Origin of the sequence: Micromonospora sp. LOL_014 (genome assembly GCF_048060245.1) — a bacterium.
Taxonomy (GTDB): Bacteria; Actinomycetota; Actinomycetes; order Mycobacteriales; family Micromonosporaceae; genus Micromonospora_E.
In genome coordinates this window covers 114,683-172,353 of sequence record NZ_JBHMIP010000003.1, presented here as the reverse complement: position 1 = coordinate 172,353, position 57,671 = coordinate 114,683, and the positions used below count along the sequence as shown (strand labels likewise).

Annotated in this window: 44 protein-coding genes (1 of these 44 cut by a window edge); 16 read left to right on the top strand and 28 right to left on the bottom strand. The window is 70.0% G+C overall.

Features of this window, described 5'->3' with window-relative positions; genetic code table 11:
• The 3 genes from ACFHW1_RS04175 to ACFHW1_RS04165 all read right to left on the bottom strand — a co-directional run.
• A protein-coding gene (locus ACFHW1_RS04175) for an acetyl-CoA carboxylase biotin carboxylase subunit (protein WP_416550946.1) crosses the window boundary here: on the bottom strand, window positions 1–846 show its 5' portion. 510 nt of this gene lie to the left of the window's left edge; 846 of the gene's 1,356 nt are visible here — the first part of the coding sequence; it begins with the start codon at window positions 844–846; its stop codon lies beyond the left edge, outside the window.
• A gap of 60 nt (window positions 847–906) precedes the next feature.
• A complete protein-coding gene (locus ACFHW1_RS04170) occupies window positions 907–1,518 on the bottom strand; it encodes a TetR/AcrR family transcriptional regulator (protein WP_416550945.1) in 612 nt (203 codons plus the stop codon).
• 178 nt (window positions 1,519–1,696) lie between these two features.
• Window positions 1,697–2,251: a YbaK/EbsC family protein gene (locus ACFHW1_RS04165; protein WP_416551099.1), complete on the bottom strand. Its 555-nt coding sequence runs from the start codon at window positions 2,249–2,251 to the stop codon at window positions 1,697–1,699.
• A 151-nt stretch (window positions 2,252–2,402) separates the two neighbouring features.
• Between ACFHW1_RS04165 and ACFHW1_RS04160 the strand changes: the two genes are divergently transcribed.
• On the top strand, window positions 2,403–3,983 hold the full coding sequence (locus ACFHW1_RS04160; protein WP_416550944.1) for a glycosyltransferase family 2 protein: 1,581 nt from the start codon (window positions 2,403–2,405) through the stop codon (window positions 3,981–3,983).
• Window positions 3,984–4,021: 38 nt separating this feature from the next.
• Here the strand turns inward: ACFHW1_RS04160 and ACFHW1_RS04155 are convergent, their stop codons facing one another.
• Window positions 4,022–4,654, bottom strand: coding sequence for a SigE family RNA polymerase sigma factor (locus ACFHW1_RS04155; RefSeq protein WP_416550943.1), 633 nt, complete (start codon window positions 4,652–4,654; stop codon window positions 4,022–4,024).
• A 249-nt stretch (window positions 4,655–4,903) separates the two neighbouring features.
• Here ACFHW1_RS04155 and ACFHW1_RS04150 point away from each other — a divergent pair, with 249 nt between their 5' ends.
• Together ACFHW1_RS04150 and ACFHW1_RS04145 are read left to right on the top strand one after the other, a co-directional pair.
• The gene (locus ACFHW1_RS04150) at window positions 4,904–6,064 is read left to right on the top strand and encodes a glycosyltransferase family 2 protein (protein ID WP_416614842.1); all 1,161 of its coding nucleotides are present in this window, start codon (window positions 4,904–4,906) and stop codon (window positions 6,062–6,064) included.
• The gene (locus ACFHW1_RS04145) at window positions 6,061–8,025 is read left to right on the top strand and encodes a glycosyltransferase (protein ID WP_416614840.1); all 1,965 of its coding nucleotides are present in this window, start codon (window positions 6,061–6,063) and stop codon (window positions 8,023–8,025) included. Before ACFHW1_RS04150 ends, ACFHW1_RS04145 begins: the two co-directional genes overlap by 4 nt.
• Here the strand turns inward: ACFHW1_RS04145 and ACFHW1_RS04140 are convergent.
• The 6 genes from ACFHW1_RS04140 to ACFHW1_RS04115 all read right to left on the bottom strand — a co-directional run bounded on the left by ACFHW1_RS04140 (window position 7,949) and on the right by ACFHW1_RS04115 (window position 17,844).
• Window positions 7,949–8,644 (bottom strand): DUF5825 family protein, encoded by a 696-nt coding sequence (locus ACFHW1_RS04140; RefSeq protein WP_416550940.1) that lies wholly within the window; start codon window positions 8,642–8,644, stop codon window positions 7,949–7,951. The two genes, ACFHW1_RS04145 and ACFHW1_RS04140, sit on opposite strands and share 77 nt — an antisense overlap.
• Before the next feature lie 13 nt (window positions 8,645–8,657).
• Window positions 8,658–10,610, bottom strand: a complete 1,953-nt coding sequence (locus ACFHW1_RS04135) for a RiPP maturation radical SAM C-methyltransferase (protein ID WP_416550939.1) — start codon at window positions 10,608–10,610, stop codon at window positions 8,658–8,660.
• A 324-nt stretch (window positions 10,611–10,934) separates the two neighbouring features.
• On the bottom strand, window positions 10,935–12,761 hold the full coding sequence (locus ACFHW1_RS04130) for a prolyl oligopeptidase family serine peptidase (protein ID WP_416589789.1): 1,827 nt from the start codon (window positions 12,759–12,761) through the stop codon (window positions 10,935–10,937).
• Window positions 12,758–14,056: an MFS transporter gene (locus tag ACFHW1_RS04125; protein WP_416569147.1), complete on the bottom strand. Its 1,299-nt coding sequence runs from the start codon at window positions 14,054–14,056 to the stop codon at window positions 12,758–12,760. Before ACFHW1_RS04125 ends, ACFHW1_RS04130 begins: the two co-directional genes overlap by 4 nt.
• 438 nt (window positions 14,057–14,494) lie before the next feature.
• Window positions 14,495–15,691, bottom strand: a complete 1,197-nt coding sequence (locus tag ACFHW1_RS04120) for an McrC family protein (RefSeq protein WP_416614839.1) — start codon at window positions 15,689–15,691, stop codon at window positions 14,495–14,497.
• 5 nt (window positions 15,692–15,696) lie between these two features.
• Complete coding sequence (locus ACFHW1_RS04115) at window positions 15,697–17,844, bottom strand: AAA family ATPase (RefSeq protein WP_416550935.1); 2,148 nt, start codon at window positions 17,842–17,844, stop codon at window positions 15,697–15,699.
• 119 nt (window positions 17,845–17,963) lie between these two features.
• On the opposite strand from ACFHW1_RS04115, the gene ACFHW1_RS04110 reads away from it, so the two are divergent.
• The gene (locus tag ACFHW1_RS04110; protein WP_416614838.1) at window positions 17,964–18,806 is read left to right on the top strand and encodes an endonuclease/exonuclease/phosphatase family protein; all 843 of its coding nucleotides are present in this window, start codon (window positions 17,964–17,966) and stop codon (window positions 18,804–18,806) included.
• 91 nt (window positions 18,807–18,897) lie between these two features.
• On the top strand, window positions 18,898–19,557 hold the full coding sequence (locus ACFHW1_RS04105) for a GNAT family N-acetyltransferase (protein WP_416550933.1): 660 nt from the start codon (window positions 18,898–18,900) through the stop codon (window positions 19,555–19,557).
• Here ACFHW1_RS04105 and ACFHW1_RS04100 read toward each other — a convergent pair.
• From ACFHW1_RS04100 to ACFHW1_RS04080, 5 genes are all read right to left on the bottom strand, one after another.
• Window positions 19,533–23,585, bottom strand: coding sequence for an Eco57I restriction-modification methylase domain-containing protein (locus tag ACFHW1_RS04100; RefSeq protein WP_416614836.1), 4,053 nt, complete (start codon window positions 23,583–23,585; stop codon window positions 19,533–19,535). The two genes, ACFHW1_RS04105 and ACFHW1_RS04100, sit on opposite strands and share 25 nt — an antisense overlap.
• A gap of 100 nt (window positions 23,586–23,685) precedes the next feature.
• Window positions 23,686–24,270: a DUF234 domain-containing protein gene (locus ACFHW1_RS04095; protein ID WP_416614835.1), complete on the bottom strand. Its 585-nt coding sequence runs from the start codon at window positions 24,268–24,270 to the stop codon at window positions 23,686–23,688.
• Window positions 24,206–24,997 carry an AAA family ATPase gene (locus ACFHW1_RS04090; RefSeq protein WP_416550930.1) on the bottom strand — a complete coding sequence of 264 codons (792 nt, stop codon included), beginning with the start codon at window positions 24,995–24,997 and terminating at the stop codon, window positions 24,206–24,208. Before ACFHW1_RS04090 ends, ACFHW1_RS04095 begins: the two co-directional genes overlap by 65 nt.
• Window positions 24,998–25,240: 243 nt before the next feature.
• Window positions 25,241–25,681, bottom strand: coding sequence for a PIN domain-containing protein (locus ACFHW1_RS04085; protein ID WP_416550929.1), 441 nt, complete (start codon window positions 25,679–25,681; stop codon window positions 25,241–25,243).
• Window positions 25,678–26,592: a hypothetical protein gene (locus ACFHW1_RS04080; protein ID WP_416550928.1), complete on the bottom strand. Its 915-nt coding sequence runs from the start codon at window positions 26,590–26,592 to the stop codon at window positions 25,678–25,680. Before ACFHW1_RS04080 ends, ACFHW1_RS04085 begins: the two co-directional genes overlap by 4 nt.
• 153 nt (window positions 26,593–26,745) lie before the next feature.
• On the opposite strand from ACFHW1_RS04080, the gene ACFHW1_RS04075 reads away from it, so the two are divergent.
• A complete protein-coding gene (locus ACFHW1_RS04075; RefSeq protein WP_416550927.1) occupies window positions 26,746–26,895 on the top strand; it encodes a hypothetical protein in 150 nt (49 codons plus the stop codon).
• On the opposite strand, the gene ACFHW1_RS04070 is transcribed toward ACFHW1_RS04075, so the two are convergent.
• Genes ACFHW1_RS04070 through ACFHW1_RS04060 form a run of 3 tightly spaced genes read right to left on the bottom strand, consistent with a single transcriptional unit; the run spans window position 26,888 to window position 27,821 of the window.
• Entirely contained in the window at window positions 26,888–27,220 is a 333-nt protein-coding gene (locus tag ACFHW1_RS04070) for a hypothetical protein (RefSeq protein WP_416550926.1), read from the bottom strand. The genes ACFHW1_RS04075 and ACFHW1_RS04070 overlap by 8 nt on opposite strands.
• A 5-nt stretch (window positions 27,221–27,225) precedes the next feature.
• Window positions 27,226–27,462 carry a hypothetical protein gene (locus ACFHW1_RS04065; RefSeq protein WP_416550925.1) on the bottom strand — a complete coding sequence of 79 codons (237 nt, stop codon included), beginning with the start codon at window positions 27,460–27,462 and terminating at the stop codon, window positions 27,226–27,228.
• Complete coding sequence (locus ACFHW1_RS04060) at window positions 27,459–27,821, bottom strand: hypothetical protein (RefSeq protein ID WP_416550924.1); 363 nt, start codon at window positions 27,819–27,821, stop codon at window positions 27,459–27,461. The genes ACFHW1_RS04065 and ACFHW1_RS04060 overlap by 4 nt, the downstream gene beginning before the upstream one ends.
• 358 nt (window positions 27,822–28,179) lie before the next feature.
• Here ACFHW1_RS04060 and ACFHW1_RS04055 point away from each other — a divergent pair, with 358 nt between their 5' ends.
• From ACFHW1_RS04055 to ACFHW1_RS04035, 5 genes are read left to right on the top strand one after another with little or no spacing between them, the layout of a single operon-like run.
• Window positions 28,180–29,454 (top strand): helix-turn-helix transcriptional regulator, encoded by a 1,275-nt coding sequence (locus ACFHW1_RS04055; protein WP_416614833.1) that lies wholly within the window; start codon window positions 28,180–28,182, stop codon window positions 29,452–29,454.
• Entirely contained in the window at window positions 29,454–29,999 is a 546-nt protein-coding gene (locus tag ACFHW1_RS04050; protein ID WP_416614832.1) for a GNAT family N-acetyltransferase, read from the top strand. Before ACFHW1_RS04055 ends, ACFHW1_RS04050 begins: the two co-directional genes overlap by 1 nt.
• A 39-nt stretch (window positions 30,000–30,038) precedes the next feature.
• Window positions 30,039–30,461: a hypothetical protein gene (locus ACFHW1_RS04045; RefSeq protein WP_416614831.1), complete on the top strand. Its 423-nt coding sequence runs from the start codon at window positions 30,039–30,041 to the stop codon at window positions 30,459–30,461.
• A gap of 6 nt (window positions 30,462–30,467) precedes the next feature.
• The gene (locus ACFHW1_RS04040) at window positions 30,468–30,710 is read left to right on the top strand and encodes a DddA-like double-stranded DNA deaminase toxin (RefSeq protein ID WP_416614830.1); all 243 of its coding nucleotides are present in this window, start codon (window positions 30,468–30,470) and stop codon (window positions 30,708–30,710) included.
• Window positions 30,707–31,156, top strand: a complete 450-nt coding sequence (locus tag ACFHW1_RS04035; protein WP_416614829.1) for an Imm1 family immunity protein — start codon at window positions 30,707–30,709, stop codon at window positions 31,154–31,156. Before ACFHW1_RS04040 ends, ACFHW1_RS04035 begins: the two co-directional genes overlap by 4 nt.
• Window positions 31,157–31,370: 214 nt before the next feature.
• On the opposite strand, the gene ACFHW1_RS04030 is transcribed toward ACFHW1_RS04035, so the two are convergent.
• Genes ACFHW1_RS04030 through ACFHW1_RS04020 form a run of 3 tightly spaced genes read right to left on the bottom strand, consistent with a single transcriptional unit; the run spans window position 31,371 to window position 43,584 of the window.
• Entirely contained in the window at window positions 31,371–35,384 is a 4,014-nt protein-coding gene (locus ACFHW1_RS04030; protein WP_416614827.1) for an Eco57I restriction-modification methylase domain-containing protein, read from the bottom strand.
• Entirely contained in the window at window positions 35,384–38,278 is a 2,895-nt protein-coding gene (locus tag ACFHW1_RS04025; RefSeq protein WP_416550918.1) for a helicase-related protein, read from the bottom strand. Before ACFHW1_RS04025 ends, ACFHW1_RS04030 begins: the two co-directional genes overlap by 1 nt.
• A complete protein-coding gene (locus ACFHW1_RS04020; protein ID WP_416614825.1) occupies window positions 38,275–43,584 on the bottom strand; it encodes a DEAD/DEAH box helicase in 5,310 nt (1,769 codons plus the stop codon). Before ACFHW1_RS04020 ends, ACFHW1_RS04025 begins: the two co-directional genes overlap by 4 nt.
• Window positions 43,585–43,773: 189 nt before the next feature.
• On the opposite strand from ACFHW1_RS04020, the gene ACFHW1_RS04015 reads away from it, so the two are divergent.
• Entirely contained in the window at window positions 43,774–43,977 is a 204-nt protein-coding gene (locus tag ACFHW1_RS04015; RefSeq protein ID WP_416550916.1) for a CopG family ribbon-helix-helix protein, read from the top strand.
• Complete coding sequence (locus ACFHW1_RS04010; protein ID WP_416550915.1) at window positions 43,974–44,372, top strand: type II toxin-antitoxin system death-on-curing family toxin; 399 nt, start codon at window positions 43,974–43,976, stop codon at window positions 44,370–44,372. The genes ACFHW1_RS04015 and ACFHW1_RS04010 overlap by 4 nt, the downstream gene beginning before the upstream one ends.
• Here ACFHW1_RS04010 and ACFHW1_RS04005 read toward each other — a convergent pair.
• Together ACFHW1_RS04005 and ACFHW1_RS04000 are read right to left on the bottom strand one after the other, a co-directional pair.
• Window positions 44,362–48,429 carry a trypsin-like peptidase domain-containing protein gene (locus tag ACFHW1_RS04005; protein ID WP_416550914.1) on the bottom strand — a complete coding sequence of 1,356 codons (4,068 nt, stop codon included), beginning with the start codon at window positions 48,427–48,429 and terminating at the stop codon, window positions 44,362–44,364. The two genes, ACFHW1_RS04010 and ACFHW1_RS04005, sit on opposite strands and share 11 nt — an antisense overlap.
• A 17-nt stretch (window positions 48,430–48,446) precedes the next feature.
• Window positions 48,447–48,776, bottom strand: coding sequence for a CU044_2847 family protein (locus tag ACFHW1_RS04000; protein ID WP_416550913.1), 330 nt, complete (start codon window positions 48,774–48,776; stop codon window positions 48,447–48,449).
• Between the two features lie 374 nt (window positions 48,777–49,150).
• Here ACFHW1_RS04000 and ACFHW1_RS03995 point away from each other — a divergent pair, with 374 nt between their 5' ends.
• Both ACFHW1_RS03995 and ACFHW1_RS03990 read left to right on the top strand, forming a co-directional pair.
• On the top strand, window positions 49,151–49,840 hold the full coding sequence (locus ACFHW1_RS03995; protein WP_416550912.1) for a hypothetical protein: 690 nt from the start codon (window positions 49,151–49,153) through the stop codon (window positions 49,838–49,840).
• A complete protein-coding gene (locus tag ACFHW1_RS03990) occupies window positions 49,837–53,163 on the top strand; it encodes an ATP-binding protein (protein ID WP_416568052.1) in 3,327 nt (1,108 codons plus the stop codon). Before ACFHW1_RS03995 ends, ACFHW1_RS03990 begins: the two co-directional genes overlap by 4 nt.
• A gap of 166 nt (window positions 53,164–53,329) precedes the next feature.
• Here the strand turns inward: ACFHW1_RS03990 and ACFHW1_RS03985 are convergent, their stop codons facing one another.
• The 5 genes from ACFHW1_RS03985 to ACFHW1_RS03965 form a co-directional block, all read right to left on the bottom strand.
• Window positions 53,330–54,364: a trypsin-like serine peptidase gene (locus ACFHW1_RS03985; RefSeq protein WP_416550910.1), complete on the bottom strand. Its 1,035-nt coding sequence runs from the start codon at window positions 54,362–54,364 to the stop codon at window positions 53,330–53,332.
• Window positions 54,365–54,691: 327 nt separating this feature from the next.
• Window positions 54,692–55,141, bottom strand: a complete 450-nt coding sequence (locus ACFHW1_RS03980; RefSeq protein ID WP_416550909.1) for a VOC family protein — start codon at window positions 55,139–55,141, stop codon at window positions 54,692–54,694.
• 192 nt (window positions 55,142–55,333) lie between these two features.
• A complete protein-coding gene (locus tag ACFHW1_RS03975; protein ID WP_416550908.1) occupies window positions 55,334–55,471 on the bottom strand; it encodes a hypothetical protein in 138 nt (45 codons plus the stop codon).
• Complete coding sequence (locus tag ACFHW1_RS03970) at window positions 55,468–55,704, bottom strand: hypothetical protein (RefSeq protein WP_416550907.1); 237 nt, start codon at window positions 55,702–55,704, stop codon at window positions 55,468–55,470. The genes ACFHW1_RS03975 and ACFHW1_RS03970 overlap by 4 nt, the downstream gene beginning before the upstream one ends.
• A gap of 54 nt (window positions 55,705–55,758) precedes the next feature.
• Complete coding sequence (locus ACFHW1_RS03965; protein ID WP_416568051.1) at window positions 55,759–56,175, bottom strand: hypothetical protein; 417 nt, start codon at window positions 56,173–56,175, stop codon at window positions 55,759–55,761.
• Window positions 56,176–56,231: 56 nt separating this feature from the next.
• Between ACFHW1_RS03965 and ACFHW1_RS03960 the strand changes: the two genes are divergently transcribed.
• Complete coding sequence (locus ACFHW1_RS03960) at window positions 56,232–57,659, top strand: acyl-CoA synthetase (RefSeq protein ID WP_416614823.1); 1,428 nt, start codon at window positions 56,232–56,234, stop codon at window positions 57,657–57,659.
• The last annotated feature ends 12 nt before the right edge of the window (window positions 57,660–57,671 follow it).

Here is a 57,671-nt window from a genome sequence, read left to right as displayed (position 1 = left end):
GAGCAGGCATTCCACCGTGCCGGCGTTGCGGTAGCCGACCGCTTCCCCGGCCCGTACGGCGGCGGCAAGCAGCCCGGCCCGGAGTTCGGCACTCACCGCCGGCGACGGCGACTCCTCGGCGAGTTTCTGGTTGCGCCGCTGCACCGAGCACTCCCGCTCGCCGAGGGCGACGACCCGGTCGGTGCCGTCCGGCGCCCGCCAGCCGAGGATCTGCACCTCCACGTGGCGTACCCGGGTGAAGTAGCGCTCGATCAGCACGGACCCGTCGCCGAACATGCGCGCGGCGAACGCCCGGACCTTGTCGAACTCGGTCCGCAGCGCAGCGTCGTCGGCTGCGACGCCCATGCCCATCCCGCCGCCGCCGGCAGCGGCCTTGACCATCACCGGGTAGCCGATGGTCGCGGCGGCGTCGAGTGCGGCCTCGACGGTCTCGGCGGGCTCGGTGCTGCCGGCGGCCACCGGAACCCCGGCGGCGGACATCAGGTTCCGCGCGTTGATCTTGTCGCCCATCGCCTCGATCGCGTCACCACCCGGTCCGACCCAGATCAGACCGGCGGACTCGGCCGCGCGAGCGAAGCTGGCGTTCTCCGACAGGAACCCGTAGCCGGGGTGGATCGCCTGCGCGCCGCTGCTCTTGGCGGCGGCCAGGATCGCCTCGGTGTCACGGTAGCTCTGCGCCGGCTGCGCTGGCCCGACGCAGATCGCCTGGTCGGCCTCGGCGACGAAGGGCATGCCGGCGTCGGCCTCGGAGTGCACGGCGACGGTCCGGACCCCCAACCGTCGGGCGGTACGGATGATCCGCCGGGCGATCTCGCCACGGTTGGCAACCAGCAACGACTCGATCATGCCTCTCCTCGCGGGGTGCGGCGCCCGGTGCCGGGCGCGGGGATGGGCCCGGTGTGCTGCTCAGCCGTGCAGGGCGGCGAGGGTGGCGGCTCGCAGCAGGGTGGCCCGTCGTTCCCGGTTGACCTCGCCGCCGAGAAAGGGGGTGGAGTTCATCAGGCCGAACGCGGCGTGCGCCAGCACGCGGGCCTCGGCCGCGTCGAGGTCGTGGCGCAGCGCGGTGAGCACCGCCACCCACTCCTCGACGTAGAGCCGCTGCAGCCGCCGGATCCGCCGACGCGGCTCCTCCGGCAACCGGTCGAGCTCGTGCAGGTGCAGGGCGATGACCGCCGGGTTGGCCAGGGCGAACTCGACGTGGAACTCGATCAGCGAGGCGAGCGCGGCGGTTGCGTCGCCAGGCCACGCCGCGACTCGGGCGCGGCCGCCGTCGAGCAGCTCCTCGCTGACCGGAATGAGCGCTGCGGCGAGCATCGCCTCCTTGCCGGCGAAGTGGTGGTAGAGAGCGGGACCGGTGACCCCCGCAGCGGCCCCGATGTCGTCCATCGACACGCCGTGGTAGCCGCGGGCCGCGAAGAGCCCGACCGCGATCTGGAGAATCTCGTCGCGACGTGAGCGTCGCCGTGGCGCGCCCGGCTCCACCCTGTCCGTCGTTGCCGCCTGCTGATCTACCGTCACCTGGCCAGCCTAACCGTGTGTCTAGCCGAATTGAACGACCGTTTAGTCACCGGAATACCGCCGACTGATTCACCGGTGTCCACGCTGACCCGACGCCCGCCGATCACCGTACCGTCACCGACGCCGAGTCTCACCCCGGCGGAGCCCGGTCAGGTGCCGGCTGGGACCGCGAGCCCGGTCAGGTGCCGGCTGGGACCGCGAGCCCGTCAACGACCCGTGCGTTGGGCAGTACCCCCAGCGCCGGACCGGGAAGCACGATCTTGCTGCCCCGCACCCCGGAACCGATCACCACGTGCGGCGCCGCCACCACCCGCGCGTCGACCAGGATGGGCCACTCCGGCGGCAGCCCGATCGGGGTGATCCCGCCGTACTCCATCCCGGTCGTCTGTACCGCGTCGGCCATCGGGGCGAAGCTCGCCTTACGGGCGTCGAGCAGCCGGCGGACCGTCCCGTTGACGTCCGCCCGGGTGGTGGCCAGCACCATGCAGGCGGCGTACCGGACGGCACCGCCCCGCTTGCCGGCGATCACCACGCAGTTGGCCGACTCGTCGAGCGCGACCCCGTATGCGGCGCAGAAGGCGGCCGTGTCGGCGAGTTCGGGGTCGATCGGCGCCACCACCACGTCATCCACGTCGACCAGCACCTCGGCCGACCACTGCTCGACGGCGGCGGCCACCGGCGCGGCCACCAGGTCGAGTCGGCTCCGGACCGGTTCGGTCTGCAGTTTCCCCAGCACGTCCGCCATCATGCACCCGGCGGCCGGCGAGCCGTGCTGAGGGGCACCGGCCACCCGGGCGCGGTAGATTGACCGCCGCCGCCACCGCATACCCGGCCCGCCGCCGGAAGCGGCGCGGCACCGTCGGACAACCCGCCGAGAGGTGATCGTGGCTGCCCCGAGGGCGAGCGTCGTCGTACCCGTCTACAACACCGAGGCCTGGCTCGGCGCGGCCCTGGCGTCGATCGACCGCCAGCCGCGGCGGACCGAGATCGAGGTCGTCGTCGTTGACGACGGCTCCACCGACTCGTCGAGCGAGATCGCCCGCGACTACGCCCGGCGGGCGCCGGGGGTCCGCTACGTCCGGCAGGACAACGCCGGTCTCGGTGCCGCTCGCAACCATGGGGTACGCCTGGCCACCGGCAACTACCTGGGCTTTCTGGACTCCGACGACCTCTACCCCGACGGCGGGTTGGACCACCTGGTCGACATCGCCGATCGGGCCGGGGCGCCGGTTGCGGTCGGCGACATGCACGGCTTCCCACCCCGGCCCAGCCCGCCCTGGCGGGCGGAGATCGTCGGCCCGGCCCGCACCATCGGGTCCGTCGCCGAGGCCCCGCTGCTGATCGGCAACCCGTCGGCCTGCAACAAGGTGTTCGCCCGCGACCTGGTCGACCAGGTCGGGGCCGAGTTCACCGAGGGCAGCGCGTTCGAGGATGTCCTGTTCACCGTCCCGCTGCTGGTCCGCTCCCCGCTGACCGCGCTCAGCCCGCGACTGGTCTACCTCTACCGGCAACGCGGCAACGGCTCATCGATCATGGAAGGCCGGTTTCGGCCGGCGAAGATCATGCAGCATCTGAACATCATCGAGCGGCTGGTCGCCGGTAGCTCCGACGTCGCGCCCGAGGTGGCCGGGGCGATCGGACGGTGGGTCGCGTACATGCAGCTGCACTACGCCGGGCGGGCCGCCGACGCCCTCGACGACGGGCAGCTGGCCGATTTCACCCGCCGGATGGCGGCGCTGCTGGCCGACGTACCGGTGCCGGTCGCCGCCGAGTTCAGCCGGAACCCGCACGCCGGGCTACGCGCGGTGGCCCTTTACGAGCAGGACCCGGACGGAGTACGCCAGCCCCGGCACGCCGGCCCGGTACGGCTGTGCGGTGGGCAGCTCTACCTGGACCATCCGCGCTGGGACCGCTACCGGGACCTGCTGCGGGTGCCCGCGCCGACCGTCGGTGTGCGCAGCGTCCGTCGCGGTGGCCCGGCCGGCGACGAGATGGTCCGGTTGACCGGGTGGTGCGGCCTGCCCGGCCCCGGTGGCGCACCCGGCGACCAGCGGGACGACCTGGTACTGGAGATCGGCGACACCCGGTTACGGCTGCCGCTGACCGTGGCCGACAGCAGCGGCGGCCGGCTCCGTTGGCAGGCCGACGTACCGCTGGCCACGCTGCCCCGCGGCCGGTACGCGCTGCGGATCGTCGCCCGCGACGACGGTGCCGAGCTGGTGCTCCCGCCGACCCCGGGCGCGCCCGGCACCCGGGCGACGCTGACCGCCCGGGGCCGTGCCGTGTGGGTCGCACCCGGCCGCCGTGGGCTGCGTCTGGTGGTCTCGGACCCGCTGGTCACCGCCGCCGCGACGCCGGCAAGGTGGAGCCGGATGGCCCGCTACCAGGCTGGACGCGCGGCGCGGCGCGGGGTCCGAGTGGCCCGCCGGGGCCGCCAACGGCTGCGCCGCCTGGCCACCCGCTGATACCGACCGATCGCTGACGTCGACTGGCCGGCGGCCGATCAGGGGTCCTCGGCCAACAGGTCGGCGCGGCTGTCGCCGAGCAGTTCCCGCAGCCGAGCCAGGGAACGCCGGCTCTGGGTCTTGACCACCGACACCGAGACGCCGAGCGTCTCGGCGACGGTCTCGACGCTCTGGTCCTCCCAGTAGCGCAGCACCACGATCGCCCGGTCGCGGGGCGGCAGACAGCCGAGCGCGTCGATCATGGTGACCCGCAGATCTGGCCGGGCGGACCGGGCCGGATCCCCGTCCTCACCAGGGCTGGCGACCGGCAGCTCCCGCGCGCTCAGCCGGCGGCGGTGGTCGAGCACCACCCGCAACAGCACCTTGCGGCTGTACGCCTCCAGGTTGTCGAACCGGGACACCCGCTGCCACGCGGCGTACATCTTGGCCAGTGCCGTCTGGGTGAAATCCTGGGCCAGATGCCAGTCGCGGCACATCAGGTAGGCGGTGCGGCGCAACCGTGGCGCTGCGGCCGAGGCGAACGCGGCGAACTCCTCCACCACCCCGGACGGAGCCCGGTCCGCCGTCCTCGACCCGTCCAGGGCCGTTGACGCGGATACCACCCGGTCGACGGCGGGTCGCGGCCTGCCCGCCACATGCCCGGGCAAGATGATCTCAGCCGCGCCGTACACGCTGCACTCCCATGCCTGGGCACCCTCCCCGGTGTGGACCTGCCGGTGTCCGATCCCTGCTGAGATAGACGTCGGGTGGGCGACGATCGGTGACATGGGCGGGAAAGTCCCGGACGTTCGCCAACTGGTCACCAGCTGTTAGCCTTTTGCCAGGGCCCCCTTCCCCTACCCGACGGACGATGTCGGACCGACGGTTGACCCCCGCCGCCGGACCGACGCACCGACGTACGTGGAAGGCGCGCTGCACCGATGGCACTGCTGAGCTTGATCATCCCGGTGTTCCGGGTCGAGAAGTACCTCGCAGCGTGCCTCGACTCGGTCCTGGCGCAGCGTCGGGCGGACGTGGAGATCGTGGCAGTCGACGACGCCTCCGATGACGGGTCCAGCGCCATTCTGGCCAGCTACGCACAGCGACACCCCGAGATCACCGTGGTCACCCTGGACCGCAACAGCGGGCTGGGCGCCGCCCGCAACGCAGGTATCGCCCACGCCAGCGGCCGCTACGTATGGTGCGTGGACAGCGACGACTGGTTGCCGGACGGCTCACTGGACGCGGTCGCCGACCGGGTCGAGCACACCGACCCGGACATCTTGATCACCGGGTACTCCCGGATCTACCCCGACGGCCGGGCTGAGGAACATCCGGTCACCGGCATCGCCCCCGGCCGCCAACTTCCGGAGGTCTTCCGCTTCGCCGACGAGCCGAGGCTGCTCGACGTGCTGTGGATCGCCTGCAACAAGATCATCAAGCGGGACCGGCTGGTCGACACCGGGATCACCTTCCAGTCCGGCTGGTACGAAGACGTCTCGTTCGTGATCCCGCTGCTGGTCGCCATCGACCGGATCGCCGTGCTGGATCGCGACTGCTACGCGTACCGGCAGCATGACGACGGCGCGATCACCCGGACGGTCAGCGACCGGCACTTCGAGGTCTTCGACCAGTGGCAGCGGGTCTTCACCTACCTCGACGCCCACCCGGGCCGGGCCGCCGGCGTACGCCCGTTGATCTTTGGCCGGATGATCTGGCACTGCCTGCAGGTGCTCGGACACCGGCACCGGGTCCCCAGGTCCCACCGGCGGCGCTACTTCCGGCGCACCTGCGAGCTCTACCACCAGCATCGGCCAGTCGGCGGATACCCGGTCCTGGGCGACGGCAACGGCAACGGCAACGAGACCATCAAGCACCGACTCGTCGCGGCGAACGCCTACTCTCTCTATCGAACGCTGATGGCCGTCTGGTCACTGCGCAAACGGTTGCTCGGCCGGGCCGACCGGACCAGCGGAGCCACTGGAGCCGGTGGGCGGCCGACCACAGCCGGTCGGACACCGCCGGCGGCGGCGCGGCCCGGCACCGTACCCGCCCGAGGTGGTGCGGTCGACGACGAAGCCGAGGAGGGGGCGATCAGGTGAGGCGAGACGCCGGCTCCGACGCCTCCGCGCCGGCCGGCAGCCGGATCACCTGGCGCCTCACCGGACTACCGGCACCCCACCCCGCCGAACGGCTCGGCCGCGCGGTGGGGTTGCGGGTGCTGCGGATACCCGGTATCCGGCGCGCGTTGGTGATCGCCGGCACCGTGGACCGGCTACGCGACCTGCCCCACCACCCGTCGGCCGGTCAGCCGGTACGCGCTGCCACCGTGGTCGTCGTCTGGTGGCGGTATCCGGGGCTCGGCTGGTCCGGCAGCATCGGCACGTTGCCGCAGCTGCGTCGGCACCGGGTCGGGCTGCCCAGGCTGCGCCGGGGCGCGGCCACCGTCCGGCTGGCGCTCGCCGCCCCGGTGCCGCTGCGGTCGGCGGTACGGGCGGCGCTGCGCGCGTTGGACGGATCTCGGCCGATGCCGTCCCCCGGCACCGCCGATCTCACCGCCCTTGGTGCCCCGCCGGCGTACCTGCCGGCGGGGGCGACCGTGCTGACCGCCGGCCCGCTGCCCGAGCGCGACGAGATCCGCGCCCACGACCTGGTGCTGGACGGCCGGGACGTCACCGGCCCGCAGGATCCCGGCCGGGATGCCACCGGCCCGCAGGGCGAGCGCGGCGCGGCGTACGGTGTCCGGTTGGCCGGCGCCGGGCACGCGGTCACCACGCCCGCTGGCGAGCGGCTCGTGCTGATCGACGCGGAACGGATCAACCCGCGTGGCCGGCTGGCTGCCGCGTACCGGCCGGAGGCGGCAGAGATTTCCCTGGAGTTCGCCCGCGCCGACCGGTCCGGGGCCAGGTTCCGCGGACCGACCAGCGGATCGACCCGATACGGGTCGCTGACCGGCCCCGGGCTGGACGCGGCGGCGCTGGCCGCGCTGCGGCAGGTCCGCGCGGTGCGCTGTCGGCTGGTGCCCGGTGAACACCCCGAGCAGACCGCCGGGCTGCTGGTCCAGCTCGCCGCGACCGGGGTACTCGTACACGCCCCGATCCTGCCGCCGGCCGTGGCCGACCTGCTCGACCCGCAGCTACGCATGCTCGTCACCGGACAGCCGCCCGGATCAGCCGGGCCGGACGGGTCGTTGGCTGTCGAGGCGCGCAGCGTACGGCAGCGCCGGGCCGCGATGCGCGGCCACGCCGCAGGGCTGCGGCTGCCCGGCCTCGCCGACGACGGGCTGCCGGCACTCGGTCGGCCGCCATCGGTCAGCGCGGTCCTGATCACCCGGCGGCCGGAGCTGGTCACCACCGCGCTGGCCGCGATCATCGCGCAGACCTATCCGGAGATGGAAATCATCCTGGGCCTGCACGGCATCGAGTTGCCGGAGCCGGCCCGCCGGGCGTTGTCCGACGCGGGCCGCCCGTTCGAGGTGCTGCACCTGCCGGAGTCGGTCGACTTCGGCGCCGGGCTCGCAGCGGCCACCCGGCGCGCCCGTGGCACCCTGATCACCAAGTTCGACGACGACGACAGCTACGGCGTCGAACACGTCTGGGACCTGGTGCTGGCCCGGCACTACTCCGGGGCCACCCTGGTTGGCAAGGGTGCCGAGTTCGTCCACCTGGACGATCAGGGCGTTACCCTCCGCCGGCGGTCCGGCATCCCGGAGGCGTACGGCGGGGTGGTCGCCGGTGGCACGATGCTGCTCGCCAAGAGCGATCTGGAAGCTGTCGGCGGCTGGCGCCCGGTGCCCCGCTCGGTCGACCTCGGGCTGATCGAGCGGCTCCGGGCGGAGGGCGCCACCATTTACCGCACCCATCCGCTCGGCTACCTCTACCATCGGCGGCCCACCGGGCACACCTGGGATCCGGGCGAGGCGTACTTCGTGGACAGCGCGTACTCCCGCTGGACCGGCGTCCCGCCGGAGGCGATGGGCGACGAGGTCACACCACCATCGACGGCAGCGGCCAGCGGCGCAGCCGGTGCGGCAACCAGACCAGTCGGTCGCCCACCTTCGTGACCAGCCCTTCCTCGCCGAACTCGCGGGCGATGTCCAGGTCGACAGTGGTCATCTCGGCACCGTCGAGCAACTGCTCCAGCACCGCCAGGTAGGCCGGGTCGTCGATGGTCAGCAGGTTGAGCCGACCAGCCCGCCGATCCCGGACCTGGACGAACCCAGGGCCACGCCGGTAGGTGCACTTGTCGAAGTAGAACGCGTCCCGCCAGGCGGCAGCGGCCACCGTCCCCGGATCGGTTTCAGGGTCGGCGCCGACGATCTCGACCGTCGCTGGCGGACGCAGATGCCCGTACACCCGCCACAGGTCGCCGTCGCCGCCCGGCAGCCGTATCGACCAGTCCACCTCGATGGCGTAGCTGGTCAGCTCCCGGACCAGGACGAGCCGGCGGACCGCGTCGGCCGCCGCCACCGAGCCGGCGGCGGTGAGGTCGACGACGCCGGGCAGCGCCACCTTGCGTACCCCCCGGTCGAGCCAGTCCGCGACGGTATCGGCGGCGAGCCCGGTGAACTCGGCCGTGCCCAGGTCGATGCCGGGAATGTCGGCGACCGCCGGATCGTGGTCCCGGTGCAGTCGGACCACGACCGGCCCGGTCGGCGGTGCCTCGATGTCGGTGCTGATCAACGCGGTGCTCCTGTCAGACAGCGGTGAGCGCGGGCTCGGGCGTGGGGTGCCCGGCGGACGTGGCCGGGTCCGTCGACGCAGCTTCCGCCTGCGCGGCGGCCCGCTCCTGGTGCAGGTGGTCGATGCGGAGCAGGTCCTGGTTCATCGCCTGCGGTGCGATCTGGATGAACTGGTCGGCCTCGCTGAACAGCAGGCCGAGGTCGCTCCAGCGGGCGAGCAGCGTGGCCACCGCCTCCTCCGACGCGGATATCCGCCGGGCCAGTGAGGCGACGCTGTGCGGCTGGTCCAGCTGCCGGAAGGCGGCGATCTCGGTCGGATCCGTCAACCGCAGCACGTGCCAGTCGAACTGCCGCCGCTCGCTGACCAGCACGATCTCGGTGCCAAGGTCGTGGTGGGTCAGCCGGCTGCGGGCGTACTCGTGCTGCCAGCTGGTGACGGCCCGGTCGAGGGTCTCGGCGAGGTCCTCGTCGATGCCCTGGGTCGGGGTGTCGAAGATGTACGCCAGGTCCATCAGCTCCGACTCGGGCAGGTCGTAGATGAGCCGGTACTGGGCGGCCGGCCGCAGGTCGGTGAAGCCGAGCTCCGGCTTGACGAAGTACGGGCTGAACCGTTCGATGGCGATCCGGGTGCTGCCGTCGGGTGGGCAGAGGTGGTGCAGGGCCGGCATCTGGTCAATGATCGACTGGTAGTCGGCGTCGGTCTCGCCGGGGAAGCCGTACAGGTAGTTCCAGGCGATGGTGATGCCGCTGGTCTCCGCGTCGCGCAGCATCCGCACATTGAGGCAGCCGGTCACCCCCTTGTCCATTATCTTCAGCACCCGGCTGTTCAGGTTCTCGATGCCTGGCTGGACGCTGACCAGGCCGGCGTCGGCCAGGGCCTGCACCTGCGGGCCACGCATGTTCGACTTGATCTCGTACTGCAGCCGCAGGTCGTAGTCGGATTCGGCCAGCCGGGGCAGCAGCGAGTTGACGTAGCTCATGTCGAGGATGTTGTCGACGACGAACATGTCCAGCACCTGGTGGCGCTCGACCAGTCCGATGATCTCGTCGTAGAACCGGCCGGGATGCTTGCTGCGGAACTGCATGAACGATCCGTTGAGCCCGCAGAAGGTGCAGTGGTGCTTCTCGCCCCACCAGCAGCCGCGGGCGCCTTCCACCACCAGCCGGGGCTCGACCCAGTTGTTCGCCTTGGAGCGGGCCAGCCGCTCGAAGTAGCCGGTGTAGTCCGGGCTGACGATCTCAGCCGGCGGCAGCGGTGCGGTGCTCATCGGGTTGGCCACGTGTCGGCCGTCCGGGGTGGCCCAGCACAGGCCCTCGATGCTGGAAAAGTCGCCCTGGTTGTCCGCTGGCGCGGCCGCCAGAGCGGCGAGCAGCTGGGGAAAAGCCGCCTCCCCTTCGCCACGTACCACGAAGTCGATGAAGGAGAAGTTGCGGTGCAGCGCCGCACCCTGCTCGCCGTCGCAGTTCGCCCCACCGAGGGCGGTACGGATCCGGGGGTCGAGTTTCTTCACCGCCCGGGCAGTCGCCAGTGCTGCGGTGTTCTGCTGGAACGTCGAGGTGAATCCGACGAGGTCGGGTGCCCGGTCGACGATCCGGGCGGCGATCTCATCGATGAACTCCGGCGCGGCCCGGTGCAGGTCCATGTTGCGGCTCAGGTCGCGTTCGGACATCTGACCCTGGACGACGCGGGTGAACTCGCTGACCCGCCATTCAGGGTCGTCGTAGAGGGCGGAGGAGAAGACCCAGTCACCGCAGCCGGAGAAGTAGGTGAACAGCGAATAGTAGTAGTAGTCGCCGAGGCCGAACTCACGTCGGTCGACCACCCAGTCGACGAAGTCGAGGTTGGCGTGCATCACCTCGACCTCGGCGTCCGGCATCTTCTGGCGGACGCTGTTGGTGAGGATGCCCAGTGCCAGCGACGGGACATCGATCGATGACCACGGCATGTTGACCAGCAGGATCCGCATGTGCCCTTCCCTTCTATGCGAGCCGCGACCGACGAACCCGGTCAGCGCGGGTGTCGGAGGTGGACAGGATTCCCGGTGGGATGGTGAGGTCGGCGCCGATGGGATGGAGGCGGTCAGGCGATACCGGCCAGGGCGCGACCCGCCCGCCTCCACCCCGTACGACCCGGATCAGAACTTGATCTTGACCGAGACCGTGACCGTGACGTTCGCGCTGCGAAGCTGGTCGCGGTTGCCGTTGATCGGGTCGTTCTCGACAACGTTCTTCCGCATACCGTTCACCTCCTCTCCCGATCGGACCGAACCTGCCAACGTGCGGGGAACAGGTCAGCCGACTGGCCGCGCCATGGCGAGCGCGACCGCCGTACCCTCCTCCTGCACGCCGTCGAAGTGCCGCTGCATGAACAGCAGCACGGTCTGCATCAGCGACAGATGGCTGCGGGCGTCGAAGTCGTCGTGCCCGGCCCGGCGGCGGACCAGCTGATGCGGAACGCGGCGGGCGGCCAACAGGCCGGCGTACCGCTCCACCGGAGCCGGCGGGCAGCGCACGTCGTCGCTGGAGACGGCGAGCAGCACCGGCGCGGTGACCTGGTCGACGTAGCTGGCCGGCGACGACCGGGCGTACGCCTCGGGAACCTGCTCCGGGGTGCCGCCGAACAGCATCACGTCGAGCGCCTGGACCGCCGGGGACGCCGCGTGAAACGCGGCGGCGTAGTCGGCGATCGGGCTGATCGCCACCCCGAGCCGCCACAGCCGGGGCTGCACACCGAGGGCGAGCAGGGTCAGATAGCCACCCCACGAGGTGCCCCACAGGGCGACCCGTCCCGCCTCGATCAGCCCCTCGGTCACCAGATGCTCGCGGACCGCCGCCAGATCGGCGACCTGGGTCAGCCCGACGCCGGAGCTGAAGTCGTTACGCCAGGCGGAGCCGTAGCCGCTGGACCCCCGGTAGTTGGCACGCACCACCGCGCAGCCGGTGCTGGCCAGGATCTCCACCAACGGGTCGTACGCGTCCCGCGCGTGCTGCGACGGTCCGCCGTGGACCAGGAACACGGCGGGACGGGTACGCCGGTCGTCGTTCGGTGTGGTCAGCAGCACGTGGATCGGCCCGCCCGGCCCCGGCACCCACAGCTCCTGCCGCTGGTAGTCGTCGACCGTGGCGGACGCCGCCGGGTCCGGACCGGCTCCACTGTCCGGCAGCCGGACGTCACGGCCCGACCGTAGCTGCGGCGGGGTCAGCGAGTCGGTCCAGATGTAGACGACGTCGCCGTCCGGCCAGACCGCCGCGTCCAGCACACTGCCCGGCGGGGTCGGCAGCACCGCGCTGGCCCGCACCGTCAGGTCGGCCTCGTGCAGGATCGTATGGGCGTGCCGGTCCTGACGAATCAGGATCCGCCGGCCGTCCGGGTACCAGCTCGCGGTGATCTCGGTGTCGAACCAGCACCAGCTGTGCGGCTGCAGTCCGTCGGCCCGGGTCCAGGTCGCCGGGAAATACCGGTCGTCCTGCTCCAGCACGAGCAGCAGCCTGGGTTCGCCGCCGCCGGGGGCGAAGCCGAGCGCCCAGACCCGCCGATCCGGCCGGCCGGACACCACCCCGACCGTGGCCCCGTCGCGGCCGACCACGGTCACGGCGTCCGCGGCGGCCGAGTCGGTGCCGACCGCCGCCAGCTCACCGGTCGGGTCCAGGTCGACCAGGTACGCGTACCCGGCGGTCCGGGTGACCTCGGTGATTCGCCCGTGCGGGTCGCGCCGGTGCAGGGTCAGGCCGTCCTCGTCGGCGAGCCCGACCAGGGCGGTTCCGTCGTCGGCCATCGCGATCCCGGCGTGCCGCGCCGGCGTCACCCCGGGCAGCGCCGGAGCCGAGACCGGCGAGGTGACCTGGTCGGTGGCGATGTTCGGGAAGTCGCGGGTACGCCAGACACCCACCCCGGCGAGGTCGTCGTCAAACCACCACACCGTCTCGCCGGCCGGGTCCAACGCGGCCCGGATCGTTCCGGTCGCCCGGTCGGTGAGCTGGGTGACCGTGTCGGCCCGACGGTCCCAAGCCAGGATCTGGCATCGACCGTCGGCGTCGCCGACGTAGACCACCCGGTGCGGCGCGTGCTCGGCGACCGCCGGAAGCGCCGGGTAGAACAGTCGGTATTCACGGCTCATCGGCGTGCCTCCTCTGCCACGGGTTCGGTCGACGTCACGTCGGGTTCGGTCGGCGTCGCGTCGTCTGATGGGTCCTCCGCCCCGGCGCGCAGTTGGCGCAGGTTGACCGTCGTGTAGACGGCCAGCCCGGCCAGTGCGGCGGCGAAGATCAGCGCAACGGCGGTCGGGCTGTACCAGGCGACGAGCAGGCCGGCGAGCAGCGGCGCCGGGGTCTGCAGCACCTCGCCGGCGGTGCCCATCACGGTGCCGACCCGGCCCTGTAGCTCGTCCGGCGTCAACGCGATGACCCGCGACTGGAAGATGACCCCGAGCAACGGGCTGAGCAGGAAGACCAGGCCGAAGAGCAGGCCGTACGTCCAGGTCTGCCGGGCCTGCGACATGGCCGCGACCAGGGCGACCATCGCCCAGGAGGCGACGACGATGACGGTCATCGGCCGGATCCGGCTGAACACGGCGGGCGCCAGCAACGCGCCGGTCAACCCGCCTACGCTGGCCACGGTCAGCACCAGTCCGATCGACGACGCGGCCGCGCCCTGCTGCCCGGCGGTCAGAATCGCGTAGTAGATGAGTGCGCCGAAGGTAAAATTGATCCCGGCAGCCCAGATCGTCACGAATCGCAGAAACGGCTGCCGCCACACGAAGCGCAGGCCGTCCCGCAAATCGGTGAGGAACGACGTGCGTTCGGCACGGTCCGGGGTGAGATCGGTGCGGATCGCACCGACCAGAAATGCGGACACCACATATGACACGGCGTCCACCAGGAATGGCACCCACCGGCCTATCTGGTAGAGTGCGCCACCGAAAACCGGACCGACGATCTGTACGGCGTGATTGCGCGCCTCCAGCCGGGACAGCGCCTTCTTGTCGTCGGCCGGCAGCACCCGGCGAATCGAGCCCGCGCCGGCCGCCTCGTAGCCGCTCTGGGCGAGCCCTTCGACGAAGGCGGCGGCAGTGAGCACCACCAGGGTCGCCGTACCGCTGGCGACCGCGACGAAGAGCACCGCCATCGTGGCGGCGGCCAGCAGTAGTGACGCCACCATCATCCGCTTGCGGGGCAACCGGTCGGCCAGTACGCCGGCCGCAGGCGCGGCGACAAGTCGACCGGCCAGGGCCAGCGCGCCCACCAGACCGGCGGCGGCGGGCGAACCGGTTATCGCGAGGGTGACCAGCGGAAAGACGATGCCGGAGGTCTGCGACCCGAGTTGGTCGACGGCCCCGGCTATCCAGTACAGCCGGAAATCCCTCTTACGATCTCCATCAGTCGGCGTTGAATCAGCGGTTGAGGCAGCGGTCATCACTTCGGCCACATCGTCGACATGAACGTCCCAAGGGGTGGTTGATTGAGACTGTCTTGGCGGGCGTAACTCAGGTGAAATAAATCGACCTACCGGCCCCTGACCGGGCCACGGACAGAAGGCTAACAGCGCCCCAACCGGAGCGCAAGCATGTCAATACTTCAAGTTGACCCAGAAGCAGCCAGCGGATCGTTCAATCCGAACTTGAGGATAATCGTCCCGCAAATGAAGCTATGCCCACAGGACGAATTATTACCGCCCTACCCGGGCGTAACAACGACTCGTTGTCATCTTTGCCGTTAAGTAGGCGATGTCAGCCGCAAACCCGGCATCGGCGCTGTTGTCGCGACAAAATCGACAAGGGCGGCTGGCAGCCGCCCGAGTGGGCGGTGTCAGCTCACCGGCTCAGCTCACCGAGGACCACCAGGTACGCCGCGTTCACGCCGCTGACTCTATCGACCCGCGTCCCGGGCGTCGGCCCAGCGTCATCCCGGCACCGACCCGCCGTACCTGCGCCAGCAGGTCGCCAGTGGACCCGTCCAGGTCGATCCGGTGGCAGACGAGCCGGATCCCGGTCCGGCGGACCACGTGCGCGGTCGGACCGCCCTCCCCGGCGTAGATGAGATGGCCGGTGTCCAGACCGTACGCGACGCAGTAGGCCAGCATCTGATACAAGTCGTCGACGGGTGTCCGGGTCTTGTACTTGGTGTCGGCCACCGCAGCTACCCGGCCCTCGTCCCACCAGGTCAGATCGGGGCGGATGTCGATCAGGCCGGCCTCGTCGAGGTGATCGGTTGTCTGGGTGCGCAGCTGGCCGGCGGGCAGCACGGCCCGCAGCGCGGCAGCGACGAACGACTCGAAGACCCGCGCCATGTCGAGCAGCAGGCCGTTCGCGGCCCGGTCACCGACGCGGGCGTCGAGCGACGATCCGGCGAGGACCAGCTCGGCCAGCCACAGGGCGGTGTGCAGCTGGGCGTTGCCGCGGCCCGGACGCCAGATCGGCACCGGGGCACCGGGACGCAGCCGAGCGACACCGGCGAACCGCTCAGCCAGCTGGCTGAGCCGGCGACGTACCGACGGCACCAGCCCGGGAACGCGCAGCATCCGTTCGACCGCGCTGACCAGGATGCGGTTCTCCGGCGTGTCGGCGGTGAACTCGTCGTAGCGGACTTCCAGCGGCAGCGGCTGGCCGAGCCGACGGGTCAACTGCCGGGCCGGCATCATCCGCCCGCGCAAAACCGTCGATGCGGCGTCGACCTCCTGGTAGCCGTGTCGCAGCCCGCCCCGGATCGCCCGGTCGACCTGCCGACACAGCGCCTCGGCGAGCGCCGGAGCCAGCTCGTCGCTGGCACCCAACGGCAGGCTCGCCGGCTGCCAACGGTGCGGGTTCCGCGCGTAGCCGAACAGGAACAACAGCCGCGCTACCGGCACCTTCGGCGCGACGTACACATCGAGGTCGCCGATGCGGGCGGCGCCGACGAGCCGGGTGGCGCGCAGCAGCCAACGCCCGGCCGACGGGCCCGGGCGTACCTCGACGACCGGTTGCCGGCCCGCGCGGGCCGCCGCCAGCTGCCGGGCCTGCTCGCCGGTCAGTGCCACGTTCAGCGCCGGACCGGCCTCCCGCAGCTGGATCACCCGGGTCACGGTGGCGGCTGCCGATCAGCCAGGGCGGCCCGCAGCGCGTCGAGCCCGTACCGGCCGGGTACGTCCAGGTCGTCGGCGTAGTGGTGGTCGGCGAGCAGCGGCAGGATGTCATGGCGCCAGACCCGGTCGAGGCCGTCCGGGTCGCGGTGGTCGGCCTCGTCCAGCAGGTACGTCGGCCCGACGGCGTAGTCGGCGTCGGCGAGCCGGGCGTTGAGAGCGTCGAGCAGGTCGGCGGCCTTGGCAGGCAGGTCGCGGGCGGTGAGCCAGCGACGCAGCAGGCCGGCGACCGGCGGCCGGTCCGGGTGCATCTCGACGAACGCGAAGCGGCGGCGCATCGCGGCGTCGATCTGGGCGATCGACCGGTCGGCGGTGTTCATCGTGCCGATCAGGTAGAGGTTGGCCGGCAGGGTGAAGTCCTTCGCCGAGTACTGCAGCGCGATCGGCTGGTCACGGTATTCGAGCAGGAAGTACAGCTCGCCGAAGACCTTCGCCAGGTTCCCCCGGTTTATCTCGTCGATGATCAGCACGTACGCCGTGGACGGGTGTTCCCGGGCGGCGTCGGCGAGCCGGCGCAGCGGCCCGGAGGTGAGCTTGAACCGTAGAGTGCCGTCGTCGCCGGCCTCGGGCCGGAACCCTTCGAAGAAGTCCTCGTAGGTGTACGACGGGTGGAACTGGATCAGCCGTACCGCGTGGGGTTCGGTGAGCCGGGCGGCGAGGGCGCGGGCGACGTACGTCTTGCCGGTCCCGGGTGGGCCGTACAGGATGATCTGCCGCCGCCTGGCCAGCAGCTCACGCAGCTCCCGCAGCCAGTCGAGGTCGAGCAGCAGCGTGTCGGCCAGGTCGGCGGGGACGTCACCGAGTCGCGCTTCGGCCGCCGGCGGCGGGGTCGGGGTCGCCATCGGACCTGGCGGCGGCGTCGCGGGGGTGGCCGGTGCCGCGGTCGGCGCCGGTTCGCGCAGCAGCGGCGCAGCGAGGTGTTCCAGCGCGGCCAGCCCGTCGGTCAGGTCGACCACGTCGTCCTGGCTCTGCAACAGGTTGGACAGGGCGGCGGGCAGCGCCGACAGGTCCACCGGCGGGTCGAGCTCCAGCCAGCGCACCGGCCGGCGCAGGTGGGACGGTAGCTCCTCGGCGCCGGTGAAGCTGGGCGGGCCGGTGACCAACCCGAGGTGTACGTCGCCGTGGTGCGCGGTCGCCACGAAGTCCCCGTCCCGCATCAACCGCAGGAAGGCGTTGAACTCGCCGGTCAGCTTCTCCCGTACCGAATAGCTCTTGTGCCGGTAGGCGTCGGCGACGGCCTGGGTCAGCTGCTGTTCGTCGATGCCGGGGCCGAGGTGCGGCAGTTGGGAGGCTGCCAGCGACACCCAACCTTCGGCTAGCCACTGCGGCACCAGGTCGGCGCCGTCGACGTTGCTGCCCCGGACCAGCCAGGCCCGCCGCGCGACGGGTTCAGCCGCGAGGGTGGCGGTCTCGGCGAGTCGCTCGGCGAGGAAGTCAGCGGTGATCCGCTGTTCGGCGTTCGCCCGACCGCCGACGAACTCGATACCTTCCTCGCTGAGCCGGGCCGCCAGGTCGCTACCGCGTAGCCGGGCATGCTGGTGCCTGGCATCGGGGACCCGACCGGAAGCGTCGAGGACGCGGTGCGCGTTGTCGACGTAGGTGTCGGCCAGTAGGTGGGCGATGTCGTCCGGCGTGCCGTCGACCAGCTCGGCCAGATCGTCGTACGCTGTCCAGGAGCCGGCCGGTACAAGCTCCAGGGTGCTGGTGATCTTCTCGAGCCGGTCGTCGTACTTCTTCCGTGCGGCCTTTCGATCTCGGACGATGCCGTTGTATCGCTTGTTGATCTCACTCAAGAGGGTGTCCGGGTCGGGAAACATGTCTAGGGCGGCCAAGCCGTCGTCGGTGATCCACCACAGCGCGTCCCGTTTGATCAGCCAGCCGATGGTGGCAGCGTCGCCGGCGTAGAAGCGGGCCGCGACCGCCCAGGCCGGTGAACCGTTGCGGTGCGGTCGCATCTCGGCCTCGTTGAGATCGATCCGCTCCGCGACTTGGTCGAGCACGTCCCTGCCATGCAGCCGCTGCCCGCTGTCGCGGAGAACTTCCAGGCAGGTACGCACCAGCAGCCCGTTCCGCACACCGTCAGCCACGAGCGTCCCCCCCTCCTCGATCTCAAGGTGACCTCGCAGCCTACGACCAACGAGCCACCGACTCGAAACTCGGATGTCGGAGAGCGGAATCCCGTGATGCCATGGGGTCCGGGGGGACGATGCGGATCGTGAGTGTGAACGCCTGGGGTGGGGCGCTGGCCGACGGGCTGTTGCCCTGGCTGGCCGACTGCCCGGCGGACGTCGTCTGTCTGCAGGAGGTGACCCGGACGCCTGGTCTGACCGGGTGGACCCGGTTCGACGACGGCGACCGCGCCCTGCCGCAGCGCGCGAACCTGTTCGACGACGTCCGCGCCGTACTGCCCCGCCACCAGGCGCTCTTCCTGGCCAGTGACTCCGGGCCGGTGACCGACGCGACGGGTGCCCGGCACCGGCAGGACTTCGGCGTGGCGACGATGGTCGCCGAACGGCTGCCTGTCGTCGGTGTCGACTCGGCCTTCGTACACGGGGAGTTTGTCGCCCATGGCGAGTGGACCGTCGCGGACCGTCCACGGGTGGCGCTCGCCGTCGGCGTCGTCGGGCGCACGGACGGCCGGCAGGTGTGGGTGGTGCAGGTGCACGGGCTGCGCGACCCGGCCGGCAAGGCGGACACCCCGGCGCGCCGGGCCCAGGCGGTACGGCTGACCGAGCTGGTCCAGCGGATACGCGAGCCGGACGATCTGGTGGTGGTGTGCGGGGATTTCAACGTACTGCCCGACAGCGAGACGTTCGACGTGCTGGGCGGTATCGGGCTGACTGAGCTGGTTGGCACGGCGGACACCCGTACGTCGCATTATCCGAAGCCGGTCCGGCACGCGAGCTATCTGCTCGTCTCCGACGTCGCCGCCGTCGAACGGTTCGAAATCGTGCGTCAGCCGGAAGTCTCCGACCACCGCGCCCTGCTTCTCGACCTGCGGGCCTGGCCCCGTCGGGCGGCAGATCCAGCCCTCGCATGTCCACCCTGACGGCGGGTACTCGTAGGCCATGATGGGCAGCGCCAACACTCTGACGCGGTCCCGCACCCCGGTGACGGGGTCGGGCCGCAGCGGAGCCCTCGTGCGGCCAGCCGAGCACGCCGACCTGGCGACGACGGCTCGCACGCATGTGGAGTTCCTGCCGGTCGGGCTGTTTCCGTCTCTCGGGGCAGGCTTCGTCCGCCGCTGGCACCGTACCTACCTCGACTCCCGGCACGGCGTCGGCTACGTGGTCACCAACCCGACGACGCCCGACGGCGACGTTGTCGGATTCCTGCTGGGCACCACCGACCAGGCCGCCCACATGGCGGCGCTGTTCGCCGACCGGCGGGCGCTGGCCGCACTGTCAGTTTCCGGCGTAGGTGCGGTGGTCCGCCGTCCATGGTTGGCCCGCCAGCTGTCCTCCCGGGTTGGACCGTGGGCCCGGCAGATCGCGCAGCGCCGGTCCGGCCAGCCGACCCCGGCGGACGCGCCGTCCGAGAATGCGCAGGTCGCGGTGATGGTCGCGGTGGCGGTGCAACCGAAGTGGCGGGGCAGTGGCATCGGGGCGGAGCTTGTCCGCCGGTTCGTTGCGGACGCCCGGCGCGCCGGGGCGGCAGAGGCCGAGCTGGTTACCCCGGTCGGGTCGGCCGGAGCGACCGGCTTCTACGAACGGCTCGGCTGGGAGCTCGGGCCGTGCTGGCACACCCGCGACGGTGACCAGCTTCAGGCGTACCGTCAACGCCTCGTCTCCGCAGTCTGATCGGACCGCCGGCCACGCCCAGGGGGCGGGTCGAGCGGGCAACGGTACGGCGTACCGGTGCGGACGGCAGCGGCCATCGCGTCGTAGCGCTCCAGGATCAGGCGTTTGGTGCGGTACTCGCCGTGCGCGTTCTCGTCCTTGTCCCGGACGACCTTGAAGGTCTCCATGATGTGGTCGACGTCGTCACGGTCCACCCCGTACAGGTGGAAGTAGGCGGCGTCGAGTTCGGCGCGGATGAGTTCACGTCGCTGCGGGTCCCACCGGAACGGCGGGCCGTCGTCGCCGAGGTCACGGGCGTACGGTGCGAGGTCGTGCGCGGTGTAGGTCAGCTCCAGCGCCCGGGGCCGGATCCACTCCGACAGGTCGACGACATCCGGATCCCAGGGCGCCCGTTCGGCGTACCGCTGCGGCGGCAGCACCGGCAGTTGGCGAAGCACCGCGTAGGTCAAGTGGGTTCCGGACAGCTTCTGGCGCGCGGCGTAGTCGGTAACCAGCGTGGCCAGGTTGGCCGCCAACGACCCCACAACCACCCGCTGCTGGTCGGAGATCAGGAGCGGATTGGTGTGGCCAACCGCGGCTAGCGGAATGACGGCGGGGATCAGGGTGCGTTCGTTGGTACTGGGGGCGATGTCACGCCAACCCAGCAGCCAGTCATGCGACCAGCGCCCGGCCAACCGATCGTCCACCGCCGACTTCGGCACCCAGTAGCGTGGCAGCGGCAGCCGCGCCGGATCGTCATGATCGGCGTCGGTGAGGCGGGGCAGCGTCCCGACGTTCAACTGCGCCTGCGTCGCACCCTCGTACGTACCCAGCCGGTGGTCGTAGGAGTGAGCCATCTTCGCCTCGTACAACGGCACCATCCGCTCGTCGCCCCGGACGAAGTGGTTGCCCTCCAACACCCAACCGTCGCCGACCAGCTCGTCATAGCCACGGAACAACCCCGAGTCGTTGGCCATGTGCAGCATCGCCAGGAACGACACACCCCACGGGTTACCGTCCGGACGGTCCTCGCGCCACAACACCGGCACCCGCCGGTAGATCCCCAACGTGATCTCCGCGTCCCGCCGGGACATAAACACCGGACACGTCCCCGTGTTCGGGTTCAACAGACTGATTTCCTCCGGCGACAACACGTACGCCCGCCGCGCGATCTGATCCACCTGCCGCACCCGGAACACCAACGACACCCGATCGACCGGCCGCCGACTACCCGCCACCGTCAACAGAACGAACCGGAACGAGTGATGCACCTCCGAGAAGACCCGGTCCTCGTTCTCGAAGTCGAACAACGACACCAGACTCCGACGGCGTACCAGGTCCTTGAAGAAGTCCTGGGTGGTCGCATCGGTGGCGATCCCGGTCGGGACGATGATGCCGACCTGGCCGGTGGTGGCGAGCAGCGTCCGGCTGGTTTCGGCGAAGACGGCGTACGTGTTGATGTCGCCGCGTCCGGTGAGCCGGTGCCGGCCGGCGGTCCGCAGCAGGTGGCTGATGCCGCTGGCGGTGCGCAGCGCCTTCGTCCAGCTCAGGTGCAGGTCACGCTCGGCGGGCTGCTCGCTGTCGGCGAGTGCGGCGATCAGCTTTTTGCGGGCGGCGGCGTTCGGCGCACCGGCGATCGCTTCGTGCTGGCCGTCGAAGAACTCCTGCTCCTGGAGTTTGACCCGCTCCCAGGGCGGGTTGGTCAGTACGCAGCTGAAGCCGCCGCGCCAGCCGGTGGCCGGGTCGACGCCGGCCCTGTCGGCGGGAACCCCGTCGGCGGGGACTTCGAAGATGTGCGGGAACTCGATGTGCCAGTGGAAGAAGCCGTACTGCCGGACCATCGTGTCGACGAGCTGCCGGGCGCGCTCTACGTCGTCGCTGCGCTCGTCGGTGGCGATGCGGGCCAGCATCGCGTTGGTGAGGCCGTACGCCCGGTTTCTGGGGATCTTCGGGGCGACGAACGCGGCGCACCAGGCGTCGGCGATCTGCCGCAGTCGGCGCCGGTGCGGGTCGAGGGTGCGGTCCCGCTGGGCTTGGATGTGTACGTCGGCGAGGGTTTCGCAGGGTGCCAGGTGGGCGATGGCGGCGGCTTCGGCGGCGAGGTCGAGGTTGCCGGCGCTGTCGGTGGTCAGTGGTCGGACACCGGGTGACTGGCTGGCGTTTTCCCGGCGCAGGGCGGTGACGACGGCTCTGCTGTCGCCGTCGAGGGCGGTGTACGCGGCGTCGGGGATGCCGGCGGCGAGTTGCGCCGGGGTGGCACCGAGCAGCGAGTTGCCGACCCGCAGGTGCGCGTCGAGGTAGCCGAGGGGTTTGCCGGGTTCGACCGCTTCCAGCCAGAGGGAGAGTTTGGCCAGTTCGACGGCCATTTCGTTGCTGTCGACGCCGTACAGGCAGCGGGTGGTGACCTTGCGCATCGCGGCCTGGACGGCGTCGGGGTGGGGTTCCAGGTCGTCGGTTTCCTCGATGGCGATGCGGCGGGCGATGCGGCGGGCCGCGCCGATGAGGAAGTGCCCGGATCCGCAGGCCGGGTCGCAGACGGTGAGGCGTTCCAGGGCGGCGACGCGTTCGGCGGGGGTGTCGGCGTCGCAGGCCTCGTCGAGCAGCGGCTCCAACGTGGAGTCGAGGAGTCCGTCGACGAGGGACGGCGGGGTGTAGTAGGCGCCGGTCTTCTTCCGGTCGCTGCCTTTGACCTTGACGAAGCAGAATCTGCCGGTGTGGGCGTCCCAGCAGGGGTGCAGCTCCAGCAGTGCCTCGTACACGCTGCCGAGTTCATCCGCGCCGAGCCGCGCCCAGTCGACCCACTGCCGGCGGTCGGCCCGCCGGCCGGTCAGGACGCTGAGCTGGGTTACGGCGGTGAGCAGCGCCGAGTTGGCGAGCAGGGCGCGGCGCAGCGGCAGGTCGAGTTCGCTGGTTTCGAAGACGCCACCGAGGGCGGGCAGGCCGATCACCTGGCCGCCGGCTTCCGAGCCGAGCAGCTGGAACACCAGGGCGGTGCTCTGCCACAGGTCGCCGTGCCAGGAGTGGCGGCGGGTGTCGGCGAGGCGGCGCAACCGGCGGGAGGAGAAGTAGGTGTCGTAGCGGTCGCGGGCGGCCCGGCTGGCGTGCGGGTCGAGCAGGACGCCGCGGTCCTCGACGACCATCCAGAAGATCAGCTTGTAGACGAGCCGCAGCAGGGAGCGTTTCAGGTCGGCCAGGGTCAGCCGGCCGGCGGCGACGTCGTCGCGCAGTTGCCGGTTGTGCGGGTGGCTGAGGAAGCCCTGTCCGAGGGTCTCCAACGCTTCGTGTACGCCGTACCGCAGGCTGGTGAGGGCGCGTTCGCCCTGCCGCGCGCCGTAGGTGCGCCACTCTTCCAGCGGGCAGGAGGCGACGCCGGCCTGCGGGTCGCTGATCTCGAACCGGCTGGCGTGGGCGATCCGGTAGAACAGCAGGAAGTCGGCGAACAGTTCGCCCTGGAAGATCGCCGCCAGGTCGAATTCGAGGTACGCGCTGCCGGCGAGGTTGGTGGAGTCGCGCAGTAGTCGCAGCTGCGGCCCGTTGCACAGCACCGCCCACAGGTGCTGGTCGCTCTGGTTGAGCAGCCGTTGCACCATGACGTGTGGTGCCGCGTCGGCCGGGGAGCGGGTGCCGCGCGGCACTCCGGCGGCCCGCCGGTCGAGGTCGGCACCCCAGGGGGCCAGGTGCACCGGCAGGGCCTGCTGCCATCGGTGGCTGACCGGGAACGGCTGTTCGTCGACGACGATGCCGCCGGGTAGGCGTTCGATGCCGTCGAAGTCGAGGGTACGCAGCAGGGTGTGCCGCCAGTCGTCGGCGGCGCGCCGCCGGGTGCGGCGGCTGCCGGTGCCGGCCTGCTGGTCGGCGTACCGGTTGAATTCGTCGCGCAGGTAGCCGAAGTCGCGGTTGGCGATCCGGCGGACGGATTCGCCGGCGGTCAGGTGGTATGAGCGGGCGTCGATGCCGGGCACGGTCGGGTCGCCGTCGCGGATGCGGCCCAGGACGCCGCCGGGCAGCAGGCTGCCGACCAGGTTGACCGCCGAGTGCGCCAGCGCCATGCTCGCCCTCCCCAGGCCGAGCCCCCGCGTCTACATGTGGCGATCATTCAGTCACGATCAGCAATCTTTCGCTGTCGAGTAGCCGACAGATCACCGCGTGCTACCGGTCCTGCCAGGCGGCAAGTAGGTCGGTGGGCTGGTAGAGCACGTCGAGGCCACGGCAGGACGCGCCGCTGCGGGAGACGGCGACGGTCGGCACCGGCTCGTCGGTCAGCGCTGCCCGGTGCCGGAACAGCGCGGACAGGTCGTGCCCGTCGAACGGCGACTGGTCGTGCCATTTGATCGAGCCGACGAAGTACAACTCGCGGGCGATCGGTGCCCGGTCGGCACCGACGATGTCGATCTCGACGTCGTTGGATCTGGTCCAGTACGCGCCGATGGCGGGTGCCGCCGGCAGCGAGTCGTCGGGCAGCAGCCGGGCGAGCGCGTCGCGGATCAGTGGCTCGACGGCCCGGCCCCGCCAGCTCGGAAAGCTCGTCCGGATGCGGGTCAGGGTCAGGTCACCCCGGCCGCGTTCGATCTCCGGCATCGCGGGGGCGAGAAACCGCAGCCAGAAGCGCAGGTACGGGTCGACGATCCGGTAGCGGCGGTCCTTCGACGGGCGGGTGGACAGCGGTAGTTCACCGGTGACGAGCCGCTTGGCCTGCAGGGTTTCCAGGGATCGTTGCAGCGACGTAGCCGACATTTCGCCGGCCGTACGGGCGATGTTGGTGAACGTCCGCTCGCCGGAGCCGATCGCGGTCAGCACCTTGCGGGCCTGGAGCTGGGCGGGGAACTCGGCGGCGAGTGACCGTTCCGCGGAGAGCGGCGTCGATCGCGTCGGCGGGTGGCAGGTCGAGCATGGTGGCGAGGTCGGCCGGGTTGAGCGGGCCGAGCACCATCTCGCGGCCACGCTGGTGGAACGGCCGACGGTAGTCGTTGAGCGCCTCCATCATCGCCAGGTCGGAGCCGATGAGGACGAGCAGCACCGGCTTGCGGGACAGCAGCCGGTCCCAGGCCCGCTGCAGGACGCCTTCGAACTGCTGCTCGGGATCCATCAGATAGGGCACTTCATCGAGGACGACGACGCTGGGAGTGTCGTCGGGCAGCGCCGCTGCCAGCAGCCGGAACGCGGCGTCCCAGTCCGACGGGTTGGCGGCGGCGATCAGGTCCCGGCCGGGCAGGGTGGATTCGGCCGCGTCGGCGACGAGTTGCCGCAGTTCGGTGGCGGTGCCGGCACCGGCGGCGGTGAAGTAGAGGTACGGCACCTGCGCGTCGTCGACGAACCGCTCGACCAGGCGGGACTTGCCGACCCGCCGCCGCCCTCGGATGAGCAGGCAGCGGCCGGGCCGGTCGTCCCGGGCCGAGGCGATGCGGTCCAGCTCGGCGGCGAGGGTGCCGAGTTCCCGGGTACGCCCAACGAAGCTCGCCACGCTAACTCCCATGTTAGTAACACTGATGTTAGTAACATCCAGGTTATCTCAGGCGTGAACATGGCGGCACAGCCACCGCGAGGGCTGCGATATTTGGCTCAGCTACTGCAAAACTTGCCTGTACGACTAATATTGCAGAAGGCAGCGAAATTTTGCAGCAGGGAGCGGTGGCTAAAACGAACAAGTCTCACAGTCCTTGCTGACCCTGCCACACCCCACACAGACCGTCCGGAGATCGCAACCTCACAGATCAGGGTGAATGAGTCTCAGGTCAGGGAAAGATTTCGAGATCGTCCCGAAGTCGCTCAGGTTGTTCGTGGCGACCGGCAGTTGCGGGCGAAGCGCCAGGGCACACGCAGCGGTCCAAAGGTCGTTCGTGCCGCCCTTCTGTAGGTGCCCGGAGAGCTTCGCGTGCATCTCTGCCCAAAGCTCTACGACCTGGGACGTGTAGGGAACCACGACGAAGGACTTGAGCCGCCTGCGCAGATCCTCTATGCGACGAGCACCCCACCGTCGACGGTGGGCGTTGGCGAGCAGCTCACCGTACGTAGCGAAACTCACGGCCTGCTCGTGACCTGCGGTGAGGCTAATGAACGCCCTGCCATGATCGGCTCCCATCAGCCAGTAGCTCACGACGTCCGTGTCAATGAGCAGTGGCCCATTGGGGACGTCCTCCGGCCTCATTCGGCGAGAGCCGCGAGGAATGCGGCTCGCTCATCGTCCGTCAAATCGGTCATCCCTAGCTCGGCCGCGTTGACCCAGCCGTCCGTTCCTTGTGCTGTCTGGAGTCCAGCAAAGGTCTGGGGCTCCCAGAACGAGTCAACGTCAAGCTCCAGTTGGGTGCTTCGGGAGACTGCGCGCAGGTCGACGCTGGTAGCCTGCGCTGTCCGAGGGTGGTAACGCACGTAGCCCTCAAGATTCGCGCGGGAGCGCAGTGCCTCCTGAATCTGGTCAGCAAGCTCGGAGGAGAAGTTGACTGCTACAGCGTCGCCGCTGGCAAGACGCAACCGAGCGGTGTGGCTTTCGAAATCTGCCTCGAAAAGCACCCCGGTCAGGGTCTCATCCCTGCTCGTGGGCACCCGGTCACCGATGCGCTGCAGGCGTTCCCGAACTGCAGCATCGATAGTCGCTTGGCGTGAAGCCTGTCCCGTCGACATCGGGGAGTCATCGATCAAGGTCATCGCTGTGTTTCGGTCGCCGATCCCTAGATCTGCGGCTAACCGAGCGACCGCGGCGGCCAGCTCCGCGTCTGTTTCCGGGCCACCGCCGGTGATCACGGCTAGCAGCCGATCAAAAGCAAGAGAACTCAGGTCCGCGACGGAGATAGGCAGCTCGTCGTCGTTTGGCTCTGCCGCTTCCGGCAAGGCGAAGACTCCGACAAAGCTTCCGCTCTGGATATCTACCATGCGAAGGCGCGCCGCGCTTTCGATAGCCTGGACGTGCCGACCGGTCCCACGCCGGGCCTTTCCGAGGACCAGGTACGCCGCGTGGGCTATGGCACGTTCAAGACCAAGAATCATGCGGGCGACGTCGGCCGCCGCGACGCGGCCGGGCTCGGCGTTGACGCCTTCCAGCTTCGCCCGGACGATCCTCATGAGCCGCGACTCCTACATCTGATCCCTGTCGTCGAGGACCTGGTGCCTCGCCATGCAGTCTAGAAGGAACCACGCAGGGTCGTGGTCCCCTGACCGACCGACGACGAGCCGAATTCGGTTGCCGGGGTGGGTGGGAGCTCTACCGTGGGCGGGGTGTTGACGCCCGCAGACCGGGCCGTACGCGCGGGACGCCGCCCGCACACCGGCTCGGTCGACGACGCGGCAGGGTGGCAGACCCTGCGTGACTATCTCAAGCCGATGAACGGCGACGGCGCTGCGGTTGAGACCGGCCGACTCACCTGACGGTTCGTCGGGCCTGTTCGGCTCGCCACAGCAGTTCGCCCTGCCCGGCGGCTGCCTCGTTGGCGGCGATCCATTCGTCGATCTCGGCCCGGTGGTCGGCGTAGTAGCGCAGCGCGACGTTGACGCTGTGCCGGGTCAGCCCGGTGCTGGCCATCATCTCGGTGACCAGCTCGTCGCCGTCCAGCTCCGGGGATGCGGCCTTGAGCGCGTGTCGCGCGGCGATGACCTCCCACACGTCGGGGCCGCCGGCCAGCGCGGCCCGCTGCCCGGTCGGCCCGTCGCGCAGCAGGATGCCGGGGTACTTCGCACCGTCGTACAGGCTCATGGGAGCTACTCCTCCTCGCCGGTAGGAAGTGCGGGTCCGTCGTCGGTGACTCCGTCGGGGAGCCGGCCGGCGGCGGCGAGCCGCTCGTACGCCCAGCGCCAGTCGTCGCAGCGGCTCCGCAGGCAGGACACGCAGACCTTGAGCGTCGGCGAGTCGGTGTGGGCGGCCAGCATGTCCCGGTAGACGGCGACGAGGTCCTCGCGGACCGGCACCGCCTCCCCGGCGGACGGCCCGCTGCTCACCGCGCACCCGCGTAGTAGTGGTGCCGGCCGTTGGCCTGCCGCTGCGGGTCGAACCGTGCCTCGAACTGCTCGGTCTGCCATGCGCGCAGCGCGTTACGCACCCGGTCGGCCTCATTCCAGGCCATCCGCAGCTCACGGCGCAGTTCGTCGACCTCGTCGGCGACCCGCTCCAGGTAGCCGTACACCTCGTCGGGGTCGAGGCCGCCGCGCCAGCGGCGCGGCAGGAACCGCATGGCGCGCACCGCCGGCCCGGTCAGCCGCGATCGCCGTACGCCGTTGCGTCCGCTGTTGCTCTGGTAGTCGCCGCCGGTCGCCGCCGTCAGCCTGTGCTGTACGGTCGCCGCGTTGCGCCTGAACACGTTGTGCCTCCTGTGGGGAGAAGATCGTGGAGAGGCGCCGGGGCGGGCGGGATCACGCCAACCGAGTTTGCAGACCTGGGAGCCGCGTTGCCGGGCACCCGCCCCGGGCCGTGCCACCACAATGCCGGGCGTACGCGGCCCGCCGGCAGATGCATTTCTGGTGCATTCCTGTTGCATTCCTGTTGCATCGCACGCTGGCCTGCGAAAACAGGTGTGCGACAACTTACCCGCATCGCCGTGGAATTTCCACGCCAGGTCCAGCGGAAAAGTTATCCACAGCCCATTGCATTGATCTTGTAGATCTGTGTGTACTACGTGCACCGTGGACATTGGTCCGACGCGACGGGAGGGCGTCCAGGTGACGGCACGGCGGCACGACCTGGTCAGGCAGCGCAGGACGGCAGGCTTCAGCCAGGAAGGACTGGCCAGGCTCCTACAGGTCGATCGCACGACGATCGCCCGCTGGGAGCGCGGTGACACAGACCCACAACCAGCGGTACGGGCACGGCTCGCCGAGGCCCTCGACCTGCCGATTGATCAGCTCGACGCACTACTCGGTGCCGCGCCGACGAATCTCGCTCTGGACAGCACCGATTCCGGCGGTACGGTGGCATTTGGGGATACCGATGGAGGTGATCTTGTGAACCGCCGTGCTTTCGCGATCAACACTGCTCTCGTCGGCCTCGGCATCGCCACACCGCTGCGCGACTGGATCACATCGCCGCAGGTGCCGCAGCACCTCGGCATGGAGCACATGCAGCAGGTCTCCGAGACGATCCTGGCCTTCCGGCGTGCCGACGCGGCGGTCGGCGGCGACAGCCTGTGCGACGTCGCTATCGCCATGCACCGCCGCCTCACCCGCTGGGAGCGCGAGGCGAGCTACAGCCGCCAGGTCGGCGAGGCCCTGCAAGACTGCCTCGGTGATCTGGAGGTCCAGACCGGCTGGCTCGCACTGGATGCCGAGCGCCGCCAGGACTCCCGCCACTACCTGCACGAAGCCTTCGTCCGCGCCCGGCTCCGTGACGACCCCCGGCTTGAGGTGCGCGCGCTCCAGCAGCTCTCGATGCTGGTGCGGGATGCCAATCCATCGGAGGCGTTGCGCTACTCTGAGGCGGCCCAGCGGATCGCCGCGCCCTGGGCCACGCCCCGTCTAAAGACCCTCCTGCACCTGCGTTCGACGCTGGCCCACGCCAAGGCGGGCGATGCATCCGGCTTCGGACGCGAGCTGGTCAAGGCCAAGACCCAGTTCGACCAAGGGCTATATGACGACGATCCCGTCTACACCGCCTTCGTCACTAATAACGAGGTCATCGCCGCCGAGGGTCTGTCGCACCTCGCGCTCGGTCGGCCCGACCGGGCAGCAGCGAGCTTCCGCCGCGAGAGTCCGGACCCGATCTTCAAGCGCAACGAGTACCTCGGCAGAGTCAACCTCGCCAATGCGCTGCACCAACAGGGCGACTCGGCTGAGGCAGGAGCGATCGCGCTCAGTGCCCTGCCGGCAGTTGCCTCGCTTGAGTCCAGGCGAACCCGGCGTCGCCTGGCGTCGCTGCGTGCCGACCTCGGGCGGACGGCTCCTCACGTGCCGGCGGCTCGTGACTTCATCGAGGCATACGACGCGGCGAAGGTCGCCTGATGGCGGTTGACGGTCTCAAGCTCGACGTCTACGACGCTGACCAGGCGAAGGCAATCCTTGAAGACCTGGTCGCCGTCTACATCGAGGTCTATGACGAGCCGGCCGACGCGTTCCACGGCGAGGACCGCTACCGCCGGCAGATCAACGGGCACATGACGCTGCCGGGCTGGAAGCTCGTCACCGGCACAGTCGGCAACGAACTCGTCGGCTACGCGTACGGCTTCCCGCTGTCGTCGGACCGCTGGTGGGCCGGGCTGCTCACGCCCGTACCGGCTGGCTTCACCGCAGAGGACGGGCAGCGCACCTTCGCGATCAGCGAACTCATGGTCCGCGAGTCGTGGCGGCGGCAGGGCATCGCCCGCGCGCTGCACGACGAGTTGCTCGGCAACCGGGAAGAGTCCCGAGCCACCCTGCTCGCCGACCCGAAGAACGTCCCGGCACAGGCCGCGTACGCCTCCTGGGGCTGGCGCACCGTCGCCCAGCTCCGCCCCAACTGGGACAACTCCCCCACCTACGACGTCCTCATCCTCCCACAGCGCGAGTAGGCCGCCAGACCGTGAGCGTCTGCTCGATGGGTGAAGGTCATGAGCATCCTTGCTGACGTCGCCGCGATCGTGCGAGCCCGAGTCGCTGATCTCAACGTGGCTATCGGTGAGCTGTACACCGCTCGCTCAAAAATCGAGCGGGCACATTGGCAGATGGCCGCCGCTACGCGCGGCACTGATGATGCGGGCCTCTCGCAGGCGATCGCGGAGCTGGTCCGCTGCTCGGTGCGGGTCGATCATGGCGCTTCCCTCGTCATCCACACGACCGAGAACCTCGCGTACTTCTTCACAACGATGCTGGGATTCCCGCTATCCGCCGACGGCAGCGGTCGCCCGCTACAGCAGCCCGAGTACCTTCGCCCGGATGCTGTGCCCACCTGGGTGCAAGCCGATCTGGAGCGGACGACAGGTCCGGGCGCGGGCGCGCCGGGTCTCCGGCGGGATGACAAGATCAACCAGTAGCCGCGGTTGAAGTCAGCGGTCGAGCATGTCGAGGGCCACGCTGCAGCTTTCATGCGCCGCGCGGGCGCACCAACGGAGGCGGTCTTGGTCGTCAGCCAGCCGCCTTGCCCTGGGCCGTACGGCTGCAACGCGGTCCTGCCGGCCCTCCTACCCGTAAACTCTCGTCTAACCGTCTACCTCGCGAGTGCGGATGGCCAGGCCCGGCTCTGGAAGACCTATATCGGCACCGGGGAAGGAACAGTCACGTGACGACGTACGAGGTTACCTGGCTGGGGACGGGCCACGCCGTCGTGACCGACCCCTCGCAGATAGACGAGGTGCTTGGTCCACTACAAGAGGCCGGACAGCCCTGCGTGGTCGATGTTTTTCGTTACCGTGACGGCAGGCCGGACGGTGGCGTCCAAGTCGGGGTAGGTCATGCGCACCGGTCGTTCGTGCTCTACTTTGGCGAGCCAGACGGAGGGTACGCGGTCGAGCCTGGTATTGAGCCCTGGGGTTGTGACATCGAGTTCAGCTATGGCGGCCAGCCCACCGGCTACGATCCCTCCGAGACGCGGATCACGCCTGGTCGGGCTATTGCGCTCGTCCGCCAGTTGGTCGCTACGGACAGTCGCCCAGCCGGTGTGGATTGGGATGAAGGCGTCGATTCCAACGCCACTCCGACCGACGTCCAGTGGGAATCATTAGACGCCTGATTCAACAGAACAAGACCTACAGTAAATACTTATTGGCCGCACTGGAGAAATTGGCGAGAAAAACGAATTCTTGTTCCCACAAAGCTCCCAATCGGCTTCAAGCCGACAGCCTGAAACCTGTCGTCGATGCACGACACGCAGCAAGCCGGTCTGGTCCTTGCAGGATAGGCAGCCACGTCCCCGCATACGACCGTGGCACAACGGCCCAGCCTCATCAGTGATTGGCTCCCTCTGCGGAGTGGCGCGGGACTTGGCCGGGTGAGGGGTCGAGCGGGGTTTGGTACGGCGTACCGGTGCGGATGGCGTCGGCCATCGCGTCGTAGCGCTCCAAGATCAGGCGCTTCGTGCAGAACTCGCCGTGTGCCCTCTCGTCCTTCTCCCGGACGACCTTGAAGGTATCCATGATGTAATCGACGTCATCCCGATCCACCCCATACACATGGAAATAAGCAGCATCCAGTTCAGCTCGTATTATCGCTCGACGCTCCGGTATCCAACGGAATGGCGGCCCATCATCCCCAGCCTCCCTTGCAAACTGCTGGAGGTCGTAAGCAGTGTAGGTCAGCTCAAGGACGCGGGATGCAAACCACTTGTCTATTGTTTCTTTCGCAAGCCATGGAACTACAGAATCGCACCACCCCCGTGGCATCACCGGAAGCTGCTTGATCAGATAGTAACTGGCATTCGTTCCGCTCATTTTGTTGCGCATGACGTAGTCGACGACATATGCAGACAGGTTTGCCAGGAGCTGCATAACGCCACTCGATAGAATAACTACGAATGCGGAGTCGCCGACGGCCGCGAGCGGAGTGAGGAAGCTGATCAGCGTCCGTTCATCAGTTGATCTTGCGATCCTGCGCCAGCATAGTAGTGTTCCATTTGATCCTGAACCAACCCTGTCGAGAACCTCGGATCTCATCACCCAGTAGCGTGGCAGCGGCAGCCGCGTCGGATCGTCATGATCGGCGTCGGTGAAGCGGGGCAGCGTCCCGACGTTCAACTGCGCCTGCGTCGCACCCTCGTACGTACCCAGCCGGTGGTCGTAGGAGTGAGCCATCTTCGCCTCGTACAACGGCACCATCCGCTCGTCGCCCCGGACGAAGTGGTTGCCCTCCAACACCCAACCGTCGCCGACCAGCTCGTCATAGCCACGGAACAACCCCGAGTCGTTGGCCATGTGCAGCATCGCCAGGAACGACACACCCCACGGGTTACCGTCCGGACGGTCCTCGCGCCACAACACCGGCACCCGCCGGTAGATCCCCAACGTGATCTCCGCGTCCCGCCGGGACAGAAACACCGGACACGTCCCCGTGTTCGGGTTCAACAGACCGATCTCCTCCGGCGACAACACGTACGCCCGCCGCTCGATCTGATCCACCTGCCGCACCCGGAACACCAACGACACCCGATCGACCGGCCGCCGCACACCCGCCACCGTCAACAACGAAAACCGAAACGAGTGATGCACTCCCGGAAAGACCCGGTCCTCGTTCTCGAAGTCGAACAACGACACCAGACTCCGACGACGTACCAGATCCTTGAAGAAGTCCTGGGTGGTCGCATCGGTGGCGATCCCGGTCGGGACGATGATGCCGACCTGGCCGCGCGGGTGCAGGACCGTGCGGGCCGTCTCGGTGAAGACCGAGTAGGTGTTGATGTCGCCCTTGCCGGTCAGCGGGTAGCGGCCGGAAGCCCGTAGCAGGTGGCTGACCCCGTCCGCTTCGTGCAGGGCGGCGATCCAGTCGGCGTACAACGCCTGCCGGGCCGGGCGCTCGTCGGTGGCCAACTCGGCGATCAGCTTCTTGCGCGCGGCGGCGTTCGCCGCACCGGAGATCGCCTCGTCCTTGTCGGCGAAGAACTCCTGCTCCTGCAGCTTCACCCGCTCCCACGGCGGGTTGCCGAGGACGCAGGAGAAGCCGCCCTGCCAGCCGGTGGCGTCGTTGACCGGGCCGTGGTCGGGCACCCGGAAGATGTGCGGGAACTCGATGTGCCAGTGGAAGAAGCGGAACTGCCGGTGCAGCCGCTCCACCTGGTCCTCGACCGCGGCCAGCTCCAGTGATGCCTCACCCTTGCCAAGCCGCTCCAACACCGCCTGCGTGATCGCCGTACCCCGGGAATCTGGGGTTTTGGCCTGCACGAACGCGGCGCACCAGGCGTCCGCGACCAGCCGGGCGTGGCGTCGCTCCTGCTCCAGGACCTGCGCCCGCTTCGCCTGCACGTGCACGTCGGCCAGCGACCCCGGCTCGACCCGCGTCAGCTGGGCGGCCTCCTCGGCGAGCGTGGCGTTGCCGACCTGGACGCCGCCGCTCCACAACAGCTCCGTCTGGCCGCCGGCCTCCGCCGCGTTCTGCTTCTTCAACGCGGTGGCGACCTTCTTGTCGTCGCCGGTCAACGCGGTGAACGCCGCGTCCGGGATGCCGTCGGCCAGCAGCCGGGGCGTCACCCCGAGCAGCGAGTTGCCGACCCGGATGTTGGCGTCCAGGTAGCCCAGCGGCCGGCCCGGCTCCATCGCCTCCAGCCACAGCGACACCTTCGCCAACTCGGCGGCCATCTCGTTGACGTCGACGCCGTAGATGCAGCGGCCGATCACCCGGCGCAGCGCCGAGCGGACCGCCAGCGGCGTCGGCTCCAACTCGTCGGTCTCCTCCGCGGCGACCCGCTTCGCGATCCGCCGGGCCGCCGCGATCAGGAAATGCCCCGACCCACACGCCGGGTCGCAGACCGTCAACTCCAGCAGCGCCGCCACCCGCTCCGGCGCGGTCGGCCGGTCGCACGCCTCGTCGATCAGCGGATCCAGCGACGACTCCAGCAGCGACTCCACCAGCGACGACGGGGTGTAGTAGGAGCCGGTGGTCTTGCGTTCGTTGCCGGCCAGCCGTTCCGTGCCGAACCGCCACGCCGACGCGTCCCAGCGGGGCCGCAGCTCCAGCAGCGACTCGTAGACGCTGCCCAGCTCCTCCGCGCCCAGGTGGCGGAAGTCGACCCGCTGCCGGCCGCCGCCGCGCCGCTGCGGCAGCACCGCCAGCGCCTCCACCGCCTCCAGCAGATGCCGGTTCGACAGCTTCGCCGCCGCCAACGGCCGGTCCAGCGGACCCGGCTCGAACAGCCCGCCGATGCCCGGCAGACCCAGCCGGGGCTGGCCCGCCTCCCGGCCCAGCGAGTCGAAGACCAGGCGGACCGCCTCCCACAGGTCGCCGTGGCGGGAATGCCGCCGCCGCACCGCCAGGTCCCGCAGCCGGGCCGCCGAGAAGAACGTCGCGTAGCGGCGCCGGGTCGCCGCGTCCGCCTGCGGATCCAGCAGCGAATCCCGGTCCTCGGCGACGAACCAGAACAACAACCGGTAGATCACCCGCAGCAGAGACCGTTTCACGTCCTCCAGGCGCAGCGTCGCGTCGGCGACCTGGCCGCGCAGCGCGGCGTTCTCCGGATGGGTCAGCAGCCCGGTGCCGAGGATCTCCAGCGCCCGTTCCACCCCGTCGCGCAGCTGCTCCAACGCGCGTTCGCCCTGCTTGGCACCGGCCGCCCGCCACTGCTCCAGCACACACGACGCCGGCCCGGCCGCCGGATCGGCCGGACGCATCCGGGACGCGTGCGCCAGCCGGTACAGCAGCACGAAATCGGCGAACAGCTCCCCGTCGAAGATCGCTTCCAGGTCGAACTCGATCGACGCCGAGCCGACCAGCGTCGTCGAATCCCGCAGCAGCCGCAGCTTCTGCCCGTTGGACAGCACCGCCCACAGGTGCCGGTCGCTGCGGTTCAGCAGCTGCTGCACCATCGAATGCGGGGCGGCGCCGGCCGCGCCGCGCACCCGCGCCGTCCGCCGGTCCAGGTCCACCCCCCAGCCGAGCAGATGCACCGGTACGGCGTCCCACCGGTGCGACACCGGGAACGTCAACTCGTCGACGGCGATCCCACCGGTCACCGGCGTCAACGGGTCGAAACCCAGCTCCCGCAGCAGCACCAGCAGCCAGCGTTCCCGGGTCAACCGGGCCGGTGCGCCGTCGCCGGCCCGCTCCCGCTGCCGGCTGAAGTCCCGCCACACCTCCTGCAGGTAGGCGAACGACCGGTTGGCGTAGCGGCGCACCGACTCACCCGACTGCAGGCCGTACGCGGCCGGATCCATCCCCGGCAGCTCCCGGTCGCCGTGGCCGATGCGCTGCAGCAGACCACCGGGCAGCAGACCGCCGTCGACCCGTACCGCCGGATAGATGCCCGCGCCGCTCATCACTGCTGCCCTTCGGGAAGGTAGAGGTAGACGCCGAGCACGTCGGCCGGTTTCTGCGCGGTCACCGTGACCTGCCGGCGGACCCGCTGCCCGACCGCCTCCCGGACCCGCAGATGCGCGGCCCGCAGCCGGTCGGCGAGCTCGTCGGCGGTGGCCGACAGATGGTCGGTGACCGCGTCGAGCTGGCCGACGACCCGGGTCAGCAGCGGTGTCGCCGTGTCCGGCAGCACGTTGCCGGTCGGGGTCGCCGACAGCAGCGCCGCCGTCTCCTCCTCGGTCAGCCACTCGGCCGCCCGCGGGGCACCCCGGAACGCCAGCACCCGCGCCTCCTCGGCGACCATCGGACGCGGCTCACCGCCCGCCGCCGCGCCGGCCGGCAACGTCAGATGCAGCCGGAACCGCACCAGCAGCAGCGTCGTGCGTTTCGACACCGCAGCCGTACGCATCACCCCGGCCCGCCGCGCCGGCCGCTTCTCCGCCGACAGCTTGTCCGCCGGCAGCGACGGATTCAGCGCCGACTCCAGCACCTGCCGGGCCAGCGCCGACACGTACGGGTCGGTCCGGTCCAGATGCGCCGCGCCCGGCGGCGTCGGCAGCTCACGGCGCAGCTGCAACACCCCGGCCTTGCCCTGCCCCGCCTTCGTCGGCCGGGACGGGAAGGCGTCAGTGACCTGGCCGGGCAGCCCGGCCAGGTCGGCGTCGAACCCGTACGGCCGCTCGACCACGTCGGCGCCGAACGCGGCCAGCGCGGTCGCCGCGAACTCGGCCACCTCGGCCGGAGTGCCCAGACTGGCCCGGATCTCGGCCAACTCGTCGGCCACCTCGGCCGGTTTGATCGCCCGCTGGGCGTACTTGGTGCGCGACTCCTTCTCCCGCTCGGCCGCCGAGTCCCACTGCCGGTGCAGCTCCTCCCGAGGGCCGGCGGCCAGCGCGTCGATGGTCAACTGCTCCGGCTGCTCCGGCGCCACCAGCAGCTCGTGGGCGATCGTCTGCAACACGTCGTCGCTGGCGTCCGGCACCGGCACCGAAATGCCCAACGTTTCGCGGATCCGGTTGTGCTTGCGCAGCAGCACCTTCAACACGATCTCGTCGATCCGGTTGTCCGCGCCGTAGATCATCACCGCGCGTACCGTCGGGGCGACCTGGCCGAACCGGTCGACCCGGCCTTCCCGCTGCTCGTGCCGGGTCGGATTCCACGCCAGGTCGTAGTGCACCACCGCCTGGAACCGTTCCTGCAGGTTGACCCCCTCGGACAGGCAGTCGGTGGCGACCAGCACCGGGCGGCGGCTGGTGTCGGCGGTCAACTCGGCGATCCGGGCGGCCCGCTCCTCCGGTGGCAGCGCCCCGGTGACGCAGCCGACCGCGAAGTTACGGCCCAACGCCGCCTCCAGCCGCTGCGCGACATACTCGGCGGTGTCGATGTAGCGGCAGAACACCACCGGGTTGAAGCCGTCGCCGAGCAGCGTCTTGACCTCCTTGACCAGCAAGGTCAGTTTGGCGTCGCCGGCTCCGGCCAGCGCCTCGGCGCGCCGGGCGAACTCCCGCAGCCGGCGCTGCTCGGCGCTGCCGCCGCCACTTTCTGCTCCTGGGTCCGCGCCCGGGGTCGCGTCCGCCGACTCCTGGGTCTCGTCGTCGGGCAGGTCCAGCACCGCCGCCCGGCCCAGGTTGTCCGCGTCCTCGGCGCTGTCGGCGTCGGCGTTCGCCGCCCGGGTCCGCAGCGTCGCCGCCGCAGCGGCCGGCGACGACGCCAACGCCCGCAGCAGCGCCAACGCCGACCAGTAGCGCACCCGCTGGTGCACCTGCCCACCGAGCGGATCCCGCACCACCTGCCGGGCGTACGCCACCACGTCGTCGAACAGGTCGCGGTACTCGCCGGACAGCCGGTAGGCGCGCTCGGCGGTGTGCCGGTCCTCCGGGAACGGGGTGTCCTCCAGGAAACCCCGGATGTCGGCGCGGCGACGCTGCACGAAATGCCGGGCCAGCCGCTCCCGACCCGTCACCTGGTGGAGATCCACCGTGGCCAGCTCCGGATCCAGCAGCCCCAGCAGGTTGCGGAACCCGGTGTCCTTGCCGCTGTGCGGCGTCGCCGTCACCAGGATCAACTGCCGGGCCGGGTCGGCGGCCAACCGGCGTACCAACTCGTAGCGCAACATCCGGAACTTGCCGGCCCGCCGGTCGTCGTCCGGCACACAGCCGTGCGCCTCGTCGACGATCACCAGGTTGGGGCAGCTGCGGACGAACTGCTCGCGCAGCTCCGCCCGCTTGATGAAATCGGTGGAAACCACCACGTGCCGGTAGCGGTCGAACACCGAATCGGTCGAGCCGACCAGCGACGCCTGCAACCGGCGTACGGTGCCCGGCAGCACCAGCTCGGCGGCGATGCCGAACTTGGCCGCCAACTCCCGCTGCCACTGCTCGGCCAACGCCGGGCTGCACAGCACCGCCAGCCCGTCCGCGTCACCCTGGGCCAGCAGCTCGGCCGCGATCAACCCACTTTCGACGGTCTTGCCGATGCCGACGTCATCGGCGATCAACATCCGCACCGGATCCTGACGCAACGCCATCAGCAGCGGCACCAGCTGGTACGGCCGGGGCTCCACCGCCACCGCGCCCAACGACCGGAACGGCCCGCCGGAGGAGCGGAACCCGATCCGCAGCGCCGTCCGCAGCAGGCCGGCCCGGCTGGCGTTGCCGGCATCGGTCGGATCCGGGTACGCGAACGTCGCCGACCGGACCTCCTCCACCTCCGGCAGCACCGCCGCGCGTTCGTCGTCCGCCCCGCCGAGCGGACGCAGCACCAGCACCTCCGGCTCCGACTCGGGCAGCACCACCCACTCCCGGCCCCGCGCCGTGACCAACGTCCCCGGCTCGAACCGCTGCGCCGCCACCGTCACGCACTGCCTCCCTGCCGCCGCCCGAACACACCGGGATACCGATCCACCACGCCCTGCCAGTCACCGGCGGTCACCCGGATCGGGGTCCAGCCGGCGTCGATCACACTCTCCTCGGCGTCCACGTCCCGCCCGGCGCATGGCTGCGCGCCCGGCTCGTCGACGAAAACCACCGCCCGCTGCTGCCGGTAGGTCAGATCCGGGCTGGCCCCGGCGACCGGTTCCGCCACCGGATCCGGCCCCCGGTACGACTCGCGCGCCAGCCAGGCCACGAACTCGGCAACCGACCCGCCGACGCTACCGGCACCAGCCGGCCCGTCGCTGCCCACTGGTGGGCAGTCGCCGCCCGGCGTCCGGCCGGTCGCCGGCTGGTCGGTCGCCGGTCGCTCAGCCGTCGCCGCCGCCGACGCGAACGACACCAACAGCTGCGCCACCAGGTGCCGGTTGATCCGCCGGTGAAACCCCTGATTCGAGTACGACAACAGACAGTCGTAGCAGCCCTGGACACAGTGGTCGGCCCCGGCGTCCGGCTGGTCCACATCGACACCGGCCGGGTCGAAGTGCGCGATCTCCAACGCCTTCGCCGCCACCCGCGCGACCGCGTACGGCTCCTCGACCAGCCGACGCAGCACCCCCGCCCCGCCCTCGGCGCTCTCGATGAACAACATCCGGCCACGGTCATCCGGATCCGGCAGCAGCTCACCGGTCAGCTCCGAATCCTCCAGCTGGAAATGCGCCTCGATGCCGCGTTCCACTGCGTACAGCAGGGTCACCGCCATGTCGTCGGACACCCGCTCGGCCAACCGCAGCACCAGAATGTTGCGCCGGTCCTGCACGTACGGAATCACCCGCTCCGGCGCGGCCACCTTGTCGATCCCCGTGATCGCCGCCTCATCCGAGGTCAGCTCCTCGTCGTCGGCCCGGTTCTTCTCCGTCGCCTTACGCTCGGACAGCCAGTCACCGGTCGCCGGATCCAGGAAGAAGCCCCGGACGCTGGCCTCCTTGCGGCGGCGCAACCCCAGATTGGCCCGCCGCACCGTCGCCGCGTCGCCGTAGACCAGCTCAGCCAGCGGGCTGCCGTCGGCGGTGGTCACCGTCGCCGTCAACCGGCCCGGCCGCCGACCGTGCTCATGGAAGCGGTACGACGTCTCGATCTCGAACAGCGACCGACGCCGCTCCTCCTCATCCGACGAGATCCGCTCCCGCCGCTGCGTACGGACCGTGTACAGGCGCAGCAGATTGGTGTCCGTCGCACCCAGCCCCTGCCCGCAGTTCACACACACGTCCCAGCCGACCTCGTCGTCGTGCAGATGCCCGCACTCGGCGCACCGCCGCGCCGACGAGGTCAACACCCCGTCGGCGTTCGACGCCACCTGATGCAGCTGCACGCCGCGCACCAGGTAGCGGGCGCCCTCGTGGTAGATCAACGCACCCGGGCCGAACTCGCTGATTCCGATGAACCGGGGTCGGTGGATGTAGTCGCCCTTGCGCCCACCGGCCAGCCCCGGCACGTACGCGGCCAGCGGCAGCCGGGGGAACGAATAGCCGGGCAGGAAGCCCTCCGACGCCAGGTAGCGGAACGTGTAGAAGTCGGTCTGCGGCTCGTCGGAGTCCTCGTTGGCCAACAGGTTCAGCTGCACCCGGGCGTCGTTGGCCCGCCGGCTCGCCTCCTCACGTGCCTTGCCGGTCACATTGGTGTCCACCGCCCGACGGTTCTGCACCTCGTACTCGCGCAGCGCCGCCTGGTAGAGCTGCCGCCAGCGGCCCAACGCCGCGTCGAACTCGTCGTACGCCTGCTCCACCGTGTCGGCGACCCAGCGGTCCCGCCACCAGGGTGCCCCGGCAAGCGCCCCGCCTGGGGTCCCGCCGAACGCCCCGCCGACATCGCCGGCCAGGACCGCTTCCGCGCGGGCCAGCGTCCGCTTACGGGCATCGTCGTCGCGCAACTTGCGGACGAACTCCGGCCGGATCCGCAGCGCCGGGGCCTCCCCACCGGTCTCCAACAGCCGCACCAGCGAACTGGGCAGCTCGGCCCCGGTCTCGGCCAGCCAGATCGCCTGCACGTGTGACCGCACCAGATCCTCGTTGGCCAGATCGAGCCGGGGCGCCTGCACCGCACCACCGACCATCAGCTGCGGGCGTCGAAAATAGAACTGGTCGTGTGCGTTGCCCGTCGAGCAGTAGGTGACCACCAGCGCCGGCTGCCCGGACCGGCCGGCCCGCCCGGCCCGCTGGGCGTAGTTGGCCGGCGTCGGCGGCACGTTACGCATCGCCACCGCGTTGAGGTCCTTGATGTCGACGCCCAGCTCCATCGTCGGCGAGCAGAACAGCAGCGGCAGCGCCGCTTCCTGGAACTGCTTCTCCCGCTTCTGCCGGTCCGCCGCCTCCACCTGGGCGGTGTGTTCCTTCGCCTGCAACCCGGCCAGCAGATGTGAAGTGTCCCGGTACAGGTCCCGGAAGAAGGTGTTGACCCGGGCACCGGCCTCACCGGAGAGCACCTTGCGGACCCGGTCCTCCGCGCCCACCGTGCCGTCCCCGGCCTGCCAGATCAGCGCGTCCGACTTCAGCCGGTAGCCGCTGACCAGGTCGTCGCCGTCCGGCGGCACCTCGATGACCAACGTGGCCTCGGCCAGCACCGCCAGCAGGTCGCGGATCATGTCCTGCGCGTCGGCGACCGTGCAGCCGTCCTTGCCGTACTGGCGGATCAGGTACTTGCCGAACGCGCCCCGGCCGGACAGGTGCAGGTGCAGCAGTTTGCGCCGCTCACCCTTGCCACTCGGCTTCGGGAAGGCGACCCCGGCGACGACCGCCCGCTCCCGTTCACCCAGCTTCCACGGCTCGGCCAGCTGCTGGCGGGACAGCTGGTCGATCTCGTTGAAGCCGCTCTCGGTCAGGCACCGTACGTCGATCGCCAGGTTGCGGCGCAGCTCGTCCAGCAGCGTCGAGGCCACGTCGTGGCGGCGTTCCGGTTTGTCGTCGCGCAGCAGATGGTGGCTGCGCGACCAGATCTCCTCGTCGACGGCGACCTCGTCGAGATAGCGGTAGCCGATCCGCAGCAGGCCGGTCTGCTCCAGATTCGGCATGGTGACCCGCCAGCCGCGTTCCAGATCGAGGTAGAGCCGGTAGTTGACCACCTCGCGCAGCGCCCGCCAGATCTCATCCTTGCCGTACCGCACCTCCGGTGTCCGGGCGAACTGCCCCAGCTCCAGTCGCAGCGCCTCGGTGACCCGCTGCGCCACCCGTTCGTGGGTCAGCCCGTCCGGAGTTGCCGCCACCGCCCGGTAAAGCGCACCGCGCAGCTGCACCACCTGGACGAAGTCGTTGAAGTGGCCGGCCTGCAGCGAGGCGTCCTGCCGGTTGTCGACGAAGGCGAGCAGCTTGCGGGCCTCCGCCGGCAACTGCGGGGCGGCCCGCAACGCGCGTACCACGCTCGCCCCGACCACCGACAACGCCGAACTGCGGCCCTCGACGGACAGCTTCGCCAGCTGGGCGAAATCCTTGCCGCGCTGGCGTTCGTAGGACACCTGGCAGCGCAGACAGAACCGGAACGGCGACGAGATCCAGGCCGCCGGCACCCCCTGCCCCGGTGCCTGCTCGGTGCCCATCGGGTCGAGATACACCAGCTCCGGCAGGTGGCGTTCCTTCGTCGGGGCCACGATGGTGCGGCCGTCGTCGGCCAACAGCGTCCACGAGTACGGCAGCCGGGCGTCGCTGAGCACCGTGTCGAGATCCGCCGGCCACGGCTGGTCGTCGCTGATGTAAAGGTAGCCGGCGTCACCGGTGGCCGACTCCACCTCGCTGCCCGCCTCGAAGCCGTGGTCGGCGCGCCGGACGATCAGATAGTCCTGGCCGCATTCGCGGCAGAAGGCCAACGGCACCAGCGCCTTCGCCTGGTCGACCGTGCTGGTCGGGGAGAGCGCCTGGTAGCGGCTGGTCACATGCCGCACCGACGGCGGCTCGATCGTGGTGTAGACGTTGTCGCCCTTGGACAGGAACTGGTGCAGCCGGAACGCGAAGAACGGCCGCCCGGTCCCCGGGTCGTCGAGCCCCGCACCGGCGGCCAGCACCGCCTCGATCGCGGTGGCGCACTCCCGGCCCGGCACCCCGGTCAGCCCGGCGAGCAGATCCGCGGCCTGCGGGACCGTCCGGGGCCGGCGCAGCCGCACCGGCCGGCCGGTCGCCGGGTCGGGCTCCACCCCGAACGCGCCCTCGACCCACGCCGCCAACGGATCGGTACGTAACCCGTCGACGTCCGGCCGTGGCGGCTCGACGGCGGCCCACCGCAGGACCCGGCCGCGAAGACCGGCGGGGTCCGCGCCGGCACCCGCCGGCACCCCGGTGGCCGGTGCGCCACCGGCCGGCGCTCCGGTGGCCCGCTCCAGCGTCTCGACGATCACGTGGCCGGGGTCGACGGTGGTGCCGAACAGCCGGCTCGCCACCTCGGCCACCTTGATCCGCTGGTCGGCGCCGGTGGTGTCGGAGGCCATCGTCGCCGAGGTGCCGACGCACTGCACCTGCGGCGCGGCGAAGGCGTCCCGGGCCCGGCGGACCAGGAACGCCACGTCGGCGCCCTGCCGGCCGCGATAGGTGTGCAGCTCGTCGAGGACCAGGAACCACAGGCCACGGGCGGCCCGGGTCAGCGGCCCACGTTCGGCGTGCCGGGTCAGCACCAGTTCCAGCATCACGTAGTTGGTGAGCAGGATGTCCGGCGGGTCGGCGAGGATCCGCCGCCGCTCCTCGGTGTTCTCCTGCCCGGTGTAGCGGGCGAACCGCACCGGCGGGGCCCCGCCCGGCAGGCCCCAGCTGAGGAACTTCGTCAGCTCGTTGAGCTGGCTGTTGGCCAGCGCGTTCATTGGATAGACGATGATCGCCTTCACCCCGGGCCGGTAGGTGCCGTCGGCCTTGGCCCGCAGCACCCGGTCGACGATCGGCACGATGTACGACAGGCTCTTGCCGGAACCGGTGCCAGTGGTCAGCACGTAGCTGTGCCGGTCCCGGGCGATCTCGATCGCTTCCCGCTGGTGCTGGTGCAGCCGCAGCGGCCGCGCCCCCGGGTCGTCCGGCTGGCGCTTGATCCGGAAGATCCGCTCGTTGTCGGGGTGCAGCAGGCCCTGCTGCACCAGCTCGTCGACCCTGCCGCCGGAGGCGAAGTTGGGATTGAGCGACAGGAACGGTGCCGGCCACTGGTAGCCCAGGGCGGTCAACTCCGCGAGGTGTTCGGCGATCTTCGGGTCGCGGGGGTCGACGAAACTGGACGTGAACTCCTTGTAGTCCTCGATGAGCTTGTCGCGTACATCGAAGACGTCCACCGCTGCTCCCCGGCCCGGCACCACTGACAGTCCGTCGATTCAATCACCGCCCGGGTACGCACGGTAAGTCCCGCCATCTGGTGCATTTCCGACCCGATCATCCGACTCGGCAACGCCACCCGGTTGATCCACTCCAGGTCACCGGTCCGCCGCAGGGCCAGTGTCACTTGTAAGTCGTATGATTTTCCTATGATTACCACAGTCAACCTGCCGGACGATCTGCACGCGCGGCTCAAGCAGATCGCTGAGACCGAGCACCGGTCGGCCAACGCCACCATCGTCGTCGCGATCGAGGAGTACGTCGCGAGGCACAGCAAGCGCTCCAAGGTGCGTGGGTTGGCCGCAGACGTGGCCGAGCGCCACCGCGAACTGCTCGACCGACTGGCCCAGTGACCGTCCACCTCGACGTCGAAGACCTGCTGGAGATCGGCTCGATCGTCTTCGGCACGCCAGTCAAGGTCCGCGACTACGGGCTGCTCGCCTCCGCCGCCGCCCGACCGACCACGATCGTCTTCGGGCAGGAGGCCTACCCCGACCTCGCAGGAAAGGCAGCCAGTCTGCTGCACTCGATCTGCGGCAACCACGCACTCGTCGACGGCAACAAACGCCTGGCGTGGGCCGCCGCGCTGGTCTTCATCAACCTCAACACCGGGACGCCGATCCCGGACGTCGACGTCGACCGCGCTGAGGAATTCATGCTCGCGGTCGCCGACGGCACCCTGCACGAGGTCGATGCGATCGCCGCAGAGCTGCAACGGCTCGGGCTCCTCGATGCACTCAACTCGTGATCGTGAGCGCCAGCAGGCCCTGGTCCAGCCCGATCAGTAGCGTGTCGTCGACGGTGCAGCAGGCCAGCGCTGGATGGAGCACGGGAATCGTGCGTACCGCGCGAGCGGTCGGTGGGTCCCAGACCCGGACGGTGCGGTCGTGGCTGGTCGAGGCGAGCAGGTCACGCCCACCCACCCGGACCAGGCTAAGCCCGGTCACCGGCCCAGTGTGCCCGGTCAGCCAGTGGATCGGCTGACCCAGCTCGGCGTCCCACAACCGGATCGTGTGGTCCGCGCTGGCCGATGCCAGCGCCGGACGGCCGGCGACCACGAGCCCGCAGAGTGCGTTCACCGCGTCCTGATGCCCCTGCTGCGACCAGAGCTGCGTGCCGTCGGTGTCCCAGAGCATGACGGTGCCGCTCTTGTCCGCGGAGGCGAGCAGCTCGCCGGCCGGCCCGGCGACCGTGGCCAGCGTCGTCACCCAGGCCAGGGTCACGTGCCCGAGTAACACCTGGCGCACGTCGCCCGAGTACGGACGCCACAGCCGGACAGTCTGGTCGTCACCGGCAGAGGCCACCAACAGCTCCGCGTCGTGCCGCACCGGGCAGACGGCGGCGACGCGCTCGTAGTGGCCGTTCATCTCCCCCTGCAGTGTCCCGTCCCGCGCGTCCCACAGCTTGACGGCTCGATCATCGCCAGCGGTCAGGATGCGCGGCTCCTCCTCGTCGGGTACGACACACAGCGCATTGACCGGGCCGTCCGACGCCCGGAACTCGCGCAGTTGGGCACCGGTGACCGCGTCCCAGATCCGTACCTGCCCGTCCAATCCGGCGGATGCGACCAGCCGGCCCTCGGCGCCCGGCACCGGGCACACCGCGGTCACCGCCCCGATCCGGTCGTGCTCGGCGACCGCTCCCGGCGGTCCACCGCCCGGGTCCCACAGTCGCACGGTGCCGTCGTCGCCGGCGGTGGCGAGCATCCGGTTGTTCGCCGTCGGCAGCTCGCAGACCGCCCGGATCCAGCTGGCATGCCCGCGCAAGCTCGGTCGGGGGATCCAGGTCTGCTGCGGGGCGCCGGTCGGCACCTCCCACATCCGGATCAGTCCGTCCTCACCGGTCGAGACCAGCAGACAGCCGTCACTGGTATCGACTGTGCACAGATCGGTCAGCGGACCTCCGGTTCGCAGGACCTGGACGCACGCCCCGGCCACGGGATCCCAGATTCGCACCGTGCCGTCATAGCCCGCCGAGGCGAGCAGGGTACGGCCGGGGGTACGCACCGCGTACAAAGTGTTGACCCAGCCGAGGTGACCGGTGAGGACTCCGGTCGGCTCCCCACCGGTCGCTGGGTCCCACAGCCGCACCGTGCCGTCGTAGCCGGTGGAGGCGAGCAACTGTCGGTCCCCGACAGGAACGTGGGTCACCGCCGTCACCCAGCCGGTGTGCCCGCTCAGCACATGGCCCGGTCTGCCCGTGCCCGGATCCCACAACCGCACCGTCCGGTCGTCACCGGCGGAGGCGAGCAGGTCACCGTCGGGCATTGGGATCGCGCAGATGTTGCGTACCCAGTCGCCGTGGCCACGCAGCTCGTGCCGGCGGTGCCCGGAACGCGGGTCCCACAGGCCGATGGTGCCGTCGTGGCTGGCCGTGGCGAGCAGCACCTCACCGGTGGCGAGGCGCACCGCGCAGACACCGTGGATCGTGTCGTCGTGGCCGGTGAACGTCTGCTCGGCCTGGTTGGTCAGCGGATCCCAGAGTCGCACCGTGCCGTCGTCGCCGGCCGAGGCGAGCAGCCGACGCCCGTCGATGACGATCGCCGCGACGTCGTAGACGGCCTCGGAGTGTCCGTCAAGGATGCTGCGTTCCTGCCGAGGCGGGGTGTGCGCCCAGCCTGCCCGGTACGGGGCGGCCGCCGCCGTGATCCCGTTGTCCAGGCCGTCGAGCCGGTCGACGACGGAGAACAACGCCGCCCGCTCAGCCGGTGCGGCTGCCACCGCCAGCGGGGTCCGTTGCAGGAGCCGGGCACGGGTGACGGCGAGCGGCGCCTCGGCCGCGTCCGCCACCGTGAGCAACCGGTCCAGGTGGGCGTGCAGCAGATAGTCGTCGTCGGTGAGCAGCTCGTCGACTGCGCCGGCGCCGGCCGCGTGCTGCGGCAGCGACCGCAGCAGGTAGTCGAACGCTGTGGCCCATCCGGTAGCTCGCGCGATGGTGGTCCAGTTCGCCAGCAGCCGGGCGTGGTCGTCGCGCCGCGAGGCCTGCGCGTCGCGATCGGCCAGCAGCGCGTCGTTGAGCGCCTGGTGGAACAGCCGGTACGCGGGCTGAGCGCCGCCGCCCGTTTCGACGAGGAAGTTCGCCGCCGAGGTACGCGCGAAGTCCGCGAGTTCCGGCTCGGTGACCGCTCCGCCGAGGGCTTCGATCGCGGACTGCCACAACGGCAGCGGCAGTCCCGGCGTCTCGGCGTACGCCAGGGCGGTCAACGCCAGCCGGGCCGATGTCCGACCGGCGGTCGGCAGCCCGGCCAGGTAGGTGTCCAGGGCGTGCGCCACGGTAGCGGTGAACGACACCTCGTCCGGGTCGATCGCGGTGTTGTCGCGCAGTGCGTGAGCGCGGGCGACCAGGCCAGCGACCAGGAAGTTTCCCTTGGCGAGCGCGGCGATGCGGCGGGCGAGCGGCGCGGCGACGGTCGGATCGGCGTACGGGTTGCCTGGTCGTTCGGCACCGATCAGTTGCAGCGTCGCCTGGGCGTAGTCGGCCAGGTCGGATTCGGCGAAGTACTCGGGCGCGTCCAGGTCGACGAGTTCCGCGTTACCGCCGAAGCGGCTGATCAGGTCACCGTGATCGTCAGAGCGCCGGGTGCCGATCACGATCCGCAGGCCCCGAGGGCCACAGTCACGGGCCAGGGGCATCAGGATGTCGTCGATCACCATGCGCGCCTGCGCCGGGTCGGTCGCCTCGTCGAGCGCATCTAGGATCAGGGTGAACCGGGTCCGCCGGTGGTTCAGCTGGTCACGCACGGCAGGCATCAGATCAGCCGGTACGCCGGGCAGCTCGACGGCGACGGCACGGGCGATCTCGGCGGCGACTTCGAGGGCGGTCTTGCCCTTGACATGAACCGCGCAGGAAACCGCACCGACCGGAGCTCGGACGGCCACGTCGGTGTCGGCCAGCTCCCCGCTGATCTGCTGGTCGGCGGTGGTGACGATCCGCCCGAGTACGGCTGACTTGCCGACCCCCGGCGACCCGGTGACGATCAGCGGCCGGCGGACCGGTTCGGCGCTGTCGATCCAGTCAACGATGCGGCGCAGGGCGGCGGCCCGGCCGCGGAACCGCGCGCCGCCCTCGGTGTCGACCGCGACCCCGCGTGCCCTGGGCAGCCAGTGTCGGCCAGCCTCGCCGTCGGTGGCCAGGGCCCATCCCCAGGCGGCGAGGGCGGCGTCGTCCGCGTCGGCGGCCCGCCAGGCGGACAGGGTCGCCAGCTTCATGTCCGGTAGTTGCTGGTCGGCGTAGTGCAGGGTCACGGCTTGGCCGCCGCCCTGAGCGTCGGCGGTGACAACGACGCCGACCACCGCCTGGTACTCGGATGACCAGACGGCACCGCCGCTGAACCCTTTGCTCAGCTGGGTGGCCGGCGAAGTGTGGATCATGACGCGGCCCCACCCACCGGGCTGGCCGACACTACCTTCGGCATGGCAGCCGCCGACCACGTGCGTCGGGAACCCGTACGTCCAGTAGGTACTTCCCGCCAGCGGCTTGGGGGGCAGACAACGAAGTCGGGCCGGGGTCACCGAGGCCGGCACCCGCTCCACGAGTTCAAGCATGACCAGGTCGACCTTGGCGCCCCGCATTCCGTCGTGCGGGCATCCGCCGATCCGGCGGCGGTCGAACCAGGTGACCTTCTCGGCCAGTGGAAATGAGATCCAGAGGTCGTCGTACAGCTGCCCGTCGTTGCCGAACGCGACATGGTGGCAGGTCAGCACCAGGTTGCTCTCCACAACGACGCCGGTACCGACGGGGGTGTCCTGGTGCTGCCCACGGTGCAGGGCGACCAGCCAGGAGCAGTCGTCGGGTCCTGCGGTCACCAGCCGCTCCGTCCCGGTCAGCGCCGCATCGTGGTGCCGGCGTCCGGCGGCCCACCCGGATACCAGCCGAGGGTGACTTCGAAGTTTCCTTCAGCCGCCGCCTTGGCGACCACCCAGTTGGTCGTGCCGGTCGCCTTGATGCCGAACTTCACCTCGACGGCGTCCGGGGAGACCGCCTTCACCTGGTCCAACAACACGCTGGCGGCGGCGATGGCAGGTGCGGCGGACTCCCGTACCCAGCCAACGACGTCGCCGACCCCGGCCGGCTGAAAACCAACCGGCGGATCAATCTCGACCATCGCTACCGTCTTGTCGTCGACCTGGTAGCGGACCACTTCGGACTGCACCGCACACCTCCGCTGCCCGCCAGAAACGGGCATAAGACCGCAGCCCGCGCTTTGCGGACCGCCACCCGGGTTGCACCGACCAGCCATGCTGCCTCTCACCGACGAGATTTGGCAACGGTTCTATTCATGATCACTTTCCGGCCCCTGCGAACAGGTGTTTCAGGTGACCTCCTGCCCTGCGACATTGAAGATCAACTCATCGCGGAGTGTCAGCTATCTGCGCCGCACGGACGGACCTTGCGCCGATCCGGCGGTATCGGCAGAATCGGCCAGTGCCCAGCCGCCCCCGGCCCAGCACCCATCTTCCCGGCCACCCCGAGCTATTGATCATCGCCATGTCGATGCGACCGCTCACGCCCCTTGAGGAGCACCGCATGTCGGAGAAGGAACTCACCCTCGTCGAGCGGTGCGTACTCATCAACCTGATGGTCAAGGCCGCTCCACTGCAGCAGAGCTACCTGATCAACGTCGCGGGCGTCACCGGGTTCAAAGCGACCCATCGCCGCGCCCTGAAATCCCTCGGGCTGATCGAGGTGACGGAGAAGCCGATCACCCTGCACCTGACCGACAGCGGGTGGCGGGCGGCCAAGGCGGAGTTGAGCAAGGACGAGCCACCGAAGGGTGCCGGCACCGCCGGTGCGACGCTCTACACGGTGCTCGACTTCGTTCGTCGGCTGATCGACCACTCGGGCGTGCCAGCCGACGACCTGTTCCGGATGCAGTTCAAGCCCAACGAAATCGCTTCCACCACTGACCCGGCAGAGCCGGTCGCGACGCCGGCCAACGGCAGCGAAGCGAGCCAGGTCGACGCGGCCACGCGGATCCGGCGGGCGTACCACGAGCTGATCGACAAGCCCGGCGACTACGTCATGCTGGCCGCGCTGCGGGCCGCGCTCGCCGATCTGTCTCGCGACGATCTCGACGCCGCGCTGATCAAGCTCAACCAGGACCCCGACGTTGACCTGATCCCGGAGTCCAACCAGAAGTCACTCACGCCACAAAACCGTGCAGCAGCAGTGAGCATCGGCAACCAGGACAAGCACCTCATTGCCATCTCGTCATGATGACGGAGCAGGAACGGCGCGCCCTCGCCGCGCTCCGGTTCAACTGGGCACCCACCCCGGACGACGTCTGGAAGCCAGCCCCGTTTCACGTCGACGGGCTGCACCACGAAATCGTCCAGCTGGTGATGGAGAGCTTTGCCGAAGCCCACCACACGATCGACTCCAGCCCGGTGGGACTGGCGATCCTCGGGCAACGCGGCACCGGTAAGACGCACCTGCTCGGCGAGGTGCGCCACCGCGTACAGGGAGCCGGAGGCTTCTTTTTCCTGGTAAGCCTGCTGGAGGCTAGCGCCTTCTGGCGCAGCGCGGCGCTGTCGATGATAGATGGTTTCGCTCGGCCGCTGCCCGACGGTACGACCCAGGTGCGCAGCTTCCTTCTCCGGCTGGCAGACAAGATCAAGGCGCCGAGAGCCGTCCGCCGGGCCATCACCGGCGATGGTGAACTCACCCGGCATGCCCTTGATGCCTTTGTTGATCAGATCCGTAAGACCGACCGCCACATCGGCACTGAATGCCAGGACACGGCACGGGCGCTGGTTCTGTTCGCCTCGGACATCGGCACCGCGCAGGATGTCGGCCACGACTTCCTCTGCTCGAACGACGAGGAGGAAGTCGGCGCTCGGACCGACTGGGGTATGCGACGCCACCGGCGGGCTCCCCAGGAAGTGGTTCGCGACACGTCCCGGCTGCTGGCGATGGTTGGCCCGACAGTCGTCGCAGTCGACCAGATAGACCTGCTTGTCGCGCAGTCAGTGAAGTCGACCAGCCTCGAGACCCGTGGTGAGGTCGACTGGCAGGCTTCGCTGCTCCTGGAGCAGGTGGCGACCGGGTTGATGTCGCTACGGGAAACAATGCGTCGCTCGCTGTCAATCGTCTCCTGCCTGCCGCACACCTGGCAGAACATCAAGGAACAGGCCACCGACACCGTGCAGGATCGGTTCCGCGAAGCGGTACGGCTCAAGAAGATTCCGTCGCCGGAGATCGGCCGAGAGCTGGTGGAGAAGCGGTTTGGCCTGGTCTTCGACGAGCTGGGCTTCACCCCGCCGTACCCGACGTGGCCGATTCACCCGTCCGCCTTCGCTGAGGTAATCCAGTTCACGCCGCGCGAACTGCTCCGTCGGATCGACACCCAGGTGCGCTCCTGCCTGGCCGACGGGCAGGTGCGCGAGCTCGCCCACCTGCTGCTCGCGCAGTCCGGAAACGACGGCCCGGCCACGAGGTCCGATGCCGTTTCCACACCCGATCGGTCCGACAAGTCCGAGGTGCAGGGCGCCGCGCAGCCGGTGCCGGCCGAGTCCGACCAGTTCGTCAAGATCGACATCAGCTACGCCGAGTTGATCGAGTCAGCCGAGACCGCAAGCGCGGTGCAGCCGTCCAGCGAGGACCTGAGCGTGCCGGCGCTGCTACAGGCCGGGTTGACCGCGTGGATCGCCGCCCAGGGCGGATCGGCCGCTGAGTTCAGCCTCGACCCGCTGCCGTTCAGCGGCAAGCCGGCTCTGCACGCCCGGTTACGGCGGATGCTCGACGAGGAGACCGAGGACGAAGAGCACTGGTCGTTCCGGGCCGTCTGCGCCCCGCACCACATTGCGGCGCTCAACCGGATCCGCAACGCCATGACCACCGCCGGGTTGACCGAGGGGGTCACCAAGCGGCGACTCTTCCTGCTCCGCAGCGCGGACTGGTCGGCCGGTGCACGTACCCGGGAACTGCTCGACGCGTTCACCAGAGCCGGCGGGCGGACGCTTCCCTTCCCCACCGCGGACATCAGGCGCCTTGCCGCCCTGGAACGGCTGATTCAGCAGTACGGGTTGGAACGGCTGCGGCCATGGTTCGCCACCCGGCAGCCGGCCTCCACCGTCGCCTTCCTACGCGACGCGCTCGATGGCGGTGCCGACGCCGGCAGGTACAGCCATGCTGACAGTCACGACACGACGGCACCAACCGAGCCCGATCCGGCCATGCAACCGGTCGGCCCGCCGGTGCGGGCGGTCGGCCGGGCCTCCGTATCGGTGCGGCCGGCGGCTAGCGGGAACTCGTCCGCTGGTCGAGGGGGGCCCGCCGAGAAGCTGGCGGTGCCGGCCGGGATCGACCCGCCCCAGTTGACGATCGGGTCCGTCGCCGGCCGGGCGGAACCGGTCCGGATGGGCTTGGAGTCACTGCGTCGGCACACGGTGATATTCGCTGGCTCGGGATCCGGCAAGACGGTGCTGATCCGCCGGCTTGTCGAGGAGTGCGCGCTGCGTGGCGTGTCCGCGATCGTGCTGGACCCGAACAACGACCTCGCCCGACTCGGCGATGCCTGGCCGGAGCCGCCGACCGGCTGGGGTCCGGAGGATCCTGATCGGGCTGCCGCTTACCTGGCCGGCACCGACGTGGCCGTCTGGACGCCTGGGCGTCGTGCTGGCCGCCCGCTGAGTTTTCAACCGTTGCCGAACTTCGGTGACGTGCTCGACGACCCCGACGGGTTCCGCGCCGCCGTCGACTCAGCCGTCGCCACGCTCGCGCCACATGCCCGGGTCGACGGCGGCACCGACAAGGCGAGGCTGGGGCGGGCCGTGCTGCGTGAGGCGCTGACCGGGTACGTCCAGAACGGTGGCAGCGACCTGCAGGCGTTCACCGAGCTGTTGAACGATCTACCGGACGGGGTCAGCCAGCTCGACAGCGCGCCGAAGCTGGCAGCAGGCATGGCGCAGCTACTGAAGGCAGCGTTGATCGAGGATCCGCTGCTCGGCGGTGACGGCACTCCCGTCGACCCGGGCACCTTACTCACGCCGCCGCCGGGGCGACACGCCCGCGTCTCGGTGATCAGCTTCGTCGGACTGCCACACGACCACCAGCGGCAGAGTTTTGTCAACCAGTTACAGCTCGCCCTGTTCACCTGGATCAAGCGAAATCCGGCCGGCGACCGGCCACTCGGCGGACTGTTCGTGATGGATGAGGCCCAGACCCTCGCACCATCCGGCTCGGTCACCGCCTGCACCCAGAGCACCCTCGCGTTGACGTCACAGGCCCGTAAGTACGGGCTCGGTCTGGTCTTCGCGACCCAGGCCCCGAAGGCGCTGCACAATCAGATCCCCGGCAACGCTGCCACCCAGTTCTTCGGCCTGTTGACCGCACCTGTGCAGATCGAGGCGGCCCGTGACGTCGCGCGGGCCAAGGGTACCGACATCCCTGACGTCGGCAAGATGGCTACCGGACAGTTCTACGCAGCGGTGGAGGGCGCGCGGTTCGTCAAGCTGCAGGCGCCGATGTGCCTGAGCCACCACCCGCACAGCCCGTTGACGACCGAGGAGGTCGTACAACGAGCCGCTGAGCACCGGTGACCGTACCGGTGACAACGACGTTGGTTCGCGGCGGAGGACAGGCCACGCCAATCAGCGGCTGCCAATCAGCGGATTGGCAGCCGCTGACGGACTGGCAGCGGGGGTAGCCCCGGCCGGATCGGCCGAGGCTACCTTTGGACGGGACGGATCAGGTGGACGGGTCGGATCAGGCCGGCGAAAGGCCTTCGGCGAAGTCGTACAGGCTCTTGATGTCGTTGTCGAAGTACGGGCCGTCGAACTGACCATTGCCCGGGTTGTCACCGTGGCTGACCACGCTGTTGATGTACCCGTAGCCGGTCGAGTCGTTGTATTCCTGCAGCCAGGGTCCGCCGCTGGAACCGTACGTCATGTTGCAGTACATCCGGATCTGCTGACCGCCGGGGTTCCACGTGGTGCCCTGGCAGTAGTACTGGCTCTCACCGCCGCCCAGGTTGGACGGGTATCCGAGAGCGGTGACATAGACGCTGTAGCTGTAGTTCCAGCGCAGTCCGTGGCCACCGACGGTGTCGACGACCTTGGCGCCGAAGATGCCACCGTTGTTCATGATGGCGATGCCCATGTCCTCGGCGAAGCTTCCGCTGGTGATCCACGCGGTACGGGTGTTCAGGCTGTTCGCCACGAAAGTGCCGTACGGCCGCACGCCGTTGCGGTAACGCGGGACGAACTGCCAGTTGCTGTACCACTGTCCGCCAGGGCCCTGGTGGACACAGTGCCCGGCGGTCATCACCAACCGGCGCTTGCCGCTGGCGACGGTGCTGGCTGAGCAGGAGGCGGTGCCACCGGTGGGGGTGGTGAAGTAGACCTTGCCGACGGCCTGCGACTCGTTGAGCATCAGTCCGACGTCACCGCGGCTGCCGAGGCTCGGCGCGACCGGCGCCACCGCACCCGCCGGCCCGTCGGGCTTGGCGTCGACGATCGTCGATTCGACACCCTTCGCCGACCTCGCGAAGGTCAGGTCGACCGCCGATGCCATCCGCTCCTCGGTCCAGAAGTCGGTGACCTCCTTGGCGATCTTCGCGTTGGTGATCGCCCGGCCATCGAGGGTGCGGGCGACGGTGCTCGTGTTGCCGTCCGACTTGAACGGCGACGACTCCGCCTGGGCCGCCGGCGCGCCGGTGACGACCAGCGCGAGTGCCAGGCCGGCCATCGCCGACCAGCGCAGTGTGGATTTCAAGAGACCCTCCCTTGTCTTGGTACCCATCTGGGCGCTAGCAGCGTATTGGCAAATTTCCATTGATCACAACGCAAGCAGAATGACTGATCACGGACACTCGCGGAACTTGCCGCCTGAGCTGGGTAGATGCAAACCAGAACCGCTGGATCCAAATTTCACCAAACGCTTCGACATCATGTGATCAGAGAGCGCCACAGAGAATCAGAGATTTCACGTCTCATTTATCCCATAGCATCCCGATATACATCCGAAATACAAGCCATATGAGTTTCCGGAGGCAGCGACGAACATTTGTGGCAGGAATCCGACGACGTGTTTCAGAACTGACCGGTAGCAGTCAGAAAAGAGCCCTAGCTAGTTGATCTGATCGACCGGGCCGAGCACGACGGTGCCATCCGACTCGACCCGCCAGCCCGGGTTGCAGGCGACCTCCCAGACCGTGCCGTTCGGGTCGGCGAAGTGCCCGTGGTAGCCGCCGAAGTCGGCCCGCTGGCCCGGGTTGAGGACCGTCCCACCGGCCGCCCGCGCCTCCGCGAGCACCCGGTCGACGTCCTCCGGCGTCGGCACGTTGTGCGCCAGCGTGAACCCGCCCGGCCGGGTCACCACCGCCGCAGCCGGGTCGATGTCGCGGCCGAAGGCGTCCGCGTCAAACAGGCCGAGTATCAGGCCCGGCCCGATCTGAAAGAAGATGATCTCCCCGGGTACGTCGAGCGTCGGACGCCAGCCCAGCCCGTCTCGGTAGAAGTGCCGCGCGGCGGCCAGGTCGGCGGTGGCCACGGTGACGAAGTGAACCTGCTGCCGCACCTGCCGCCTCCCCCGCTTCGACGAACCGGTCCCCAGGCTGTCATGAACAGGACAGCCGCGCGAATCCTGCCAGCCCGGACGGCGCCGGGCGCGACGCAGCAGTCGCTGCTGCTTCTCGATCGCCTCGAAGCCCAGGCCGCGCTGGCCAGCCGCTCGGCGCGGCGGGCCAGCACCCGCAGGTCATGCTCGACGTCACAGGGCCACCGTCACCCAGGGCAGCACCGACCCGAGCACCAGCAGCAGTCCACCGCCGGCCGCCGATCCGGCGGTGAGCAGCCCACGCAGCGGTAGGCGTACCCGGTTGACGAACTTCAGTACGGCGCTCGTCATGACGGCAGCCGGATCAGCAGCGTCACCACCGACGGCAGGCAGCGGGCCGGGCCGGCACCCAGCCGGCGCGGGCCGCTGGACCGCTGTCCCTCCTCCAGCCGCCGTTCATGTTCATGCCGTTGGCACTCCGGTTCGCGCCGGTACGTCTCCTGCTCGGCGCCAGCCCGCTCACCCCACCGGGCACTGCTGGGCTCGGATTCACTCAACGACTGCAACGGCTTGTCCGGATCCATCGGCGTCACCCCCTACCGATCTGGTCACACCCGGGCATCGGCTCACGGTCGCAGTCACGGTCGGGCCCCCCGGCTGGTCGCCCGCTGCCGGAGTATCAGGGTGACCAGGCAGACCAGCAGTCCGGCGGCCGGGCCGACCAGACCTGCGGCGGCGGCCCGTCCGTCCGGCTCCGGCGGCAGCGGACCGACGGCGAACCCGGCCACGCCGTCACCGGCGTACCGCTCGGCGTCGGCCAGCGTCACCCGGTACTCACCTGGGACGAGCGCCATCTCACCGACGCTCCAACCGAGCAACTGCGCCGACCCGGTCGTCACCCGGTGGTCGTAACCGAAGGCCAGCCCGACCAGCACCGGCTCGCCGTCGGCCGTCGTCACCTCTACATCGATCAGCCGGGGCGGGGCGGCGTCGATCAGCCGCTGGACCGCGTCGGGGCGGTCGGCCCCGGCGACGGTTCGGCGCAGCCCTGCCACGGACCCGACAATGGACCGGAGCCGGTCCACCCACCGGCAGGAGGAGAGTCGGGAAGATGGCGTTGCTGAACCTCACGCAACCGGCCGGCCGGCCGGCCGCGGTCACCGTCGGCGACCAGTCGATGTCCGGCGACGACCTACTCGAAGCCGCGACGGCCGTCGCCGGGCAGGTCGCCGACGCCGACACCGTCGCAGTCGACGCCACCGCCAGCCTCGACACGGTCGTCGCGCTCACCGGTTGCCTGCTGGCCGGCACCACGCTGGTCCCCGTACCGCCGGACGCCGGCCCGGTCGAACGCGGCCACATCCTGCGCGACTCCGGGGCCCAACTGCTGCTCGGCCCCGACCCGACGATGCCGGCCGGGGGTGGCTCCGACCGGGGCAGGCCCGGCCAGCGTCTGACCGTCGCTCCAGTCGATCAGCCGGGCCACTCGACCGGCCGGACACCCAACGGGCCCGGGCCGGACACTCCCGCGCTGATCCTCTACACCAGCGGCACCACCGGCGCACCGAAAGGTGTACCGGTCACCAGCGCCAACATCGCCGCCGACCTCGACGCCCTCGCCGAAGCCTGGGCGTGGACGCCGGACGACATCCTGGTCCACGGCCTGCCGCTGTTCCACGTACACGGTCTGGTGCTCGGCGTCATCGGCGCGTTACGCGTCGGCTGCCGGTTGGTGCACACCGGCCGGCCCACCCCTGAGGCGTACGCTGCCGCCGGTGGCACGCTCTACTTCGGCGTACCGACGATCTGGTCCCGGATCTGCGCCGACCGGCCCTCCGCACGGGCGTTACGCGCCGCCCGGCTCCTCGTCTCCGGTTCGGCGGCCCTGCCCGCCCCGGTCTTCCACACGCTCGCCGAGCTCACCGGGCAGGCACCGGTCGAACGGTACGGAATGACCGAAACCTTGATCACGGTCAGCAGCCGCGCCGACGGCGAGCGGCGACCCGGCTGGGTCGGTACGCCGCTCGCCGGTGTACACACCCGGCTGGCCGGTGAGGGTGGCGAGCAGTTGCTGGCGGACGGCGAAACGATTGGCGAACTGCAGGTTCGCGGCCCGATGGTGTTCGACGGTTACCTCGGCGCCGCCGGGCGCGGCGACTTCACCCCGGACGGCTGGTTCCGCACCGGCGACGTCGCGGCGATCGACCGGGTCGGCTGGCACCGTATCGTCGGCCGTGCCTCGACCGATCTGATCAAGAGCGGTGGTTACCGGATCGGTGCCGGCGAGGTGGAGAACGTGCTGCTGGCCCATCCGGCGGTACGCGAGGCGGCGGTCATCGGCGCACCCGACGCCGACCTCGGGCAACGGGTCGTCGCGTACGTGGTGGCCGAGGGCGTGTCCCCACAGTCACTGATCGACTTCGTGGCCACCGAACTCTCCGCCCACAAGCGGCCACGCGAAGTGCGCATCGTGGACGACCTGCCACGCAACGCGATGGGTAAGGTGCAGAAGAAGCTGCTGCACGATGACCGCCGGTAACATCCGGCCACT

What these genes read in the sequence shown, in the direction of transcription:
- ACFHW1_RS04150 (WP_416614842.1), top strand. Translation starts at nt 4,904, where the DNA reads ATGGCACTGCTGAGCTTGATCATCCCGGTGTTCCGGGTCGAGAAGTAC.
- ACFHW1_RS04135 (WP_416550939.1), bottom strand. Translation starts at nt 10,610, where the DNA reads ATGCGGATCCTGCTGGTCAACATGCCGTGGTCATCGATCGATGTCCCG.
- ACFHW1_RS04130 (WP_416589789.1), bottom strand. Translation starts at nt 12,761, where the DNA reads ATGAGCCGTGAATACCGACTGTTCTACCCGGCGCTTCCGGCGGTCGCC.
- ACFHW1_RS04125 (WP_416569147.1), bottom strand. Translation starts at nt 14,056, where the DNA reads ATGACCGCTGCCTCAACCGCTGATTCAACGCCGACTGATGGAGATCGT.
- ACFHW1_RS04110 (WP_416614838.1), top strand. Translation starts at nt 17,964, where the DNA reads ATGCGGATCGTGAGTGTGAACGCCTGGGGTGGGGCGCTGGCCGACGGG.
- ACFHW1_RS04100 (WP_416614836.1), bottom strand. Translation starts at nt 23,585, where the DNA reads ATGGCGCTGGCGCACTCGGCGGTCAACCTGGTCGGCAGCCTGCTGCCC.
- ACFHW1_RS04095 (WP_416614835.1), bottom strand. Translation starts at nt 24,270, where the DNA reads ATGTCGGCTACGTCGCTGCAACGATCCCTGGAAACCCTGCAGGCCAAG.
- ACFHW1_RS04085 (WP_416550929.1), bottom strand. Translation starts at nt 25,681, where the DNA reads ATGAGGCCGGAGGACGTCCCCAATGGGCCACTGCTCATTGACACGGAC.
- ACFHW1_RS04080 (WP_416550928.1), bottom strand. Translation starts at nt 26,592, where the DNA reads ATGAGGATCGTCCGGGCGAAGCTGGAAGGCGTCAACGCCGAGCCCGGC.
- ACFHW1_RS04070 (WP_416550926.1), bottom strand. Translation starts at nt 27,220, where the DNA reads ATGAGCCTGTACGACGGTGCGAAGTACCCCGGCATCCTGCTGCGCGAC.
- ACFHW1_RS04050 (WP_416614832.1), top strand. Translation starts at nt 29,454, where the DNA reads ATGGCGGTTGACGGTCTCAAGCTCGACGTCTACGACGCTGACCAGGCG.
- ACFHW1_RS04045 (WP_416614831.1), top strand. Translation starts at nt 30,039, where the DNA reads ATGAGCATCCTTGCTGACGTCGCCGCGATCGTGCGAGCCCGAGTCGCT.
- ACFHW1_RS04030 (WP_416614827.1), bottom strand. Translation starts at nt 35,384, where the DNA reads ATGAGCGGCGCGGGCATCTATCCGGCGGTACGGGTCGACGGCGGTCTG.
- ACFHW1_RS04015 (WP_416550916.1), top strand. Translation starts at nt 43,774, where the DNA reads ATGATTACCACAGTCAACCTGCCGGACGATCTGCACGCGCGGCTCAAG.
- ACFHW1_RS03995 (WP_416550912.1), top strand. Translation starts at nt 49,151, where the DNA reads ATGTCGGAGAAGGAACTCACCCTCGTCGAGCGGTGCGTACTCATCAAC.
- ACFHW1_RS03990 (WP_416568052.1), top strand. Translation starts at nt 49,837, where the DNA reads ATGATGACGGAGCAGGAACGGCGCGCCCTCGCCGCGCTCCGGTTCAAC.
- ACFHW1_RS03985 (WP_416550910.1), bottom strand. Translation starts at nt 54,364, where the DNA reads ATGGGTACCAAGACAAGGGAGGGTCTCTTGAAATCCACACTGCGCTGG.
- ACFHW1_RS03975 (WP_416550908.1), bottom strand. Translation starts at nt 55,471, where the DNA reads ATGACGAGCGCCGTACTGAAGTTCGTCAACCGGGTACGCCTACCGCTG.
- ACFHW1_RS03970 (WP_416550907.1), bottom strand. Translation starts at nt 55,704, where the DNA reads ATGGATCCGGACAAGCCGTTGCAGTCGTTGAGTGAATCCGAGCCCAGC.
- ACFHW1_RS03960 (WP_416614823.1), top strand. Translation starts at nt 56,232, where the DNA reads ATGGCGTTGCTGAACCTCACGCAACCGGCCGGCCGGCCGGCCGCGGTC.